Source organism: Kitasatospora sp. NPDC048715, from assembly GCF_043198905.1.
Lineage (GTDB): Bacteria > Actinomycetota > Actinomycetes > Streptomycetales > Streptomycetaceae > Kitasatospora > Kitasatospora lactacystinica.
Window position 1 is genome coordinate 10,791 of record NZ_JBICVH010000034.1, and the last position, 48,883, is coordinate 59,673.

General features: G+C 74.0%; 42 protein-coding genes, 1 tRNA gene and 1 pseudogene. 16 read left to right on the forward strand and 28 right to left on the reverse strand.

The genetic code is table 11. The annotated features are described in order from the left end of the window. Positions 1-262: 262 nt before the first annotated feature. Together dhaL and dhaK are read right to left on the reverse strand one after the other, a co-directional pair. A complete protein-coding gene (dhaL, locus tag ACGFSC_RS41810) occupies positions 263-889 on the reverse strand; it encodes a dihydroxyacetone kinase subunit DhaL (protein WP_359910552.1) in 627 nt (208 codons plus the stop codon). A gap of 20 nt (positions 890-909) precedes the next feature. Then, positions 910-1,902 (reverse strand): dihydroxyacetone kinase subunit DhaK, encoded by a 993-nt coding sequence (gene dhaK / locus ACGFSC_RS41815; protein WP_359910555.1) that lies wholly within the window; start codon positions 1,900-1,902, stop codon positions 910-912. A 157-nt stretch (positions 1,903-2,059) separates the two neighbouring features. Here dhaK and dhaM point away from each other — a divergent pair, with 157 nt between their 5' ends. Then, positions 2,060-2,452 (forward strand): dihydroxyacetone kinase phosphoryl donor subunit DhaM, encoded by a 393-nt coding sequence (gene dhaM, locus ACGFSC_RS41820; protein ID WP_359910558.1) that lies wholly within the window; start codon positions 2,060-2,062, stop codon positions 2,450-2,452. A 60-nt stretch (positions 2,453-2,512) separates the two neighbouring features. On the opposite strand, the gene ACGFSC_RS41825 is transcribed toward dhaM, so the two are convergent. Beyond that, on the reverse strand, positions 2,513-4,225 hold the full coding sequence (locus ACGFSC_RS41825) for a bifunctional 3'-5' exonuclease/DNA polymerase (protein ID WP_359910561.1): 1,713 nt from the start codon (positions 4,223-4,225) through the stop codon (positions 2,513-2,515). A gap of 241 nt (positions 4,226-4,466) precedes the next feature. Here ACGFSC_RS41825 and ACGFSC_RS41830 point away from each other — a divergent pair, with 241 nt between their 5' ends. Then, positions 4,467-6,491: a M3 family metallopeptidase gene (locus tag ACGFSC_RS41830; RefSeq protein ID WP_359910564.1), complete on the forward strand. Its 2,025-nt coding sequence runs from the start codon at positions 4,467-4,469 to the stop codon at positions 6,489-6,491. 72 nt (positions 6,492-6,563) lie between these two features. Here the strand turns inward: ACGFSC_RS41830 and ACGFSC_RS41835 are convergent, their stop codons facing one another. Beyond that, positions 6,564-8,021 (reverse strand): cellulase family glycosylhydrolase, encoded by a 1,458-nt coding sequence (locus tag ACGFSC_RS41835; protein ID WP_359910566.1) that lies wholly within the window; start codon positions 8,019-8,021, stop codon positions 6,564-6,566. Positions 8,022-8,194: 173 nt separating this feature from the next. After that, positions 8,195-8,818, reverse strand: coding sequence for a TetR family transcriptional regulator (locus ACGFSC_RS41840; protein ID WP_359910569.1), 624 nt, complete (start codon positions 8,816-8,818; stop codon positions 8,195-8,197). 134 nt (positions 8,819-8,952) lie between these two features. Here ACGFSC_RS41840 and ACGFSC_RS41845 point away from each other — a divergent pair, with 134 nt between their 5' ends. Beyond that, a complete protein-coding gene (locus tag ACGFSC_RS41845; protein WP_359910572.1) occupies positions 8,953-10,179 on the forward strand; it encodes an acyl-CoA dehydrogenase family protein in 1,227 nt (408 codons plus the stop codon). Position 10,180: 1 nt separating this feature from the next. On the opposite strand, the gene ACGFSC_RS41850 is transcribed toward ACGFSC_RS41845, so the two are convergent. The 3 genes from ACGFSC_RS41850 to ACGFSC_RS41860 all read right to left on the reverse strand — a co-directional run bounded on the left by ACGFSC_RS41850 (position 10,181) and on the right by ACGFSC_RS41860 (position 12,401). Then, entirely contained in the window at positions 10,181-10,792 is a 612-nt protein-coding gene (locus ACGFSC_RS41850) for a phosphatase PAP2 family protein (RefSeq protein WP_359910575.1), read from the reverse strand. 74 nt (positions 10,793-10,866) lie between these two features. Further along, positions 10,867-11,676: an enoyl-CoA hydratase/isomerase family protein gene (locus ACGFSC_RS41855; protein WP_359910578.1), complete on the reverse strand. Its 810-nt coding sequence runs from the start codon at positions 11,674-11,676 to the stop codon at positions 10,867-10,869. 35 nt (positions 11,677-11,711) lie between these two features. Beyond that, complete coding sequence (locus ACGFSC_RS41860) at positions 11,712-12,401, reverse strand: TetR family transcriptional regulator (RefSeq protein ID WP_359910581.1); 690 nt, start codon at positions 12,399-12,401, stop codon at positions 11,712-11,714. 187 nt (positions 12,402-12,588) lie between these two features. Between ACGFSC_RS41860 and ACGFSC_RS41865 the strand changes: the two genes are divergently transcribed. After that, complete coding sequence (locus ACGFSC_RS41865; RefSeq protein ID WP_359910584.1) at positions 12,589-14,169, forward strand: MFS transporter; 1,581 nt, start codon at positions 12,589-12,591, stop codon at positions 14,167-14,169. 146 nt (positions 14,170-14,315) lie between these two features. Here ACGFSC_RS41865 and ACGFSC_RS41870 read toward each other — a convergent pair whose 3' ends face one another. Further along, positions 14,316-14,870, reverse strand: coding sequence for a GNAT family protein (locus tag ACGFSC_RS41870; protein ID WP_359910587.1), 555 nt, complete (start codon positions 14,868-14,870; stop codon positions 14,316-14,318). A 75-nt stretch (positions 14,871-14,945) separates the two neighbouring features. Between ACGFSC_RS41870 and ACGFSC_RS41875 the strand changes: the two genes are divergently transcribed. After that, positions 14,946-15,551 (forward strand): TetR/AcrR family transcriptional regulator, encoded by a 606-nt coding sequence (locus ACGFSC_RS41875; RefSeq protein ID WP_359910590.1) that lies wholly within the window; start codon positions 14,946-14,948, stop codon positions 15,549-15,551. 323 nt (positions 15,552-15,874) lie between these two features. On the opposite strand, the gene ACGFSC_RS41880 is transcribed toward ACGFSC_RS41875, so the two are convergent. After that, positions 15,875-15,950 (reverse strand) — tRNA-Arg (locus tag ACGFSC_RS41880). 657 nt (positions 15,951-16,607) lie between these two features. On the opposite strand from ACGFSC_RS41880, the gene ACGFSC_RS41885 reads away from it, so the two are divergent. From ACGFSC_RS41885 to ACGFSC_RS41905, 5 genes are all read left to right on the forward strand, one after another. Next, the gene (locus tag ACGFSC_RS41885) at positions 16,608-17,228 is read left to right on the forward strand and encodes a single-stranded DNA-binding protein (protein WP_359910593.1); all 621 of its coding nucleotides are present in this window, start codon (positions 16,608-16,610) and stop codon (positions 17,226-17,228) included. Between the two features lie 357 nt (positions 17,229-17,585). Next, positions 17,586-19,040, forward strand: a complete 1,455-nt coding sequence (locus ACGFSC_RS41890; RefSeq protein ID WP_359910596.1) for a Cys-Gln thioester bond-forming surface protein — start codon at positions 17,586-17,588, stop codon at positions 19,038-19,040. 272 nt (positions 19,041-19,312) lie between these two features. Next, positions 19,313-20,977 carry an energy-dependent translational throttle protein EttA gene (ettA, locus tag ACGFSC_RS41895; RefSeq protein WP_359910599.1) on the forward strand — a complete coding sequence of 555 codons (1,665 nt, stop codon included), beginning with the start codon at positions 19,313-19,315 and terminating at the stop codon, positions 20,975-20,977. A 142-nt stretch (positions 20,978-21,119) separates the two neighbouring features. Then, positions 21,120-21,563, forward strand: a complete 444-nt coding sequence (locus tag ACGFSC_RS41900; RefSeq protein WP_359910602.1) for a thioesterase family protein — start codon at positions 21,120-21,122, stop codon at positions 21,561-21,563. A gap of 29 nt (positions 21,564-21,592) precedes the next feature. Next, a complete protein-coding gene (locus ACGFSC_RS41905; RefSeq protein ID WP_359910604.1) occupies positions 21,593-22,300 on the forward strand; it encodes a hypothetical protein in 708 nt (235 codons plus the stop codon). Positions 22,301-22,361: 61 nt separating this feature from the next. On the opposite strand, the gene ACGFSC_RS41910 is transcribed toward ACGFSC_RS41905, so the two are convergent. The 10 genes from ACGFSC_RS41910 to ACGFSC_RS41955 all read right to left on the reverse strand — a co-directional run bounded on the left by ACGFSC_RS41910 (position 22,362) and on the right by ACGFSC_RS41955 (position 36,182). Next, positions 22,362-22,766 carry a globin gene (locus ACGFSC_RS41910; protein WP_359910607.1) on the reverse strand — a complete coding sequence of 135 codons (405 nt, stop codon included), beginning with the start codon at positions 22,764-22,766 and terminating at the stop codon, positions 22,362-22,364. A 90-nt stretch (positions 22,767-22,856) separates the two neighbouring features. Further along, positions 22,857-23,993 carry an ABC transporter permease gene (locus ACGFSC_RS41915; protein WP_359910609.1) on the reverse strand — a complete coding sequence of 379 codons (1,137 nt, stop codon included), beginning with the start codon at positions 23,991-23,993 and terminating at the stop codon, positions 22,857-22,859. Next, the gene (locus tag ACGFSC_RS41920; protein WP_359910612.1) at positions 23,990-24,907 is read right to left on the reverse strand and encodes an ABC transporter ATP-binding protein; all 918 of its coding nucleotides are present in this window, start codon (positions 24,905-24,907) and stop codon (positions 23,990-23,992) included. The genes ACGFSC_RS41915 and ACGFSC_RS41920 overlap by 4 nt, the downstream gene beginning before the upstream one ends. A 168-nt stretch (positions 24,908-25,075) precedes the next feature. After that, the gene (locus tag ACGFSC_RS41925) at positions 25,076-26,479 is read right to left on the reverse strand and encodes an FHA domain-containing protein (RefSeq protein WP_359906655.1); all 1,404 of its coding nucleotides are present in this window, start codon (positions 26,477-26,479) and stop codon (positions 25,076-25,078) included. 73 nt (positions 26,480-26,552) lie between these two features. Then, positions 26,553-27,908: a VWA domain-containing protein gene (locus tag ACGFSC_RS41930; RefSeq protein WP_359906657.1), complete on the reverse strand. Its 1,356-nt coding sequence runs from the start codon at positions 27,906-27,908 to the stop codon at positions 26,553-26,555. Positions 27,909-28,016: 108 nt separating this feature from the next. After that, positions 28,017-29,360 (reverse strand): PP2C family serine/threonine-protein phosphatase, encoded by a 1,344-nt coding sequence (locus ACGFSC_RS41935; protein ID WP_359906660.1) that lies wholly within the window; start codon positions 29,358-29,360, stop codon positions 28,017-28,019. A 3-nt stretch (positions 29,361-29,363) separates the two neighbouring features. Next, on the reverse strand, positions 29,364-32,036 hold the full coding sequence (locus ACGFSC_RS41940; RefSeq protein WP_359906663.1) for a tetratricopeptide repeat protein: 2,673 nt from the start codon (positions 32,034-32,036) through the stop codon (positions 29,364-29,366). A gap of 5 nt (positions 32,037-32,041) precedes the next feature. Next, positions 32,042-33,409, reverse strand: a complete 1,368-nt coding sequence (locus ACGFSC_RS41945) for a hypothetical protein (RefSeq protein ID WP_359906666.1) — start codon at positions 33,407-33,409, stop codon at positions 32,042-32,044. Positions 33,410-33,675: 266 nt separating this feature from the next. After that, complete coding sequence (locus ACGFSC_RS41950) at positions 33,676-34,638, reverse strand: glutamate ABC transporter substrate-binding protein (RefSeq protein ID WP_359906668.1); 963 nt, start codon at positions 34,636-34,638, stop codon at positions 33,676-33,678. A 20-nt stretch (positions 34,639-34,658) separates the two neighbouring features. Then, positions 34,659-36,182: a hypothetical protein gene (locus ACGFSC_RS41955; RefSeq protein ID WP_359906671.1), complete on the reverse strand. Its 1,524-nt coding sequence runs from the start codon at positions 36,180-36,182 to the stop codon at positions 34,659-34,661. Positions 36,183-36,528: 346 nt separating this feature from the next. Here ACGFSC_RS41955 and ACGFSC_RS41960 point away from each other — a divergent pair, with 346 nt between their 5' ends. Beyond that, entirely contained in the window at positions 36,529-37,104 is a 576-nt protein-coding gene (locus tag ACGFSC_RS41960; protein ID WP_359906674.1) for a nucleosidase, read from the forward strand. Between the two features lie 177 nt (positions 37,105-37,281). Here the strand turns inward: ACGFSC_RS41960 and ACGFSC_RS41965 are convergent, their stop codons facing one another. After that, on the reverse strand, positions 37,282-38,214 hold the full coding sequence (locus ACGFSC_RS41965; protein ID WP_359906676.1) for a sigma-70 family RNA polymerase sigma factor: 933 nt from the start codon (positions 38,212-38,214) through the stop codon (positions 37,282-37,284). Positions 38,215-38,317: 103 nt separating this feature from the next. Here ACGFSC_RS41965 and ACGFSC_RS41970 point away from each other — a divergent pair, with 103 nt between their 5' ends. Next, positions 38,318-39,100: an NAD(P)H-binding protein gene (locus ACGFSC_RS41970; RefSeq protein WP_359906679.1), complete on the forward strand. Its 783-nt coding sequence runs from the start codon at positions 38,318-38,320 to the stop codon at positions 39,098-39,100. A gap of 76 nt (positions 39,101-39,176) precedes the next feature. Here ACGFSC_RS41970 and ACGFSC_RS41975 read toward each other — a convergent pair whose 3' ends face one another. Beyond that, entirely contained in the window at positions 39,177-39,773 is a 597-nt protein-coding gene (locus ACGFSC_RS41975; RefSeq protein ID WP_359906681.1) for an isochorismatase family protein, read from the reverse strand. Between the two features lie 72 nt (positions 39,774-39,845). Between ACGFSC_RS41975 and ACGFSC_RS41980 the strand changes: the two genes are divergently transcribed. Continuing rightward, positions 39,846-40,808 carry a helix-turn-helix domain-containing protein gene (locus ACGFSC_RS41980; protein ID WP_359906684.1) on the forward strand — a complete coding sequence of 321 codons (963 nt, stop codon included), beginning with the start codon at positions 39,846-39,848 and terminating at the stop codon, positions 40,806-40,808. An 87-nt stretch (positions 40,809-40,895) separates the two neighbouring features. On the opposite strand, the gene ACGFSC_RS41985 is transcribed toward ACGFSC_RS41980, so the two are convergent. Together ACGFSC_RS41985 and ACGFSC_RS41990 are read right to left on the reverse strand one after the other, a co-directional pair. Continuing rightward, on the reverse strand, positions 40,896-42,452 hold the full coding sequence (locus ACGFSC_RS41985; protein ID WP_359906686.1) for an AMP-binding protein: 1,557 nt from the start codon (positions 42,450-42,452) through the stop codon (positions 40,896-40,898). A gap of 194 nt (positions 42,453-42,646) precedes the next feature. After that, complete coding sequence (locus tag ACGFSC_RS41990) at positions 42,647-43,174, reverse strand: hypothetical protein (protein WP_359906689.1); 528 nt, start codon at positions 43,172-43,174, stop codon at positions 42,647-42,649. A gap of 122 nt (positions 43,175-43,296) precedes the next feature. Here ACGFSC_RS41990 and ACGFSC_RS41995 point away from each other — a divergent pair, with 122 nt between their 5' ends. Next, a complete protein-coding gene (locus ACGFSC_RS41995) occupies positions 43,297-43,989 on the forward strand; it encodes an alpha/beta hydrolase (RefSeq protein WP_359906692.1) in 693 nt (230 codons plus the stop codon). Positions 43,990-44,010: 21 nt separating this feature from the next. On the opposite strand, the gene ACGFSC_RS42000 is transcribed toward ACGFSC_RS41995, so the two are convergent. Further along, the gene (locus ACGFSC_RS42000) at positions 44,011-45,171 is read right to left on the reverse strand and encodes a pentapeptide repeat-containing protein (protein ID WP_359906694.1); all 1,161 of its coding nucleotides are present in this window, start codon (positions 45,169-45,171) and stop codon (positions 44,011-44,013) included. 266 nt (positions 45,172-45,437) lie between these two features. On the opposite strand from ACGFSC_RS42000, the gene ACGFSC_RS42005 reads away from it, so the two are divergent. Further along, on the forward strand, positions 45,438-45,608 hold the full coding sequence (locus tag ACGFSC_RS42005; RefSeq protein ID WP_359906697.1) for a hypothetical protein: 171 nt from the start codon (positions 45,438-45,440) through the stop codon (positions 45,606-45,608). 61 nt (positions 45,609-45,669) lie between these two features. Here the strand turns inward: ACGFSC_RS42005 and ACGFSC_RS42010 are convergent, their stop codons facing one another. Further along, positions 45,670-46,542, reverse strand: coding sequence for a ribosome-inactivating family protein (locus ACGFSC_RS42010; protein ID WP_359906700.1), 873 nt, complete (start codon positions 46,540-46,542; stop codon positions 45,670-45,672). Between the two features lie 187 nt (positions 46,543-46,729). Between ACGFSC_RS42010 and ACGFSC_RS42015 the strand changes: the two genes are divergently transcribed. Continuing rightward, positions 46,730-47,530, forward strand: a complete 801-nt coding sequence (locus tag ACGFSC_RS42015) for a hypothetical protein (RefSeq protein ID WP_359906703.1) — start codon at positions 46,730-46,732, stop codon at positions 47,528-47,530. Between the two features lie 126 nt (positions 47,531-47,656). On the opposite strand, the gene ACGFSC_RS42020 is transcribed toward ACGFSC_RS42015, so the two are convergent. Continuing rightward, positions 47,657-48,520 carry an alpha/beta fold hydrolase gene (locus ACGFSC_RS42020; RefSeq protein ID WP_359906705.1) on the reverse strand — a complete coding sequence of 288 codons (864 nt, stop codon included), beginning with the start codon at positions 48,518-48,520 and terminating at the stop codon, positions 47,657-47,659. Positions 48,521-48,637: 117 nt separating this feature from the next. Then, positions 48,638-48,883 (reverse strand): annotated as a pseudogene (locus ACGFSC_RS42025) (hypothetical protein); the annotation flags it as partial.

Consider the following 48,883-nt stretch of genomic DNA (forward strand, 5'->3'; position numbering starts at 1 on the left):
GGGCGGGGGGGGGGGGGGGGGGGGGGGGGGGGGGGGGGGGGGGGGCGGCGGGGGCCCGGGGGGGGGCCCGCCCCGGGGGGCTGGATGATTTTCAGACTGCCGACTTTGGGGGTGGGGGTTGGCCGCCGTTGGCAGTCTGAAAATCACCCGCAACGCCCCTCTCCGGGCCACCCCCTGCGCCGCCCCTTCCGCAGCGCGTCCCTCTCGCTGGGTTGGGTGAGGGGGGAGGTGGGTGGGGGTGGTTGCTGTGGGTGGGTGAGGGTCAGGCGGCGGTGACGTCGGCGAGGGCGCGGAAGACGAGGGCCGTGGAGGCGGCACCCGGGTCCTGGTGGCCGATGCTGCGTTCGCCCAGGTAGGAGGCGCGGCCCTTGCGGGCCCGGAGGGGGACGGTGTCGCGGGCGCCCTGCTCGGCGGCGTCGGCGGCCGCCGCGGCCGCCGAGGGGAGGCCGGCGCCGGTGGCGGCCGCCGCGCGGAACGCGGCGACGGCCGGGGTCCAGGCGTCCACGATGGTCTTGTCGCCGGGTTCGGCCTTGCCGAGGAGGCGGACCGCGTCCAGGCCCGCCGACAGGGCCTCGGCGACGTCGGCCGGACCGGCCGGTTCGGGCAGGGCGGCACCGATGGCGCGGAAGGCCTTGCCGTAGAGCGGGCCGGAGGCGCCGCCGACCTTGGAGATGAGCGTGCTGCCGGTCCTGGTGAGGACGGCGCCGGGGCCGGCCGGCCGGAGGCCGTCCAGGGCGGTCAGGGCGGCGGCGAAGCCGCGCCGGAGGTTGCTGCCGTGGTCGCCGTCGCCGATCGCGGAGTCCAGCTCGGTGAGCCGGGACTGCTCCTTCTCGACGGCCGCGGCGATCGCTCGGATCCAGGCCCCGGCCAGCGGGGTGTCGAAGTCCATCGGGTCTCCTTCGGTGCGGCTCAGCGCTTGAGGGCGGGGGTGTCGACCGGGGCGTCCCAGAGCTCCAGCAGCTGGGCGTCGGCCTTGGTGAGGGTGAGCGAGAAGCCCGCCATGTCGAGGCTGGTGACGTAGTTGCCGACCAGGCTGCGGGCCACCGTGATGCCGCGCTCGGCGAGCCTGGCGGCGACCTCGCCGTAGACCACGTACAGCTCCAGCAGCGGGGTCGCGCCGAGGCCGTTGAGCAGGGCGATCACCTCGTCGCCCGGGGTCAGGTGGTGGTCGGCCAGGACGGTCTCGACCACCTCGGCGGCCAGCTCGCGGGCCGGGCGGAGCTTCTCCCGCCGGCGGCCGGGCTCGCCGTGGATGCCGACGCCGACCTCGATCTCGTCCTCGGGCAGGTCGAAGCCGGGCTTGCCGGCGGCCGGGACGGTGGCCGCGGTGAGCGCGATCGCGAAGGAGCGGGAGGCGGCGTTGACCCGCTCGCCCAGGGCGGCGACCTCGTCCAGCGGGGCTCCGCGCTCGGCCAGCGCGCCGGCCGTCTTCTCCACCAGCACGGTCGCGCCGGTGCCCCGGCGCCCGGCCGTCCAGGTGGAGTCCTCGACCGCGACGTCGTCGTTGACCAGGACGGTGCGGACCTCCAGGCCCTCCTCGGCGGCGAGTTCGGCGGCGAGCTCGAAGTTCATCACGTCGCCGGTGTAGTTCTTCACCACGAAGACCACGCCGGCGCCGTTCTCCACGGCCTTGGCGGCGGCCAGCATCTGGTCCGGGACGGGCGAGGTGAACACCTCGCCGGGGCAGGCGGCGTCGAGCATGCCCGGGCCGACGAAGCCGCCGTGCAGCGGCTCGTGGCCGGAGCCGCCGCCGGAGATCAGCGCGACCTTGGGACCGGCCGGGCGGGCGGCCCGGGTGATCACCCGGTTGGGGACGTCCACCGCCAGCTCCGGATGGGCGGCGGCGATTCCGGCCAGCGCGTCCTCCAGGACGCTCTCCGGGGTGTTGATCAGCTTCTTCAACGCTCTTCGCTCCCTTGGTGACCGGGGTGAGGACGCCACGGCGGTCGACGCCGTGGACCCGACGCTACGCCAGACGGGGGTGGGGGGCACGGGGTGCGACACGCGGGATTCCGATCACTCTCCCGGAGCAGTCGGTTCCGGCCGTAGGGTCGGCCGCATGAGTGAGAACGTGGGCATTGTTCTGGTCTCGCACAGCGCCCGGCTCGCGGAGGGGCTGCGCGAGCTGCTCGGCGAACTCGCCCCGGACGGCGTGCGGGTGGTCGTCGCGGGCGGCACCGAGGACGGCGGGCTCGGCACCAGCTACGACCTGATCGCCGGGGCGATCGCGCGGGCCGACGCCGGGGCGGGCGTGGTCGTGCTGCCGGACCTCGGCAGCTCGGTGCTCACCGCCGTCACGGTGCTGGAGGACGAGCCGCGCCCGGGCGTGCGGCTGGCGGACGCGCCGTTCGTGGAGGGCGCGGTGGCCGCCGCCGTCACCGCCTCGACCGGGGCGGACCTGGCCGAGGTGGTCGCGGCGGCCGAGGACGCGCGCGGGTTCAGGAAGCTCTGAGCGTCCGGAGTCCGCTCACTCGGAGTCCGCTCACTCGGAGCCCGCTCACGTGGAGCCCGCTCACTTGGCGTCCGCGTAGCAGTCCACCACCGCCGTGCTGAGCGGGAAGCGCACCGGGGTGTCGCCGAACACCAGCCGGCGGGCCTCCTCGGCCGACTCGGCGACGGCGGCGGCCACCTCGTCGGCGAGGTTCGCCGGGGTGTGCACGACCACCTCGTCGTGCTGGAAGAACACCAGGTGCGGGCGGTCCGCCGGGCCGGACGCCGGCAGGTCGTTCAGCCGGCGGCGCAGCGCGGCGAGCAGGGCCAGCGCCCAGTCGGCGGCGCTGGCCTGGATGACGAAGTTGCGGGTGAACCGGCCGCGGGCGCGGGCAGTGCGGCCGCCGGCCTCGCCCGCGGCGTCCCCCTCGGTGAGGTCGAGGAAGTCGGCGGAGGCCGGCGGGCAGACCCGGCCGAGCCGGGAGGCGACCACACCGCCGTCCTCGCCGGTGCGGGCGGCGGCCTCGACGTAGCCCATCGCGGCCGGGTAGCGCCGGTGCAGGGTGTTGAGCAGCGGGCCGATGTCGCCGCTGGTCTGGCCGTACATGGCGCCGAGCAGGCCGAGCTTGGCCTTGTCCCGGTCGCCCTGGAAGGCGTGGGCGGCGAGCGCCTCGTACAGGTCGCCGCCGGCGGCGGTGCGGGCCAGCCCGGCGTCCTGGGAGAGCGCGGCGAGCACCCGGGGCTCCAGCTGGGCGGCGTCGGCGACGACCAGCAGCCAGCCCGGGTCGGCGACCACGGCGCGGCGCAGGATCCGCGGGATCTGCAGGGCGCCGCCGCCGCGGCTGGCCCAGCGGCCGGAGACCACGCCGCCGACCACGTACTCGGGCCGGAAGCGGCCGCCGCGGGCCCAGGCGTCCTGCCAGGCCCAGCCGTGCGCGACGTGGATCCGGGACAGCTCCTTGTAGCGGACCAGCAGCTGTGCGGCCGGGTGGTCGATGCCCTTGAGCTCCCAGGAGCGGGTGGAGCCGAGCTGGATGCCCGCCTCGGCGAAGGCGCGCAGCACCTGGGTGTGGGAGTCGGGGTTGAAGGGCTTGGCGCCGAGCGCCTGCTGGAGGTCGACGGCGAGCTCGGCGAGGATCCTGGGCTGGGTGCCGGGGACGGTCGGGCGGGGGCCGAGCAGCTCGGTGAGCAGGTGGTCGTGGACGTCGGCCCGCCAGGGCAGGCCGTCGTGGGCCATCTCGGCGGCCACCAGGGCGCCGGCCGACTCGGCGGCGACCAGCAGCCGGAACCGCTGCCGGGCGCCCGGGTCGGCGAGGGCGGCGATCCGGCGCTGCTGTTCCGCGTGGACGGCGACCACGGCCGCCAACGGGTCGGCGCCGGGCGGCAGTTGCAGCCGGTCGGGGGCGAACAGGGTGTCCTGGCCGTCGTCGGCGTCGGACAGGCCCGGTTCGGGCAGGTCCGCCGGGACGGGCAGGCCGCGCAGCCGGGCCCAGGCGGCGCCGAGCGACCGGGGCGCACCGAACCGGCCCTCGTGCGCCAGCAGCAGCGCTTCGACCAGCCGCAGGTCGTGGCAGCGGGCGAGCCGGTCGGGCAGCTTCGGCAGCAGCGGGGCGTACCCGGAGTCGGTGGCGGCCCAGACCCAGCGCGGGTGGTCGGCGGCCTCCCGGGCGGCGACGGCGGTGGCGAGGTCGCGGACGGCCTCCGGCGGGCCGAGCGGGGCGCCCGCGTCGTCCAGTGCCTGGAGCCGGCCGCCGGGGCCGTGCGGGTCGGGCGCGAGGGCGGTCCTGGGTGCCACGGGGGCTGCTCCTCTCCGGCGCGCGGTCGGGCGTGCGGGGACGGGTACGGGGGTGCGGGCCCGCGGGCGGGCGCGCGGCGGCCCGCGACCGACGGGCCCGCGCCGTCGACGTTAACGGGTGGGTGTGACAACGCGTGGCAGGCGGGCACGGCGGCGCCCGGCGGGACGGGCCCCGGCGGGTGTTCCGCAGGGGTGGTGAACCGCGTGGGCAGCGCGGGTGACACGGCGTAGGGTTCGCGAAATGACCGAGAACCCGTTCTTCCAGGCCAGTCCGCTGGTCTACGAGCTCCCGCCGTTCGCCGAGATCCGCGAGGAGCACTACCTGCCCGCGTACGAGCGGGGAATGGCCGAGCAGCTGGCCGAGATCGCGGCGATCACCGCCGACCGGAGCCTGCCGACCTTCGAGAACACCCTGGTGGCCCTGGAGCGCTCCGGGGAGCTGCTGCGCCGGGTCGACGCGGTGTTCCGCAACCAGTCCTCCTCGGACACCACCGACGTGCTGGACGAGGTGGAGGCGAAGGTCAGCCCGCTGCTCGCCGCCCACCACGACGCCATCCACCTGGACCTCGCGCTGTTCGCCCGGATCGAGGCGCTCCACGAGGCCCGTGCCGGGCTCGGACTGGACCCGGAGTCGCTGCGGCTGCTGGAGCGCCGGTACACCGCCTTCGTGCGCTCCGGTGCCCGGCTGGGCGAGGCCGAGCAGGCCCGGCTGCGCGAGCTGAACGCCGAACTCGCGGCGCTCGGAACGACGTTCCAGCAGAACGTGAACGCCGCCACCCGCTCCGCCGCGCTGGTGCTGGAATCCGCCGGGGAACTGGCCGGACTGTCCGAGGGCGCCGTCGCCGGGGCCGCGGAGAACGCCCGGGTGCTCGGCCGCCCGGGCGGCTACGTGCTGAGCCTGCGGAGCACCTCCGGCCAGGCCGAGCTGGCCCGGCTCGACGACCGCTCGGTGCGCGAGCGGCTGCTGGCCGCCTCGCTCGGCCGGGGCGCCGAGGACAACGGCCCGCTGGCGATCCGGATGGCGGCGCTGCGCGCCGAGCGGGCCGCGCTGCTGGGGTACCCGAGCCACGCCGCGTACGTGGTGGCGGACGAGACGTCCGGCACCGTCGAGGCGGTCTCCGGCCTGCTGTCCCGGCTGGTCGGCCCGGCCGTGGCGATGGCCCGGCGGGAGGCCGGGGAGCTGGCCCGGGCGGCCGCCGCGGACGGGATCGGGGAGCTCGCCGCGCACGACTGGGCGTACTACTCGGAGAAGGTCCGGCAGAGCTCCTACCAGGTGGACGCGGCGGTGCTGCGCCCGTACTTCGAGCTGGAGCGGGTGCTGCGGGACGGCGTCTTCTTCGCCGCGAACCTGGCGTACGGGGTGAGCTTCACCGAGCGGCCGGACCTGACGGCCCACCACCCGGACGCCCGGGTCTTCGAGGTGTTCGAGGAGGACGGCAGCCCGCTGGGCCTGTTCATCGGCGACTTCCACGCCCGGGCGTCCAAGCGCGGCGGCGCCTGGATGGACGCGCTGGTCTCCCAGTCCGGGCTGACCGGGCAGCGGTCGGTGGTGCTGAACAACCTCAACATCCCGCGTCCGGCGCCCGGCGAGCCGGTGCTGATGGACTGGGACGAGGTGCGCACGCTGTTCCACGAGTTCGGGCACGCGCTGCACGGGCTGTTCTCGGACGTGCGCTACCCGCTGTTCTCGGGCACCTCGGTGCCCCGGGACTTCGTCGAGTTCCCCTCGCAGGTCAACGAGATGTGGATGGTCCGGCCCGAGGTGCTGGCCAACTACGCCCGCCACCACGCGACCGGGGAGCCGCTGCCGGCCGAGCTGGTCGAGCGGATGACGGCGGCCGAGGGCTTCGGGCAGGGCTTCCGGACGGTCGAGTACCTGGCGGCCACGCTGCTGGACTGGGCCTGGCACACCGTGCCGCAGGGCGAGGAGATCGCGGACGCCGAGGAGTTCGAGGCGCGGGCGCTCGCGGCGGCCGGGATCGCGGTGGACGCGATCCCGCCGCGCTACCGGACGGCGTACTTCCAGCACATCTTCTCCAGCGGCTACAGCGCGGCGTACTACGCGTACATCTGGTCGGAGGTGCTGGACGCCGACACCGTGCAGTGGTTCGAGGGCAACGGGCGCCCGGTGCGGGAGAGCGGCGAGCTGTTCCGGCGGGAGCTGCTGGCGCGCGGGTTCAGCCGGGACCCGCTGGAGTCCTTCCGTGCGGTGGTCGGCCGGGCGCCGGAGACCGGGCCGCTGCTGGCCCGCCGGGGACTGGCGTGACCGGCCCGCGCATGCTGCTCGGCCCGGTCGTTCCGCTCGGCCCGCTTGTTCCGTTCGTTCCGCTCGGCCCGCTCATCGAGCGGTGAGCGTGACCGTCACGGTTGTGCCCCGGTGGGCGTGCGGGAGCCGGACACGTACGGTTCCCGCCCGCCCGCCGGTCGGCTGTTCGACCTCGACCCGGGCGCCGGCGGGGGCGACGGTGACATCGGCCCCGCGCGGGAACGCGGCCGGGGGCAGCAGGATCTCGCTGCCGCGCCCGGTGCCGTCCGAGCGCCAGCCCACGGTGGTGGCGGCCGTCCGGACCTCGGTGCCCGCGACGGCCACCGGGTACGGGCCGAAGGCGGGTTCGTCGCCGGGGGCGGGGCGTCCGGCCGGGTCGAGCGCGCAGTAGCCGCCGTTGCCCCGGCACCAGTACCACATCGTCCAGCCCTCGGCGAAGCCCTCCATCGCGGCGACCTGACGGCGGACCAGCTCGGCGTTGCCCGGGGTGCGGGAGTTCGGCGGGCCCCACTCGCCGACCAGGACGGGCAGGCGGTGGGCGGCCGGGTAGCCGGTGATCGCGGCGGTGTACTGCTCCACGAAGCCGCCGGCCGGGTCCCAGTCGGCGCCGCCCTCGACCGCGGTGTCGTAGAAGTGCGGCGCGTAGCCGAGCCGGGGTGCGCCGGGGCGCGGGTCGGCGAAGCCGGGCAGCCGGGTGGGCACGCCCTGGCCGACCAGCACGGTCGGCTCCACGAACAGCCAGGAGCGGGAGTCGACCCGGCGCACGGCCGTGATCAGGCGGCGGTACATGTCGGCGAGCCGGCCCTGCTCCAGGGCGGCCGAGGCGGCGGCCAGCACGGCCGGGTCGCTCGGGTCGCCGTCCACCGGGCCGAACGGCTCGTTGAACAGGTCGTAGCCCAGCAGTGAGCTGTGGCCGCGCAGTTCGCGGGCGAGCCGGGTGTAGAAGTCGGCCTGCCAGGCGCGCAGGTCGGGGTCGTCGTAGAGGTGCCGGAAGGCGGCCTGGACGGCGGGCTGGAAGTAGCCGGCGAACCAGTCGTCCGGGTCGGGGGTGAACGGCAGGTCGTCGTCCCGGGTGGCCCAGACGGGCACGCCGTTGGTGCCGCCGCCGAACTTCGGCCCGTAGACGTCCTGGTGGAAGTCGATCAGGACCAGCAGGCCCAGCCGGTCGGCCCGGTCGAGGAGCCGCCGCACGCGCTGCAGTTCGGCGGGGTCGAGGCGGCCCCGCTCGGGCTCCAGCCTCGTCCAGGAGACCGGCAGCCGGACCAGGGTGAAGCCCTGGGCGGCGACGGAGTCGAGGTCGGCGGGGGTGGCCTCGGCGTACTTGTCGAGGTTGAAGCCGCGCAGCCGCAGCCGGCGGCCCTGGACGTCGGTGAGGGAGGTGCGGCCGTCGGCGGCGGTGACCGTGCCGGTGGGGAAGCGGTCCGGGGCGGGGGAACGGCCCGGCTGCCCGCCGTGGGCCGAGGCCGGGACGGCGGTGAGGACGGCGGTGGCGGCGAGCAGCAGGGCGACGGCGGTGCGGCGCAGGCGCATCGGGGACCTCGCACGGCAGGGGTGGGGGTGGGGCCCGATGATGCCCGGACTGTCGTGCGCGGCACAAGAGTTCGGGCACCGGGCGGTTCCCCCGGCGGTCGGCGGACGGCGGACGGCGGACGGCGCGGGGGAGGGGCGCTCCGGTCGGCGGACGCTGTCGGGCGACGCGGGCCTCAGTCGGCGGTCGGCTCGGGTGCGGTCGGTGGGACGGCGGTCGGCAGGTCCGCGGCGGCGGCGAGCCGGCCCCAGAGCAGGTCGGCCAGCGCCTGCACCATCCGGGTGCGGGAGCAGGGCCTGGTCTCCAGCCACCAGTCCCCGGCGGCCAGCACCATGCCGGTGATGCCGCGGCCCCAGGCTTCGGCGAGCAGGTCGCGGTCGGCGCCGAGGTCGACCTGGCTCTGCACGGCCCGGGTGATCTCCTCGGCGATCTGCTTGAGCGCGGGGGCGAGCGCGTTGCCCGCGCTGCTGGGGTCGCCGGGCTCGGGGTGGGTGAGCAGCCGGTAGACCTGGGGGCGGGCCTCGATGCCGGCGAGGTAGGTGTCCAGGACGTGTTCGACCCGGTCGCGGCGTTCCAGCGGCTCGGCGAGGGCGGCCCGGACGGCGGCGAGCAGCCCGCCGGTGTGACGTTCGGTCAGGGCTCTGATCAGGCCGTTCCGGTCGCCGAAGTGGCGGTAGAGGATCGGTTTGGTGATCCCGGCCTCGGCGGCGATGGCGTTCATGCTGGCGCTCGGCCCCTCGCGCTGGATGACCCGGTCGGCGGCGTTGAGCAGCTGCTCGCGGCGGGGCTCTCGGGACATGCGCTGCTCCTCGGGATCGGGTTCGGCGGGGTCTGCCTGGGCGTTGACACCGGTTACCAATCAGTAGCAGACTCCCACGATGTTACCCGAGGTAACACCCCGGTCGGCCGCACACGTCTTCGGAGGCACGCACCATGAGCAGCACGTTCTCGCTGGACCCGGGCGCGGACCAGCTCGCCGTACGCGACTGGCTGCACGGCTTCGCCGCCGACGTGATGCGCCCGGCCGCGGCCGAGTGGGACGAGCGCGAGGAGACCCCCTGGCCGGTCATCCAGGAGGCCGCCAAGCTGGGCATCTACTCGCTGGACTTCTACGCCCAGCAGTACTTCGACCCCTCCGGCGTCGGCATCCCGATCGCCATGGAGGAACTGTTCTGGGGCGACGCCGGCATCGGGCTGTCCATCGTCGGCACCACCCTGGCCGCCGTCGCGGTGCTGGCCAACGGCACCGACGAGCAGATCGGCACCTGGACCCCGCAGATGTTCGGCACGCCGGAGGACGTCAAGGTGGCGGCCTTCTGCTCCTCCGAGCCGGACGCCGGCTCCGACGTCTCGGCGCTGCGCACCCGGGCGGTGTACGACGAGGCCGCGGACGAGTGGGTGCTGAACGGCACCAAGACCTGGGCCACCAACGGCGGGATAGCCGCCGTCCACGTGGTGGTCGCCACCGTCGACCCGGCGCTCGGCGCGAAGGGCCAGGCCTCCTTCGTCGTCCCGCCCGGCACCCCCGGACTGAGCCAGGGCCAGAAGTTCAAGAAGCACGGCATCCGCGCCTCGCACACCGCCGAGGTCGTGCTGGACGGCGTCCGGGTGCCCGGCAGCTGCCTGCTCGGCGGCAAGGAGAAGCTGGACGAGCGCCTGGCCCGGGCCCGCGAGGGCGTCAAGCGCCCGGGGGGCAGGGGCAACGCGGCGATGGCCACCTTCGAGGCCTCCCGCCCGGCCGTCGGCGCGCAGGCGATCGGAATCGCGCGGGCCGCGTACGAGGTGGCGCTGGACTACGCGAGGACGCGCGAGCAGTTCGGCCGGCCGATCATCGACAACCAGGGCGTGGCCTTCCAGCTCGCCGACATGAGGACCCGGATCGACGCGGCCCGGCTGCTGGTGTGGCGGGCCTCCTGGATGGCGGCCGACAACCAGCCCTTCACGGCGGCCGAGGGCTCGATGTCCAAGCTGTACGCCGGTGAGACCGCCAAGTTCGTGACCGCGCAGGCGATGCAGATCCTCGGCGGCAACGGCTTCACCCGGGAGTACCCGGTGGAGCGGATGCACCGGGACAGCGCGATCTACTCGATCTTCGAGGGGACCAGCGAGATCCAGCGGCTGGTGATCGCCCGGGCGATCTCGGGGGTGCCGATCCGCTGACTCAGCGGGCCAGCCAGAAGGTGAGCCCGGCGGTGAGCGCGCCCACCGCCGCGCCGACGACCGTCTGCGCGGCGGTGTGGTCCCGCAGCACCACCCGGGACCAGCCGATCGCCGGAACCAGCGGAGCGAGCAGCAGCCAGAGCGGGCCCAGTGCGATGGCGAGGCAGACCACCGCGCCGGTGGCCACGGCGGTGTGGACGGAGACCTTCCACCAGGCGGTGATCACCAGGATCGGGACCAGCGAGGCGAACATCGCCAGGACCAGCGCGGTCAGGTCGGTCGGGGCGTCCAGACCGATCATCACCGCGAAGCTGAGCAGCACCGAGCCCATGATGAGCGGGAAGACGGTCAGCCGGCGCTGCCGGTGGCCGACGTGGCGGTCCGCCACGGTGCCCTTGCGCATGCCGTGCCGGATGATCAGGGTCGGGACGACGGCGGCGAACAGGACGGCGAACAGCGCCCAGCCGATGCCCGGCAGGCCGTAGCGGAGGCCGCCCAGCACCGGGAGCAGCGCGACGATCACGTTCTTCGGCTCCAGGCCGTCGGTGATCCGGCGGGCCCAGATCGTCCGGCTGGTGGGGGCGGCGGGCGCGGCCTCGGCCTCGGTCGTCATCGGGGTGGGTGCTCCGGGGGCGTGAAGGGGCGGACGGGGCGGACGGGGTCGTACGGGTGGTGGTGCGGCCCGGCTCAGAACCGGGCGGGGCGGCCCTCCAGGAAGGCCGTCAGGCCCTCGCGGATGTCCGAGCCCTCCCGGGCGCGGAGCAGCCAGGGGGCCAGGACCTCGTCCGCCCGCTCGGGCGGGGCGTCCAGGACGGCCTTGGCCGCGCCGATGGTCTGGGTCGAGCGGAGGGTCAGCACCCGGGCGAAGTCCAGTGCGGCGGCGTCCAGTTCGGCGTCCGGCAGGACGCGTTCGGCGAGGCCCAGCGGCAGGGCGTCCCGGCCGGCCACCAACTCGCCGGAGAACAGCAGGTACTTGGCCCGGGCCGGGCCGATCAGCCGGGACAGCCGTACGGTCGGCACCGCCGAGTAGACCACGCCGAGCTTGGCCGGGGTGATCCCGAGCCGGGCGTCCTCGGCGACGAACCGCAGGTCGCAGGCGACGGCGAGCTGGCAGCCGCCGCCGACGCAGGCGCCGTGCACCACGGCGAGGGTCGGGTGCGGGAAGGCCGCCAGCGCCTCCTCGGCGGCGACGTTGGTCGCGTGGTAGGCCTCCGCGCGGTCCGGATCGCCGTACACCTCGGAGAGTTCGGCGATGTCCGCGCCCGCGCTGAAGGTGTTGCCGGCGCCGGTGAGCAGCAGGACGCGCACGCCCTCGTGGCCGGCCAACTGCTCCAGCACCTTGGGCAGCGCCTGCCAGATCGCCAGGGTCACCGCGTTGCGGCGGTGCGGGCGGGCGAACTCCAGGACGGCGACGCCGTCCTCGCCGACGTACGCGTTGAGGCCCTCGGCCTGCGCGGGCAGGGCGGAGCGGTCCCGCGTGAGCAGCGGCTGGTCCATGCGCACCTCCGGTCGGTCGTGGTGCGCCAACTCTCTCAGGCGGCGCGGGTGCAGTAGTCGCCGAGGCCGTGTTCGAGCAGGGCGAAGGCGCGGCGGGCCTCCTCCAGCGCGGTGGGCAGGGCGTCGGCGGCCCGCTCGCCGGCGAGCATCCGCCGGTGGTTGGCGGCGATCAGCGCGACCCGGACGGCCAGCGCCTGGGCGGTGGCGACCCGGGCGGTGAGCTCGTCGTGGGCCGGGTCCTGGGCGATCAGTTCGGCGGAGAGCGCGGCGTGCGCCAGCAGGTCGAAGCCGTGGGTGGCCCGGGCGGTCAGTGCCGGGGTGCGGTGGATCAGCCGGACCACGTCGAGCACGATCCGGTCGTCGTTCAGCCCGGAGGCCGGGTCGAAGCGCTCCAGCGCGGCGAGGAACTGCTCGCGCAGCGCCGTCGCCGCGGAGCTGCCCGGGGCGCGGTCGCGCACCGCCCGGGCGGGCTCGTCGAGGTGCTGCTCCATCGGGCGCATGACCAGCTCTTCCTTGGTGGGGAAGTAGTTGAAGACGGTCATCTTGGACACCTCGGCGGCGGCGGCGATCTCCGCGACCGAGACCTGGTCGAAGCCGCGCTCGGTGAACAGCGCGATGGCCGTGCGGAAGATCCGCATGCCGGTCTGGAGCTTCTTGCGCTCGCGCAGCGGGAGCGCGTCCAGGTCGACGTCGGAGCCGGGGTCCTGTGCGGGTCGCATCGCCATGCTGGGGACTGTACCAGGCTCAAATGTTGACCGGTCCGAAAGATTGGTCGAGTCGAAAGATTGGCCAGGCTGAAAGATTGGTCGGGATGAAGAATTGACCGGGTACAAAAATGCTGCCATGGTGAGGACGCGCCGCCGGCCACCCCGGCCCCGACGCGAACTCGACCGACCCTGGGGGGACTTGACCATGGCCACCGCCGTACCCGCACCGCCCGACACCACCGCGCCGATGACACCCGGCCGACGCAAGGCGGGCATGCTGCTCTGCCTGGTCACGATCGTGCTGGCCGTGCTCGACATGAACATCGTCTCGGCGGCCACCGTGCCGATCGTCCGCGACCTCGACCCGGTCCACGGCGTCGACCGGCTGCCCTGGCTGATCAGCGCGTTCGCCCTCGCCGCCACCGCGCTGCTGCCGCTCTACGGCAAGCTGTGCGACTCCTACGGCGCCAAGCGCGTGCTCCTCGGGGCGGTCGCCACCTTCACGCTCGGTTCGGCGCTGTGCGGAGCGGCGCAGTCGATGGGCCAGCTGATCGCCTTCCGGGCCGTCCAGGGCATCGGTGGCGGCGGGCTGATGAGCGTCACCATGGTCGTCATCGCCCAGTTCAAGGAGCCGGACGGGCGCGCCGACGCCAAGGGCAGCGCCATGGGCGGGATCGTCGCGGGGCTGGGCATGTCGGTCGGCCCGCTGGTCGGGGGGCTGCTCGCCGACCACGTCAGCTGGCGCTGGATCTTCTACGTCAACCTGCCGCTCTGCCTGGTGGTGCTGGTCGGTGTCGCCCTGGTGATCAGGCTGCCGAGGGCGACCGGCCGCGGCGGCCTGGACTTCCTCGGCTCCGCCCTGGCCGCGGCGTTCGCGGTCGGGCTGCTGCTGGTCACCGAGTGGGGCGGCAAGGACTACGCCTGGACGTCCCCGGTGATCCTCGGGCTGGCCTTCGGCACGCTCGCCGCGTTCGGCCTCTTCCTGTGGCGCCAGGCCGTCGCCACCGCGCCGGTGCTGCCGCTGTCGCTGTTCCGGATCCCGGTCGTGCGGCTGGGCTTCGCGATCCAGGGCCTGGTCGGGATGGGCATGATCGGCGCGATCGTCCAGGTGATGCTCTACCTCCAGCTCGCCCGGGGCGTCGCCCCGACCACCGCCAGCCTGTACCTGATCCCGATGGCGGCCGGGATGACGGTCTCCGGCCTGGTCGTCGGCCGGCTGCTCGCCCGGGGCCACTCGCTGGGGACCTTCCTGCTGGCCGGCGCGGGCTGCGCGGCGCTCGCCCTGCTGCTGCTCGGCCTGAGCGGGCCGACCACCGCACTGCCCGCGGTGATGGCCGAACTCGCCCTGCTGGGCTGCGGATTGGGTCAGCTGATCGGCCAGCTGATCGTGGTGGTGCAGCAGGCCGCGCCGGCGCACCAGCTGGGCGTGGCGACCACCGGCATCCGGTTCTTCCAGAACCTCGGCAACGCGCTGGGGGCGGCGGTGTTCGGCACCGTGCTGACCAGGGTCTTCGCGGACGGCGAGCAGGGCCGGCCGCTGGGCGCCGTCCGGACGCTCACCGGGACCGCGCGCGAGCACGCGGTGCGCAGCTTCACCGACGCCGTGGACGTGGTCCTCCTGTCGGCCGGCGGGGTGCTGGTGCTGGTGCTGCTGCTGGTGTGGCGGCTGCGGGTGGTCGGCGGCGCGGCCCTGGACGGGGGAGCGGGTGCGGGTGCGGGCGGGGCCGCCGAGCCGCCGGCCGGGGCGGCGGCGGAGCGCCCGGCGGTCGGGGCCCGGGCGGCCTGAGCGAGGGGGTTCGAGCGGGGCGGTGTCCGAGCGAGGGGGTTCGAGCGAGGGGGTTCAAGCGGGCGGTGTTGGAGCGGGCGGTGCTGGAGCGGCGGGGCCCGGTGGCACGGAGGTGTCCACCGGGCCCCGCCGCTTTCGCGGGCGGCTCAGCCCTGGGCGGCGGCCGTCCACTCGGAGGCCAGGACGGCCCAGATCTCCTTGTCGTAGCGGACCCCGTTGTACGGGTACCACTCGCGCAGCACGCCGTCGCGGGTCATGCCGACCCGCTCGGCGACGGCCCGGCTGCGGGCGTTGACGGAGGAGCACCACCACTCGGCGCGGTGCATGCCGCGGGTGGCGAAGGCGTAGTCGAGCAGCAGCTTGACGGCGGCGGTGATCAGCCCGTGGCCCTCGCCGGCCGGTTCCGTCCAGGCGCCGATCTCGCAGACGCCGGACCGGGCGTCGAAGCTCACGAACATCACGCCGCCGACCAGCGTGCCGTCCAGCCAGATGCCGTAGATCCGCTTCTGGTCGGCGTTCTGGCCGTCGGAGTAGCGCTGGAGGGTGGCGCGGGCGGAGTCCAGGTCGACCGAGAAGGTCGCCCAGGGGATCCACGGGTCGGTGTGGGCGCGGGCGCGGTCGAGGTGGGTCAGGAACTCGGGGGCCTGCCAGGGCTCCAGCGGGCGCAGTTCGGCGTTCTCGGTGAGCGGTACGGCAAACACGGGCGGCCTTTCACGGGTGGTGCTGAGGTTGGCGAAACCATTCATAACAAACGTTTGGTATGTACGATAGCCCCCATGACACCGGCCCGTGGAGACCATGACGCCCGACGCTCGGATGTTTCCGAGGGGGTGTGGCGGGTGCTCTCCACCCGGGGCTTCGAGGGGCTGACCCTGCGCGCGGTGGCCGCCGAACTGGGTGCCTCCACCGGGATGCTGACGCACTACTTCCCGAACAAGCGGGCGCTGCTCAGCCATGCGCTGGAGGAGCTGGACCGGCGCTCGCTGGCCCGGCCCCGGCGCACCGACCCGGCCGACGGTCCGCCGCCGGCCGGGCTGGCCCGGGTGCGGGCCTCGCTCCTGGACGTGCTGCCGCTGGACGGCGAGGCCGCGGCCGACAACCGGATCTGGGTCGGCTCCTGGGACCACGCCCTGGCCGACCCGGAGCTGGCGGCCGCGCACGCGGGCCGCTACGCGCGCTCGCGCACCGCGCTCACGGCGCACGTCGCGGACGCCCAGCGGCTGGGGGAGCTCCCGGCGCAGGCCGACCCGGCGGCGCTCGCCGCGGGGGCGCAGGCCTTCGTGCTGGGTCTGGTGGTGCAGGCGCTGTTCGCTCCGGAGGAGTTCCCCGCGGAGCGGCAGGCGGAGCTGCTGGACGCCTATCTGGCCGGGCTGGCGGGCTAGGCGGGGCAGGCGGGGCAGGCGGGGCAGGCGGGCCCGAGCCGGAGTGCGCCGGTCCGGTCGGATCGGGTCGGACTGGGTCGGATCGGCTCGGCTCGGCCGCCGGGGGCGGCGCGTGCTCCGACGCGTGCGGGGCGGGGATTCACCGGGAATTCCGGTTGTTCCGATTGACCCCGTTTTCGGTCCTGTTTCACGGCGGCCGCGATACGCATCGTCACGAGTTCTGCGCGAAGGGTGCGCGGAACGGTTGGTGTACGGGATGACCGGGTGGTCCGGAACGAACACGGATGGTGTTCGCCGGAGCGGTGGCCTGCGGAATTGCCGGATGGTGCCCCCAGCAGGATTCGAACCTGCGACCTACCGCTTAGAAGGCGGGTGCTCTATCCGCTGAGCTATGGGGGCGGGACGGGCGGCGCCCTGGCGGGCGCGACCGTGGCCGGGATCGGGCTGGCGGGCGCCGGGGCGCGCGCTGTCCGGCCCCGTGCCTGAGGGTGGGGGTGGGGGTGGTGGGCCCTCGCCCTGTCGGGGACAGGATAAGGGTGACCGCTTCCCCGGCCGGGTGCGACGACACCGCCGTTGGTGTGTCGGTTCGGTGGAGCGGTCCGATAATCGCAGGTGAAGGCCGTGAGTGCAGCGGTCTGGGAGTGTTCCGCGCCGGACGTTGTGCAGTCGTTACGGGGCTGCCTCCTCACCCGTTATGGATTCGGCACGGAGAATGTGCCGCCGACGGAGCGGGTGGGGGGTCTTTATCGCCGTTGCGCCGGTCGGATGACGTGCGCGGACGGCCGTCCGGGTGCGTTCCGGAGCCCGTTCCCCGGTGGCTTCCGGGGCGTGCCGACGGGGCGGCGAGCAGCGGGTTTGTTGTCATGGCCGCGAAGATTCGGGCCATGCAGAGGCTGCGGGAGGCTGAAATTCACCCCTGCGAGTGACAAAAGTTTCCACAGGCCCGAGTTATCCACAGGATTTCGGAACTCGGTGGCCGGGATTTCCCCCGAAGTGCACGCTCAAGGCGCACCGGTCGATTCCGTACGGTGCATCGGCGGGAACGGAGGGTGTGCCGTGAACGAGACGCATGTGACGGTGGTCGGCAATGTGGCGACGGAGGTGAGCTACGGCGAAACCGGCGGCGGGGTGCCGATGGCCAACTTCCGGCTCGCCTGCACCGAGCGGCGGTACGACCGGCAGCGCGAGTGCTGGGTGGACGGCGAGACGCAGTGGGTGACGGTGACGGCCCGGCGGGCGCTGGCGGTCAATCTGATCGGCTCGCTGGCCAAGGGCGATCCGGTGCTGGTGAGCGGCCGGCTGCGGGTGCGGGAGTGGGCGGACGGGGAGGTGAAGCGCAGCCGGGCCGAGATCGACGCGCGATCGGTCGGACACGACCTCACCCGTGGTACCACGGCGTTCCGGTGGGCGGCGGGGGTGCGCGGGCAGCCGCCGGGCGGCCCCGGGCCGGCCGGGGCGGAGACGGGTGACGAGGTGGTGCCGGAGTGGATCGTCAGCGCGGTGGAGGCGCGCCGGGGCTCCGCGTCGCGGTCCGGGGCGGGCTCCCCGGCGGCCCCGGCGGCGGTGGCGGCATCCGCCGTGCGGGCACTGCCGCCCGGCGGGGGGCCGGTCGCGGGGGAGCCGGGGGAGGTGGACGGGAGGGCACGGGGAGGTGGCGCCGCGGATGTGCCGACCTGACCGGTCGGGTGACCTTCCCTGTCGACAAATATGTTGATCGAGAACGTCGTTGCGCCCGCGCGCGCAATCCGACCGCATAACAGAAAACCGTCCGTGAGTTTCTGCCGGGCCGTCAGCTTGTGTGGGACCTGAGGGGATTGATAACGATCCAGATACGGAATCGTCCTGATTTCGCATGGGGGTTTCGGGGCCTCCGGGGCTCAATAGGATTCGTCTGGTTCATACCCGCAGCAGTGCCACAGGGGGCACGCGCGGATCGGCAAGTCGGCGGGGACTGCCCACTCGGTGCGGCCCGGCCCGGAGGGATCCCAGATGTTCCAGAGGCAGGGGCTGAGTCTGTCCCGTATAACCACTGTCATGCTCACGACCAGCTTGGCGCTGGGCGGAGGCCTGTTCGCGGCCGGTGCGGCGGCCGCGGCCGGCGCGGCCGGCGCACCGACCTCGGGCGTGACCGCCGAGGTCCAGAACGAGATGCTCGGCGAGAAGATCGACGTCGAGGGCAAGGGAACCGTCGACGGCGGCCTGTTCACCCTCAAGACGGACGCGGGCGAGAAGCTCCGGACGTACTGCATCGACTTCGACAACCCGGTCTACCTGGACAGCAACGCCAAGTACCACGAGGCGGACTGGGCCGCGAGCTCGCTCAACAGCAACGCGAACGCCCCCAAGATCCGCTGGATCCTGGACAACTCGTACCCGCAGGCCAGCCTGGCCTCCCTGGCCACGGCAATCCACGTCGACGGTCTGAGCGAGGCGGACGCCGCCGCGGGCACCCAGGCCGCGATCTGGAAGTTCTCGGACAACAAGAACGCCGTCCCGCGCAACGACAAGGCCAAGAAGCTCCGCGACTACCTGGTCGGCGACGCCAACAAGGGCGTCGCGGCCGAGCCGAAGCCCTCGCTGACCCTCGCCCCGGACTCGGTCTCCGGCAAGTCGGGCGGCAAGCTCGGCCCGTTCCTGCTGAACTCCAGCGCGAACGAGGTCAAGCTGACCGTCACCGGCGACGCCGCGGACAAGGTCAAGCTGCTGGACAAGGACAACAAGCCGGTCGGTGGCGCCCTGGCGGGCCCGATCAACAAGGACACCCCGCTGTACCTGGACGTGCCGGCCGGCACCCCGGACGGCAAGGCCGCCATCAACGCCACCGCCGAGGCCACCGTGCTCAGCGGCCGGGTCTTCATGAGCAAGGTGGACAACCGCGGCCGCCACAGCCAGACCATGATCCTGGCCGGCTCCACCAAGGTGAACGTCGCGGCCGGCGCCAAGGCCACCTGGAAGCAGGGCAAGGGCGCGCTGATCGACAGCTCCGCCAAGGAGGAGTGCGCCGCCGGCGGCGTGCGGGTGTCCGTCGCCAACACCGGTGACGAGGCGGCCACCGTCACGGTCGGCAAGCAGCAGGTCGCCGTCCAGCCGGGCAAGACCGAGAGCGTGCTCGTCAAGGTCGAGGAGAAGGCGAGCTACGACTTCACCGTGACCGGCCCGAACGGCTACTCCAAGCAGTTCACCGGCGTCCTGGACTGCAAGACCGGCGTGACCCCGACCCCGGCCCCGACCACCCCGGCCACCCCGGCCGCGACCGGCACCCCGTCCGGCGGCCCGTCCGTGACCCCGTCGGGCACCCCGAGCACCGGTGCCGGCCAGCCGACCCCGGCGACCACCAGCGCCGCCCCCGGCACCGGTGGCCTGGCCCAGACCGGTGCCAATGACACCACCCCGATCCTCGCCGCCGTCGCCGGTGGCCTGGTCGTGGCCGGTGGCGCCGCCGTCTTCGTCCTGCGCCGCCGCGGCCGTCACGGTCGCACCACCGCCTGAACCGACTGAACCGCCCGAGCGGGCCGGGAGGCGCTGACCTCCCGAGACCCTGAGAGCGGAAACCGGCCCGGCTCCCCGCACCCGTGCGGGGAGCCGGGCCGTCGCGTTCGCGGGGCGGGGCGGAAGGGACGCTGGTGGCGGGGCCCGGGCGGGCGGGGAGCGGCTCCGGATACCCCCGTGGGGTCACCTGGGCGGTTCGGGCTCCGGGCCGGGTGCGGCACAATGGAAGGCTGCAAGCCGAATTACTCCCGACGACGCCGGAGCGATCTCACGTGGCGGAATACATCTACACGATGCGCAAGGTGCGCAAGGCTCACGGAGACAAGGTCATCCTTGACGACGTGACGCTCAGCTTCCTCCCCGGAGCGAAGATCGGCGTCGTGGGCCCCAACGGCGCCGGTAAGTCCACCGTGCTGAAGATGATGGCCGGCCTGGAGCACCCCTCCAACGGCGACGCCTTCCTCTCGCCGGGCTTCACCGTCGGCATGCTGCTCCAGGAGCCGCCGCTGGACGAGTCCAAGACCGTCCTGGAGAACGTCGAGGACGGCGTCAAGGAGATCAAGGGGAAGCTCAACCGCTTCAACGAGATCGCCGAGCTGATGGCGACCGACTACTCGGACGCGCTGCTGGACGAGATGGGCAAGCTCCAGGAGGACCTGGACCACGCCAACGCCTGGGACCTCGAGGCCCAGCTGGAGCAGGCCATGGACGCGCTGGGCTGCCCGCCCGGCGACTGGCAGGTCACCAAGCTCTCCGGTGGCGAGAAGCGCCGCGTGGCGCTGTGCAAGCTGCTGCTGGAGGCCCCCGACCTGCTGCTGCTCGACGAGCCCACCAACCACCTGGACGCCGAGTCGGTGAACTGGCTGGAGCAGCACCTGGCCAAGTACGCCGGCACCGTCGTCGCCGTCACCCACGACCGGTACTTCCTGGACAACGTGGCCGGCTGGATCCTGGAGCTCGACCGCGGCCGCGCGATCGGCTACGAGGGCAACTACTCCACCTACCTGGAGAGCAAGCAGTCGCGCCTCAAGGTCGAGGGGCAGAAGGACGCCAAGCGCGCCAAGCGCCTCAAGGAGGAGCTGGAGTGGGTCCGCTCCAACGCCAAGGGCCGTCAGGCGAAGTCCAAGGCCCGTCTGGCCCGCTACGAGGAGATGGCGGCCGAGGCGGACAAGATGCGGAAGCTGGACTTCGAGGAGATCCAGATCCCGCCGGGCCCGCGTCTGGGCAGCGTCGTCATCGAGGTCGAGAACCTCAACAAGGCCTTCGGTGAGAAGATCCTGATCGACGACCTGAGCTTCACCCTGCCGCGCAACGGCATCGTCGGCATCATCGGCCCGAACGGCGCCGGCAAGACCACCCTGTTCAAGATGCTCCAGGACCTGGAGACCCCGGACAGCGGCACGGTCAAGGTCGGCGAGACCGTCAAGATCAGCTACGTCGACCAGACCCGCTCCAACATCGACCCGAAGAAGACCCTCTGGGAGGTCGTCTCCGACGGTCTGGACTGGATCAACGTCGGCCAGGTCGAGATGCCGTCCCGCGCCTACGTGTCGGCCTTCGGCTTCAAGGGCCCGGACCAGCAGAAGCCGGCCGGCGTGCTCTCCGGTGGTGAGCGCAACCGCCTGAACCTGGCGCTCACCCTCAAGCAGGGCGGCAACCTGCTGCTCCTCGACGAGCCCACCAACGACCTGGACGTCGAGACGCTCTCCTCGCTGGAGAACGCCCTGCTGGAGTTCCCCGGCTGCGCCGTGGTCATCTCCCACGACCGCTGGTTCCTGGACCGAGTGGCCACCCACATCCTCGCCTACGAGGGCGACAGCAAGTGGTTCTGGTTCGAGGGCAACTTCGAGTCGTACGAGAAGAACAAGATCGAGCGGCTCGGCGCCGACGCCGCCCGTCCGCACCGGGCCACGTACAAGAAGCTGACCCGAGGCTGACACCCAGCCGTCACCACGGCCCGGCAGACTGCCCTCCGGGGCGGCCTGCCGGGCCGCGGCCCGTCGCCACCGTCCGCCGCGTCGCGTCCCACGCCACCGGCGGTGGACGGCGGCGGGCGACCGGACACCGAGGAGAACTGCCGTGGCCCGCCACATCTACGCCTGCCCGCTGCGCTGGTCCGACATGGACGCCTTCGGGCACGTCAACAACGTGGTCTTCCTGCGCTACCTGGAGGAGGCCCGGATCGACTTCATGTTCACCCAGGCCGCCGCGGCCGGCGCCGGGGAGTTCGCGGGCGGCTCGGTGGTGGCCCGCCACGAGATCGACTACAAGCGTCCGCTGGTGCACCGGCCCGAGCCGGTCACCATCGAGACCTGGGTGACGAAGATCGGCGGCGCCTCGCTGACGGTCTCGTACGAGATCAAGGACGTCGCCGAGGACGGCAGCGACATCGTGTACGTCCGGGCGTCCACCGTGGTCGTCCCCTACGACCTGGCCGAGGGCCGGCCGCGCCGGATCTCGCCGGTGGAGCGGGAGTTCCTCGGCCGCTTCATGGACGTAGAGCCGGCCGTCGCCACCGTCTGACCCCATCTGACGATTCGAGCTGAACCGCTGTGACCATCACCGCCCGTCTCGCCCTGACCGACACCGGGGAGGCCGCCGACCTCTCCGCCTTCCTGCTGCGCCTGCTGCGCTTCGACCGGGCGGCGGCCGTCCGGCTCCAGGCGGTGGGCCCGGGCGAGGGCGACGGCGACGGCGTGCTGGCGGTCTTCGGACGGCTGCCGCTGGGCGGTTCGGGCGCGCTGGCGGTCCGTACCGTGCGGCTGGACGGTCTGGACGGTCTGGACGGCCCGGTGGACCTGACCGTATCGGCGGGTCAGCTGCTGGACGGCGTGGACGCCGAGGCGGGCGCCGTCGCGCTGCCCGCGCCGGTGACCGGCCCGGCCTGGGCCGGGCTGCTGCCGCCGCGCACCGGCTGGCGGCCGGTGGGCGCCCCGCCGGTGGCCGAGGTGTACCCCGAACTCATGGCCGGGGTGCAGGAGTTCCGCGAGCGCAGCGAGGCCGTCCCGGCGCACCACCGCGGCCGCACGGTGCTGGACGCGCTGGCCGACGAGATCTGGTCCCGCCCGGTCACGGTGCTGCCCGAGCTGCCGCTGCGCGCGCTGCACGCCGCGTACGTGATCGGCTTCCTGCGGCCCGGTGCCCCGCTGACCGTGCACCGGGCGGGCGGCTGGCTGCGGCTGAGTGCCCCGGCGGGCTCGGTGGCGGTGCGCACGGTGGCCGCGCCGGGCGCGGGGCTGGGGCTCAGCCCGGTCCGGTAGCCGGGCCCGCGAACCCCGGCCGCAAGCCCGGAAAGCCCCAGGAAGGACCCAGGGAACGGCCTCAGCCCGGGGTGTTGATCATCGAGGCGGCGGCGTAGGTCAGGTACTCGAGCAGCTGCTGCTCGTGCTCGGCCGGCAGCTCCAGGCTCGCCACGGCCGCCCGCATGTGGGTGAGCCAGGCGTCGTGCGCGGCCTTGTCGACCTTGAACGGCGCGTGCCGCATCCGCAGCCGGGGGTGGCCGCGCCGGTCGCTGTAGGTGCGCGGGCCGCCCCAGTACTGCATCAGGAAGAGGGCCATCCGCTCCTCGGCCGGCCCGAGGTCCTCCTCGGGGTACATCGGCCGCAGCAACTCGTCCTCGGCGATGCCCTCGTAGAACCGGTGGGCGAGCCGCCGGAAGGCCGGCTCACCGCCGACCTGGTCGTAGAAGGTCTCCTCGCTCAACGTGCCTCGCCGGATCTCTCTCACCCGACCATGGTCGCAGACGCCGACGGGGTCGTACACCGGGACCAAAGGCGTACGACCCCGTCGGGATCGGTGGACGTCAACCGGGGAGGGTCAGTCCTCCCAGCGGAACAGCTTCCAGGAGATGCCGGTCAGCACGGCCGCGAAGAGCAGCAGGCCGCCCATGGTCGGCAGGGCGTCCATGACGCCGCCGCCGCGGGTGAGCACCGACTGGGCGGAGTTGACCAGGTAGTGCAGCGGCATGACCTCGGAGACGGCCTTCAGCCAGCCCGGGGCGCCGTCCAGCGGGAAGAACGAGCCGGACAGGAAGGACATCGGCAGCACGATGATCTGCGAGATGCCGTTGGCCGCCTCCTCGGTCTTGGCGACCGAGCCGGCCAGCAGGCCGATCGACATGAAGGCGAGCGTCGCGCAGGCCACCAGCGGGATGATCAGCCACCAGTTGCCGGTGAGCTTGAGCCCGAAGAAGCTCGTCGCGACCACCAGGAAGACGGCGGTCTGCAGGAACGCGGTCAGCAGCGAGACCAGGATCCGGGAGCTGACCACGGTTCCGGCGTTGATCGGGGCCAGCCGCAGCCGCCGCAGCACCTTGGACTTGCGCCAGTTGACCAGCGTCAGCGCGGCACCGAACACCGCGCCGGTGGCGACGGCCCAGCCGAGCAGGCCGGGGGTGAGGAACTGGATCGGCTTGAGCGACTTGTCCTCGACCTGCTGGGAGTCCAGCACGAAGGCCGGCTTCTGGCCGGTGGCCGCCTGGTTGGCGGTCTGGACCACCGAGTTGAGGATGCCCTGGAGCGCGCCGGCGCGGACCTGGTCGGCGGCGGTGTAGCGCAGCTCGACCGTGCCGTCCGGGCCCTGCTTGATCAGCGCGTCGTAGTCGCCCTTGCGGACCTTCTCCAGCGTGGCGGCCTCGTCGTCGGTCTTCGTGATGGTGAGGACCTTGTCCAGCCCGGCCCGCTCGTCGCCCTGGATCGAGTCGAACAGCTTCACCGCGCCGACCTGCGCCACCTTGGCGTGGGGGCTGCCGGAGCCCTTGGTCACGCTGCCGAAGAACACCAGGAACACCAGCGGGAACAGCAGGATGAAGAAGGTCGCGGTGCGGTCGCGCTTCATCCCGAGCAGCATGGCGCGGGACAGGCTCCAGAACGCGCTGACCCGCTCCCGCTCGTCGGTGGCGGGGCCGCCGCGCCGGGCCGGGGCCTGCGGCTCGGTGGAGGTGCTGGCGGTCATGCGCGGAACTCCCGTCCGGTCAGCTGGAGGAAGACGTCCTCCAGGGTGGCGCCGCGCACTTCCAGGCCGCGCAGCGCGTTCTGCTCGGCGAGGACGCTGAGCACCGGGGCCGGAACGCGGGTGGAGACGGAGAGCGAGACGGTGTCGTCCTCCAGGTTGGCGATGTCCGCGCCGGCCGCGGTCATCAGCTCCCGGGCCCGGGCGAGCGGGAGTTGGCCGGAGGCCACGCTGATCCGGACGGTGTCGTCGATCTCGCGGATCAGCGCCGCCGGGGCGCCGGTGTGGAGGATCTTGCCGTGGTCCATGATCGAGACCCGGTCGCAGAGCACCTCGGCCTCGTCCAGGTAGTGCGTGGTCAGCACGACCGTGCGGCCCTCGGCGTTGATGTCCCGCAGGAGGTCCCACAGGTTGCGCCGGGACTGCGGGTCGAGTCCGGTGGTGGGCTCGTCCAGGAAGACGAGCTCCGGGTCGTGCGCCAGTGCGCAGGCGATCGACAGGCGCTGGGCCTGGCCGCCGGACATCTGGTCGGTCAGGGTCTCGGCCTTGTCCGAGAGGCCGACCCGCTCCAGCATCGCATCGGCCCGCTTGGGGCCGACCCCGTAGAACGACGCGAAGGTGCGGATGGTCTCCCGGGCCGTCAGTTTCCGGAAGAAAGCGGTCGCCTGGAACTGCACGCCGATTCGCGGCAGCAGTTTCGGATTGCGCGGCCAGGGCTCCATGCCCAGCAGCTGGATCCGGCCCTCGTCCGGTTTCCGGACTCCTTCCAGGATCTCCATCGTGGTGGTCTTCCCGGCGCCGTTGGGGCCCAGGATCCCGTAGAACTCGCCGGCCTCGACGGTGAACGACACCCCGTCGACGGCCTGCACATCCCCGTACCGCTGACGTATGCCGTCAGCGGATATAGCAGCAGTCATGTGGCCTGAGCCTAGGGGCTGCGAAGGCTGCTGTGCACATCCGTGCGAGCGAATTTGCGGATATTTTGAAGAGGACTCAAACAAAGTCGGGCCGGGCGGATGTCGAATTCCGCCCGGCCCGACCGGAGTTGGCGCTGACGGCCCATCAGGGAATGATGTGGCGGTCTTTCAGCCGCGGTGCACGGTGATGGTGGTCCAGGCGCCGATGTGGATCCGGTCGCCGTCGTTCAGCGGGATCGCGGTGTGCGGGGTGATCGGCTCCGCGCCGCCGTTCACGGTGGTGCCGTTGGTCGAGTCCTGGTCGACCAGGACCCAGCTGCCGTCCGCCTGTTCGGCGAGCAGCGCGTGCTGGTGCGAGGCGCCCGGGTCCTCCGGCGGGACGGACAGGTCGATCTCCGGCACCGTGCCGCGGTGCTGGCTGCGCCGTCCGATCCGCAGCTGGCCGCGGCCGGTCAGCGGGATCCGGCGCTCGGGGCAGTACGGCGGGAAGAACAGGCCGGCCGCCTCGGGGCCGCTGCGGGCCATCATCTCGGTGAAGTAGTCCCGGTCGGCCGCGACCACGGCGATCCAGTTGGTCCGCACCGGCTCGGCCGGGGCGGGTTCCCGGGGTTGCTGCGGCTGTGCCTGCTGCGCCTGCTGCGGCGGGGCCAGGTTGAAGGAGGTGCCGAAGTCGCCGCCGCGGCTGTTCGGGCCGGGGCCGGCCGGGTGGGCGTAGACCGGGCCGGAGTCCTCGCGCACGGAGGTGTCGGGGAACGCGCCCTCCGGCGCGGGCCCCTCGCCCCCGGCGTGGTGGCCGGGAGGTGCCGTCGGCCCGGTGCCGGGCTGGGCGGGCGGGTAGCCGTAGGTGTGCGGGTGTGCGGGGGCCTGCGGCTGCTGCTGGACGGGCGGCGCGACGGCCTGCTGGGCGGCCGGCGGCTGTCCGAACGGTGACTCTCCGAACGGGGGCTGGCCGGCGGGGGCGTGACCGAACGGCGGCTGCTCGAACGGCGGCTGGCCGGCGGGGGCGTGACCGAACGGGGGCTGGCCGGCCGGGGCGTGACCGGGCGGGGCCTGCGGCGGGGTGCCGCCGTAGGCCGCCGGGATGTTCAGCGGCGGCTGCTGGGCCGGGCCGGGCGGGAGGTGGCCGGCGCCGGGCGCCTGGCGGCGCGAGGGCGTGGAGAGCTCGTAGTCGTAGCCGCACTCCTCGCAGAACCGTCCGGTCTGCGGGCTGCGGCAGATCGGGCAGACGGCCAGGCCCGCGGTGAGGCCCTGCGGCCCGGCCTGGGGCTGGACGGCCCCGTGCGGGGGCGGGGGCACCATGCCCGGGGGCGGCAGGGGTGCCCCGGGCGGCGGGACGGCTCCCGGGGGGACGGCCCCCGGCGGCATCGGCGGCGGAGGCGGCGGAGCGCCGAAGGACGCGCCGCCGTACCCCGGGTGGTGTCCGGCGTGCGCGCCGGGCGCGGGGTCGGCCCCGGGCGCCCCCGGGTAGCCTCCGTGCGCCCCCGGCGTGGGGGCCGGCGGAGTCATCGGGAAGCCGCAGAAGTCGCACCAGTCCTCGGCCTGCGACTCGTGGCCCCTCGGGCAGATCGGCATCAGGTCCCCCTCGTTTCGGGCCGGCTCGGTGCGGCGTCGCGCCGGGGTGCCGGCCCGGTCACGTCTTCAGCGGTCACTTCTTCACACGTACCGTCTTGGTCGACCGGGTCTCAAGGGTCATCGAGTCGGCCTCGCTCACGTTCTTACGGAACCGAACCGTACCCTCCTTCGGGTCCACCACGTCCACCACCTTCTGGAGCAGCTTGTAGGTGCCCTCGTTCCCGGTCGCGTGGGCGATCCGGACGGCCGCGCCCAGCTTGGCGGTCGCGCGGTCGACGTCCCCGGCCCGGTGGGCCTCCAGGCCCTCCTGGATGGAGGAGGCGAGCTCGGCCTGCCCGGTGTAGTGGGCGACCTGCGGGCTGATCCGGGTGGAGGAGGCCAGGTCGTCGGTCCAGACCGCCTTGACCAGGCCCTGGGTGAGCACCTCCGGGGTGCCGCCGGCGACCTGGTCGGGCAGCACCAGGCTGATCCGGGCGGCCAGCATCTCGTTGCCGACCGAGGCGGCCGGCACCTCGACGCAGACGTGGTAGTCGCGGCTCTCGTCGCCCCAGGAGCCGGTGGGGTAGTCGCCGGCCCGGGGCCCGGCCTCGGTGCGGCGGGAGGTCAGGTCCTCGACCGCGGGGGCGACCTGCTTGACGAACCTGACCGTGGCGTTGGCCGGGGTCCAGATCCGCAGGGCGACGTCGGCGACCTGCTTGCCCATCGCCCCGGCCATCATCGAGCGGAAGTCCTCGGCCAGGCCGGAGGGTTCGGCGACGATGTCGGTGGTGCCGAGCAGCGCCGAGGAGATCCTGCGCAGCTCGTCGATCCGCCAGTCGGTGCCCACGCCTCGGCAGTCGGCGGTGAAGTGGCCGGTCACCAGTTCGATGGTGCGGGCCAGGTCCTCGGCGGACTCGTGCTCGTTGTTGCCGTCGGTGAGCAGGACGGCGTGCCGGATGGCGATGTCGCGGCGGGTGAGGAAGAGCTTGTCGGCCTTGGCCAGCCAGGTGCCCATCGCGGTGCCGCCGGCGGCGGTGAGCCGGCGCAGCGACTCCTTGGCCTGCCCGCGGGTGGTGGCGGAGGCGATGGCGAGGGTGCCGTCGCCGGGGTAGATGTCGCGGGCCTCGTGGGTGCCGGCGACCACGGCGAAGGCGGTGCCGTCGCGCAGCGCGTCGATGGCGGCGGCGGTGGCCTCCCTGGCGCCGTTGATCTTGCTCTTGGGGTAGTCCATCGAGCCCGAGCAGTCCACCAGGACGACCACGGCGGCCGCGGCGCCGGTGCCCGCCGGGGCGGCGTCGGCGAAGCCGAGCGGCCGGCCGCCGGAGGTGCCGCCGCCGGTCGCGGTGACGGTGACGATGGCGTTGACCTCGCGGGCGCCGTCGGCCAGGTACTCGTTCTGGAAGATCTCCACGTTGAACCTGGGCAGGTTCGGCTTCGCCAGTGTTGCCATGGGGCGGTCGGCTCCCGTCGGGTGAGGGGTGGACGTGCTCAGGACGGTGGGGCGGCCCGCCGGGCGGGCCGGCGGGCCGTGCTGCCGGGGCGTCCGGCGGGTGGTCGGTCAGGCCGTCGGAGGGTGCGGCGGCTGCGGCGGGACGGGCGGGGCGACGGGCGGGGCGACGGGCGGGGCCGGAGCGGCGGGGACGACCGGCGGGACGGCCGGCGCCGGGGGCACCTCCGGCGGCGCCGGCGGGACCGGGGGCAGCGGGGCGGCGGGGGAGCCGATCACCGGGAGGTCCGGCAGGGTCGGATCGTGGTCCTCGTCCTCCTCCGCGGCCGGTCGGCCGGCCGGCCGCGGAGCGATCACCGGCAGGTCCAGCGCGGTGGGGGTCTGCTCGGCCTCCTCGACGGCGGTGGCCGGCGGGTCGATCGGCAGCACGGCGACGGTGATGTTGTCGTGGCCGCCGGCCGCGACCGCGAACTTCACCAGGGTCTGTGCGGTGGCGAGCGGCTCGGTGCGGGCGTCCGGGCGCACGTAGTACGCCAGGTCGGTGGCCGCCTCGGCGTAGTTCCACAGCCCGTCGGTGCAGATCAGCACCACCCCGGGGACGTGCGGGGTGAAGTCGAGGGTGTGCGGCACGACCTCCTCGGCGTCGGCGCCGAGCCAGCCGGTGATCGCGTGCGCGCGGGGGTCGGAGTAGGCCTCGGCCTCGCTCATCAGCCCGGCCTCGACCATCCGGGCCGCCCAGGAGTCGTCCTGGGTGAGCCGGAAGGGCTCGGCGGCGGCGCGGTCGTCCGGGATCCAGTACGCCCGGGTGTCGCCGACCCACCCGATGGTGACCCGTCCGCCCGCGGCTATGGCGCTGACGTAGGTGCAGGCGGGCGCGTTGAGGTCGGGGCGGGTGGGGCCGGCGCCGTCGGTGGCGAGGTCGGCGACGGCCTTGGCGGCGTCGGCGATGGCCTGGTGCATCGCCCGGTTCGGGTCCCGGCCGGCCTCCAGGGCGGTCAGCAGCGATTCGGAGGCGGCGTCCACGGCCGTCTCCGAGGCCTCGTCCGGGCGGTCGGAGGAGGAGACGCCGTCGCACACCACGGCGACCACGACCGGCTCGCCGCCGGGCAGCGAGGTCGCGGCGACGGTGAAGGAGTCCTCGTTGCGGTGGTGGCGCACGCCGCGGTCGCTGACCCCGGCGACGCCCCCGAGCGACTTCTCCATGTGGTCGCGCGGGCGCGGCTGGGCGCCGCCGCAGCCCTCGCAGTAGCCGTCCGGGGCGACCTGCGGCTGCCCGCAGTGCACGCAGACCGGCCCGCGCGGCGACGGTACGGCCTCGCCGCGCGCGGCGGCCCAGCTCGTCGGCATCGAGCCGGGGGCCGCCCGGCCGTTCCGGCCGGTCCCGCAGGAGCCGCAGAAGGCGTCCTCCTGGTCCATCGGCTCCGAACAGCTCGGGCACTCGGTCTGCTGCGGCATCTGCTACACCCACGTCCTGGGACGGGCACGGTTGGCCCGTTCCACCATCTCGATCCTGATCTCGGCCCGGTCGGCCAACCGGGCGAGTACCCGGTAGGACTGTTCCAGGGCGAAGCGCAGTTCCCGCTCCTGTGCGGGACGTCCCAGTACCACCAGGTCGGTGGCCCTTCGGCCGGCGGCCGCCTCGGCGCCGACCCAGCCGAGGGCCGCGTCGAGCACCTCGACCGCGAGCTCCTCGCGGCGGCGGGAGTCCAGCCGCAGCGCGGTCAGCTGCGCGGAGCTCGCGCCGAGGTCGAGGGCCAGGTCGTCGGTGGCCGGGCGCTCGCGCAGCCGGGCCCGGACGGCGGCGATCCGGGCGGCCGTGTACTGGTTGGAGGTGGCCGGGACGGTCTCCAGGACGCGGACCGCGCCGGTCCGGTCCTCCTCGGCCAGCCGGACCCGGGCCAGCCCGAAGGCGGCGCTCAGGTAGGCGTGGTCGGTGGCCCACACCAGTCGGTAGAACTCGGCCGCGTCGCCGCCGTCGGCGAGCAGTTCGGCGCAGATGGCGAGGGCCAGCTTGGGGGCGGCCTCGCCGGGGAAGGCGTCGTAGACCGCGTCGAAGGCCTCCGCGGCGGCCCGCAGCGCTGCGACTCGCCCGCTCGCCTCCGGGCGCTCCTGTCCCGGCGCCGACGGTCGTCGCTCCCTCGCTCCTGCGTCGCTCCCTCGCTCCTCGCTCTCGGTGCCGGCGCGCCCTTCGGTTCGGGGCGCGGCCTCGCTGCCGACCAGCGCGGTCAGGCCGCGGTACCAGACCACCCGCCAGTCGTCCGGCTGGTCCTGTTCCAGTTCGGCGAGGCGGCGCACGGCGTCCGGGTGGCGGCCGAGTTCGAGCAGGGTGCGCAGTTCGCGCAGCCGGCTCTCGACCGAGACGGTGGGCGCGGCGGCCAGCGCGGCGAGCGTCTCCTCGGGGTCGGGGGTGACCAGGACGGCCAGGAAGCCGGCGTTGGGGTCGCCGGGGTCGACCCGGGGGACGGGCAGCGCGAGGGCGGCGGCGGCCGGGTCCAGGGGGGCCACCCGGAGCTGTCCGGCCTGTTCGGTGGGCAGCACCAGCTCGGTGTCGACGACGCGCAGTTCGGGGCCGAACAGGGTGGACGGCGCGGGCCGGGGCCGGTCGTCCTGGAGGGCCATGATCTCCCGCAGCACGCCGGTGAGCTGGTCGGCCATCTCCTCGGCGGAGGCGAAGCGGCGGGCCGGGTCCGGGTCGGTGGCGCGGACCAGGAAGCGGTAGTAGGACTCGTACCGGGCGAAGGCCTCGACCTGCTCGGGGCCGGGCAGCGAGTCGCGGTAGGTGCCGCTGTAGCCCTGGAAGTCGAAGGTGAGCACCGCGAGGGTGCGGGCCACGGTGTACAGGTCGGAGGCGACGGAGGGGCCGTCGGTGGCGATCTCCGGGGCCTGGTAGCCGATGGTGCCGTAGATCGGGCCGTCGTCGTCGAGCCGGCGGACCGCGCCCATGTCTATGATCTTGAGCGTGTCGCCGCTCTGGATCACGTTGTCGATCTTGAAGTCGCAGTACACCAGGCCCCGGCCGTGCAGGTACCCCAGGGCCGGCAGCGCCTCCAGCGCGTAGGCGATCGCCTGCTCGACCGGCAGCGGCTCGCGCCGGCCGTCCGCGGTGCGGCGCTCGTTGGCGATGTCCTTGAGCGACTTCCCGCCGACGTACTCCATCACGATGTAGCCGTCGGTGGCGCCGGTGCGCAGGTCGGGGTGCTCGGCGAAGTTGATGATCCGGACGATGTTCGGGTGGTCCACCTCGGCCAGGAAGCGCCGCTCGGCGACGGCCACCGCGAGCGCGTCCTCGTCGCCGGTGTCCAGCAGGCCCTTGAGCACCACCCACTTGTCGTTGACCCGCCGGTCCACCGCCAGGTAGATCCAGCCGAGCCCGCCGTGCGCCAGGCAGCCCACCACCTCGTACTGCCCGCCGACCAGGTCGCCGCGGCGCAGCTTGGGCGTGAACGAGTACGGCGTGCCGCACTTGGTGCAGAAGCCGTCCGGGCGGCCCGGGCTGCCGTTCTTCTCCCGGCCCACCGGGGCCTCGCACTTGGAGCAGAACCGCTTGCGCTCGGGCACCTCGGGGTTGGCCAGCACCGCCCGGGAGGGGTCGGCCGCCTCGACGGTCGGCACGGTGACCAGGCCGGCGCCCAGCCGGCTGCGGGTGCCCGCGGTGCCGCCGCCCCGGGTGGAGCGGACCGAGAGCGAGCGGCCGCTGCCGGTGCGGGTGGAGCGGTGCGAGCGGGAGCGGCCGGACATCGTACGGGCCGAGCCGGTGCGGGCCGACATCGAACGGGCCGGGCCGGTGGGGCCGTGGCCGGAGCCGGGGGAGACCCGGGCGGAGGGGACGTACGGCTGGGTGACGCCGGTGTCGCCGCCGGGCGGGGTCAGGCCGCACTCGTCGCAGTAGCCGTCCGGGTCGATGGTGCCGGAGCAGTCGCGCGGGCAGGGCGAGCCGGGGCCGGCGGACGCCGGTGCTCCGGTTCCCGGTGCTCCCGTCGTCGGTGCTCCCGTCCCCGCGGTCCCCGTCGTCGCCCCCCCGGGCGTGGCGGTGGTCCTGGCCGCCGGGGCCAGCCCGCACTCGTCGCAGTAGCCGTCGGCGTCGATCCTGCCGCTGCCGGAGCACTCCGGCCGTTCGCACGTCCCGCCCATCAACCTCAGCCCCCCTGAACCTCTCCGTCGGTCGGCGGCCGGCCGGCCGCCTCCTGAGCCTGCCCGGTTCCGGCCTCGGTGTGGGCCGGCCGCAGCGACTGCTGGAACCGGGCCACCGCGGCGGCCGCCGCCCGCAGGTCGCAGGGCGCGCTCCACAGCAGCCAGCGCGCCTTCTCGTACCGCTCGATCACTTCCGGGTCCTCGGAGACCCGCAGCCGGGCCGCCATCGCCTTGTAGGCGTCCAGCCGGCCGCGCAGCTCGGCCCGGACGGCCAGCGGCTGGGTCACCTCGGTGAGCGACTGCCGGGCCCGGGTCAGCTCCTTGGCGGCGGCGTCCTCCAGCGTGTCCAGCAGCGGTGCCAGCCGGCCCCACTGCCCGGCCTGGCGCAGGTCCAGCGCCGCGACGATCCGCTCGCGCAGCGCCGAGGCCGGTCCGGGCACCGCCGGGACGTCGCTGGACGCTATCTTCGCCAGCACCTCGCCGCGCGCCCGGCGGGCCTCGGCCAGGGTGGCGTCGGCCCGCTGGAGCAGGTCGCCGACGCCCTGGAGGCGGTCCTCGGCCTCGTCGCGCAGCCGCAGCAGGTCCTCCAGCTCCAGCCGGACGCCGTCCAGCGCCCGCCCGGCCCGGTCGAACCGCTCGGTGTCCACCACCCCGGCCGGGCCGGCGAAGGCCGAGCCCTCCGGGACCGTGCCGCGCTGGGCGGGCACCCGGGCCGGGCGCCACAGCGCCAGCGGGTCCCCGCGCACCTCGGTGCGCAGCTCGGTGAGGTCCTTCTCGATGCCGGCCAGGTCGTCGCCCAGCGGGTGGGCGCCGGTGCGCACGCCGAGCGAGGCGGCCAGGGTGCGCACCCGCTGGAGCTCGGCCAGCAGCAGGTCGATCCGGGCCGGCAGCGCCGACCAGACCGCGTCGGCGGCGCTGACCACCTCCAGCACGGTGGCGTACCAGGAGTTCATCCGGGTCATCAGCGCGTCCAGGCTGATCCGTTCGACCAGCTTGGCGGGCGCGCCGAGCACCTGCGGGCCGTCCGGCACCACCCCGCCCGGGACGGTCACCGCGTCGCCGGTCAGCAGTTCGCTCAGCTCGGCGAGTTCGGGTGTGCCGGGCTTGGCCTTGCGGGCCCGGACGGCCCGGGCCGAGGCCAGGGCCTCGGAGTAGCGGTCGAACAGCGCCCAGAGCAGCGGCAGTCCCTTGCCGGCGACCGACCAGCGCTCCAGGGTGCGCCCGGACAGCTCGGCGCCGTCCAGCAGCCGCAGGCCCGGGTGGTCCTGGAGGGCGAGCAGCGCCGATTCGACCGCGTCCCGCTCCGCGCCGAGGCGGGCGAGCGCGCGGTCGACCTCCTCCCGGCTCAGTACCGGGCCAGCCGATGCCGCCACCGCGGTGTCCTTCCTTCCTCGCGTGCGATCCCGACGTACCTGACGTACCGGACGTGCGGTCCCACGACAACCCCCGTGTCCACCACCGGTCTCCCCGTGGTGATCGTCCCGAACCCTAGCCGGTGGCCGTTCGGGCGGAGCGGGCGCGGGGCGTCAACGTGCCGTCGACGCCCCGCTGACGGATCGTGCGCCACCTCTCCCGCGCCGTCCCCCGCGCCGTTCTGCGCCGTCCCGCGCGCCGCCCCCGGACCTGCCCCGACGCCGGATCAGTGCGGTGCGGGCCAGTAGTGCTCGGCCTCGTTGAGCATGTACGGCTTGAGCCAGCGTTCGTACGAACGGGTCCAGTCGCCGCGCGCGTAGTAGTCGGCCAGGACCTGGTTGACCCGGGCGGTCAGGTCGGTGCTGTCCTTCAGCATGGCGACGCCGATCACCTCCGGCTGGGCCTCGCCGTCCACGATCCGCACGGTCTGGTCCTGCGCGGCCTGGCCGGCCGCCAGGCCGTTGTCGGTCATGGTGGCGTCGACCTTGCCGAGCTGCATCAGGACCAGGCAGTCCAGCTGGTTCTCCACCGTGACGACCTGCCGGGCGGTCTTCTTCTCCTTGACCACGGTCAGCGCGGTGGAGCCGTCGGCGGCGCAGACCGCCTTGTCCTTGATCGCGTCGTCGATGTTCTTCGCCGGCGACGACTTCGGCACCAGGACGCGCTGGCTGATGTTGAAGTACGGCTTGGAGAAGGCGACGTCCTCCATCCGCTTGCAGTTGATTGTCATGGTGCGGACGATCAGGTCGACCCGGCCCTTCTTGATGGCGTCGATCCGGTCGGCCGTGGCCACCGGCTTGAGCACCACCTTGTCCGGGTCGCCCATGACGGCCGCGCCGATCGCCCGGGCGAGGTCGATGTCGAAGCCCTCGATCTGGCCGGTGTTCGGGTTGCGGGCGCCCCAGCGGTAGCTGTTCTGGTCCACGCCGATCACCAGGCTGCGCCGGGCCTTGACGGCCTTCACGGCCGGGCCGTCGTCGGTGCTCGGCGGCACGCTCCGGTAGACGTCGCAGCCGTCGGCCTGGTCCTGCTGGTCCTGGTGCACGGCCAGCGGCGCGGCGGTCGTGGCCGCCGGCGCGGCGCCGACCGGGCCGCCCCCGGTGAGCACGGCCGTACCGGCCGCCAGCAGCGCGAGCGCGGCGGCGGTCCTGGTCCTTCTCCTCGATCCGCTGGATCCTCTGGTGTGCATCGCGTCTCCCCCTCTGCCCGTCACCGGTACTCGGCCAGTCGCCGGCCCAGGCCCCGCAGCGCGGCGGTCGCGGCCACCAGGCCGAGCAGCGCGGCGGCGACGGCGGCGGCGCGCAGGTCCCCGCCGGTGCCCTCGGCGGCCTTGTCGAAGCGGTCCTGCTCGATGTCGGCGGCCCGGGCGAGCGCCTTGTCGGTGGCGTTGAAGGCGGCGTCGGCGGTGGCCGCGTCGCCCTTGGCCGTCACGGTGGCCTCCAGGGCGCCCTGGTAGTCGGCGTTGTCGACCTCCAGGGTCCGGGCGGCGTCGTGCCGCCGGCGCCACTCCTCGAACTGCTTCGAGGCGTCCACGACGCTCGGCACGGCGGCCGACGGCGCCAGCCGGACGGCCTGCGGCAGGGAGCCGTTGGACCGGTCCGGCGGGAGGTCCTTGGCCCCGGCCAGGTGTTCGGTGGCCTTCGTCCACTGGTCGGCGTACCTGGTGGTCGAGCCGCGGGCGACGAAGTGCAGGTTCTCCGCCAGCCGGGCGGTCAGTACGTCCACCCGGGCGGTGTTGAGCGCCCGCAGCGGGGCCGCGCCCTCGCGGTTGCTCCGCTGGAGCGCCGAGCTGGTGGTCAGCCCGGTGACGGTGAGCCACAGGGCGCCGGACAGGACGGCGGCGGTGGCGCCCAGCAGCCCGATGTTGAACACCCGGTTGGTGCGGCGGAACAGCGTCAGCTGCACCCAGGCCAGCGCGGCCAGGGCGACCAGCGCCAGGCCGTACGCCGCCCACGGCACCGCTCTGGCCTCGGCGTAGTCGTCGGACAGCTCCCGGTCCTCGACGGCGGCCAGTTCGGCGGCGGTCGGCAGCAGGACGGTCTGCATCTGTTCGGAGGCGTACCGCAGGTAGGCGCCGCCGAGCGGTATGCCCTGCCGGTTGTCGGCCCGCGCGGTCTCCACCAGGCCGGCGTACACCGGGAGTTGCTGGTTCAGCCGGGCGAGCGAGCCCTGCGCGGGCGAGGTCGCGGTGGTCCGGGCGGCGGCCTGGGCGATCAGCTTGGCGGCGGTGGCGATGTCCTGCTCGTAGCGGTTGCGGACCTCGTCGGGCTCGGCGCCGGCCAGCAGGAAGCCGCTGGCCGCGGTGGTGGCGGCGTCGGCCAGGTTGCGGTGGATCTCGGCGGCGTCCCGGCTGAGCGGCTGGCTGTACGAGACCACCCGGTCGGCGGCCTGGGCCCTGGTCTCCAGTTGCCAGGCGGTGAGCCCGCCGAAGGCCACGGTGAGCACCGCGAGCACCACGCCGGCCAGCCGAAGCCGGCCGGGGGGTGTGCGGGTGGCCTGCGCGAGCCGGGCGCGCACGCCGGTGGCGACGGCCGCCGGAGGGCGCTTCGCGGGCGCCCCGCCGGGTCTGGGTGCCGGGGGCGCCCCGCCGGACTTCGCGAGCGGGGCCGATCCGGGGACGGCCGGTGCCCCCGGTGCGGCCGTCGCCACTGCTGCGCCCGGTGCCCCCGGCAGCTGGTTCGGCCGTGCCGGGAACGCGGCGCCGGACGCGCCGCTGCCTACTGGTGTTGCCACCCGCCTCATCCTCCCCTGGGGCCGGGCCCGTTCCCGGGGCCCGACCGATGGCAGCAGTATGGCCGTGACTCCCCCCGGCCACACCTGACTTGCGCCGATCTTGAGCATGTCGTGCACGTTCCCGGGACGGCCGGTACCACTGGTGCGGCGGGTGCCGCCGGTACCGCCCGTGCCGTCGGTCCGGCCCTTTCGGCCCGGGCCGCTCCCACCGGTCGTCCCGAGAGGTGGCGAACCGTCCGACGCGGGCCGCACCCTACGCGGTTCCCCCGGCCGGGCGGAGCGCGGGGGTCCGGTCGAGGGCGCGCAATCCCGGGTGCGGCGACCCCTCGCTCCGTACGATGGAGGTATGCGCCTGCTTGGAACGATCTCGCCCGACCGCCCGCTGCTCGTCGTCGCCGTGCGCGAGGAGGCCGCCCACCTGGACGACCGCCTGCCCGTGCTGCTCACCGGGATCGGGAAGGTCAACGCCGCCGTCGCGCTGGCCACCGTCCTCGCGCAGGGCGAGAAGCCGTCCGAGGTGATCAACCTCGGCACGGCCGGTGCGCTGCGCCCCGGCTGGGAGGGCACCCACCACGTGGTCCAGGTGATCCAGCACGACCTCGACACCGCCGCCCTGCACGCGCTCACCGGGCGTGAGTACGGCGCCCCGCTGGTGATCGGCAAGGGAGACGGCCCGGTGCTGGCCACCGGGGACCTCTTCGTCTCCGACGCGGCCGCCCGCGACCGGCTCGCCGAGCACGCCGACCTGGTGGACATGGAGGGCTACGCCGTCGCCACCGTCGCGCACCGGGCCGGGCTGCCGGTGCGGCTGGTCAAGCACGTCAGCGACGAGGCCGGGGACGGTGCGGAGCACAGCTGGAAGGAGGCGGTCGACGACTGCGCCCGGAAGCTGGCCGACTGGGTGGTCGCCCAGGGCTGGTGACGCCTGCTCAAGGCGGCGCCTGCCCAGGGTGACGCCTGCTCAAGGCGGCGCCTGCCCAGGGTGACGCCTGCTCAAGGGGCGTGCCTGCTCAGGGTGACGCCTGCTCAAGGGGCGCAGGGGTGTGGAACGGGGTGGGAGGGCGACGGCCCTCCCACCCCGCTTCCGTGCGCCCGCGCGTCACTGCTCCCGGAAGTCCGTGAGGTCCAGGGCCGCCAGCCGCTCCGGGTCGGTGAGCACGTCGATCGCGACGATCGCGCCGTCCACCACGGTGAAGGCCATGATCGACAGCGCCCGGCCGTTGTCGCCGACCACCACCGCGCCGGCGGCGCCGTTGACCAGCGCCGGGCGGGCGAACGGCGACAGCGTGCCCCACAGGACGGCCTGGCCGGCCACCGTGCCGGCGCCCGAGAGCACCACCGTGTGCCGGGCCATCGCCGTGCCGCCGTCCGAGCGCAGCACCACGTCCGGGTCGAGCACGGCGACGAGCGCGTCCAGGTCGCCGTTGCGGGCGGCGGCGAAGAAGGCGTCCACGGCCCGCCGCTGCCGGCCGAGGTCCGGGTCGGGCGCGGGCGCCTGCCCCTGCACCTTGCGGCGGGCCCGGCTGGCCAGCTGGCGGGTGGCGGCGGCGGTCCTCTCGATCAGCGGGGCGATCTCCTCGAACGGCACCGCGAAGAGGTCGTGCAGCACGAAGGCGACCCGCTCGGCCGGTGACAGCGACTCCATCACCACCATCAGCGCCAGCCCGACCGAGTCCGCGAGCATCACCTCCTGCTCGGGGTCCACGACGCCCTCGCGCCGCAGCAGCGGGTCCGGGATGCGCGGCGGGCCCGGCTCGCCGTCCGGCCCGGCGGGTTCCAGCGGTTCCTCGCGGCGCTGGGCGCGGGTGCGCAGCAGGTTCAGGCAGACCCGCGAGACCACCGTGGTGAGCCAGCCGCCGAGGTTGGCCACGCCGGCGGTGTCGGTGCGGTCGTAGCGGAGCCAGGCCTCCTGGAGGGCGTCCTCGGCCTCGCTGATCGAGCCGAGCATCCGGTACGCGACGGCGCGCAGGTGCGGGCGCTGCTCCTCGAAGAGCGCGGCCCGGGCAGAGCTCTCGTCCACCTTCTCGTCCACGTGTCACATTCCTTCGTCGCCGGGGGTCAGGGCAGCAGGAGCCACCCAACAACGGCCGCGGCGGGGAGATCAACTCCCGGCCCGGGACGAAACGGAGACGATCATGACGAAGCACACCGTGCTGGTCACCGGCGGGACCGGAACCCTGGGCCGGCAGGTGGTCCCGCTGCTGCGCGCGGCCGGGCCGCCGGTGCGCGTGCTCAGCCGGCAGGACCGTCGGGACGCCGACGGCGTGGCGTACGTGCGCGGCGACCTGCTCGGCGACCCGGCGACGGCGGCCCGGCAGCTGGACGCGGCGCTGGCCGGGGTGGACACCGTGCTGCACCTGGCCGGCGGCCCCAAGGGCGACGACGTCGCCACCCGGCTGCTGGTCGCCGCCGCGCGGCGGGCCGGGGTGCGGCACCTGGTGTACATCTCGGTGATCGGCGCGGACCGGCTGCCGCTCGGCTACTTCCGGGCCAAGCACGCCGCCGAGCGGGCGGTGGCCGAGTCGGGCCTGCCGTACACGATCCTGCGGGCCGCGCAGTTCCACGACCTGGCGTTCACGGTGGCGGAGAAGATGGCCCGGCTGCCGCTCGTCCCGGCCCCCGGCGGGGTGCGCTGGCAGCCGGTGGACGTGCGGGAGGTCGCCGCCCGGCTGGTGGAGCCGGCGCTGGACGGGCCGGCCGGGCCGGTGCCCGACCTGGCCGGCCCCAGGGTGTACGAGATGGGCGAGCTGACCCGCGGCTACCTCGCGGCGCGCGGCCGCAGCCGCCGGCACGTGCCGCTGCGGGTGCCGGGCAGGGTCGGGCGGGCGTACCGGGCGGGGGAGAACCTGGCCCCGGCGGGGGCCGAGCACGGGCGGCGGACCTGGGAGGAGTACCTGGCGGAGCGGCTGGCGGGCTGAGGAGTGTCCGTGGCGGTCCGTGGGGTCGAGGAGAGCGCGGAGGCGGCGGAGGAGGGCACCGCGTACGAGCCGCTGTTCAGGCCTTAGCCGCCCGGAGCACCTGCTCCGTCGTCACGACCTTGGCGAAGCGCATCGCGTGCAGGGTGGTGGCCGTGGCGCGGGCGAGGTCGGCGGCGGGGACGGTGGTGCCGTCGGGGCCGGTCATGTCGAAGGAGTGCATGGCGTCGACGGGGAAGACCGCGTCGTAGCCGAGGTTGCCGGCCATCCGGGCGGTGGTCTCGTTGCACACGTTGGTGATGATCCCGGTGACCACCACCTGCCGGGCGCCGCGCTCCTGGAGCCAGGCGTGCAGGTCGGGGGTGCCGTAGAAGGCGCTGTTGACGGTCTTGGTGACGTGCAGGGCGGGGGTGACGTCGGCGACGAAGTCCTTCAGCCCGTGCCCCGGGGTGCCCTCGGCGAGCGGGCCGGCCGGGGAGGTGTGCTGCACGGTGACGATCGGGCGGCCGGTGGCCTGCCAGGCGGCGATCAGCTCGGCCATCCGCTGCTCGGCCCGCGGGTTGTCGCGGGGGCCCCAGAAGGCGGTGTCCTCGAAGCCCTTCTGGACGTCGATGAGCAGCAGGACGGCGTCCTGGTCGAGGGTGAGGGGGGCGTCGAAGGCGTCGGTGTTCGTCATGCCGTCCATGGTGGTCGGGGTCGTCGGGCGGGCGTGATGGGCAGCGGGGCCACCCATCGATAGGTTCCTGCCATGCGAACGGTGGGTTGTCTGATCTTCGACGGTGTCCGGGCCTTCGACTACGCGGTGATCGGCGAGGTGTGGGCGAACCGGACCTCCCGGCCCGGCCTGCCCGCCTTCGACCTGCGGGTCTGCGGGCCGGAGGGCGCCCGGGTGCGGCTGGGCGGCGGGCTGGAGCGGGTCCCCGACCACGGGCTGGCGGCGCTGGCCGCCTGCGACCTGGTGGTGGTGCCGGGCGTCGAGGACCCGGCCGCCCGGCGCGGCCCGGAGATCCTGGACGCCCTGCGGGCCGTGGCCGCCGCCGGCGTCCCGGTCGCCTCGCTCTGCGCGGGCGCCTTCGTCCTCGCCGAGGCCGGCCTGCTGGACGGCCGGGAGGCCACCACCCACTGGGCGCTCGCCCCCGAACTCGCCCGCCGCTTCCCGGCGGTGACGGTCCGGCCCGAGGTGCTCTTCACCGGCGGCGACGGCCTGTGGACCTCGGCGGGAGTCGCGGCGGGCATCGACCTCTGCCTCCACCTCGTCCGCACCGCCCACGGCCAGCAGGCCGCCGCCGCCATCGCCCGGGCCATGGTCACCGCGCCCTTCCGGGCGGGCGGCCAGGCCCAGTTCATCCCCTCCCCGGTCCCGGACGCCGCCGCCGGTGACGATCCGCTGGCCCGGCTGCGGGCCGAGGTCGCGGCCTCCCTCGACGCTCCCTGGACGGTGCGCCGGATGGCCGCCGCCGCCCTGATGTCCGACCGCACCTTCGCCCGCCGCTTCACCGCCACCACCGGCACCACCCCGATGCGCTGGCTCCTCGACCAGCGCGTCCTCACCGCCCAGCGGCTCCTGGAGGAGACCGACCTGCCCGTCGACACCGTCGCCACCCGCTGCGGCTTCGCCTCGGCGGTCTCCCTGCGGCCGGTCTTCACGGACCGGGTGGGCGTCGCCCCGAGGGAGTACCGCCGGGCCTTCCGCGGCCGCGAGGAGGGGTAGCGGGGAGGGCCGGCGGCAGCGAGGGCCGGGCGTGCGGGCCTGCGGGGTGGCGGCCCTCGGCGCCGCCACCCCCGGGATTCGCCGCCCTCAGGCCGTGGCGGCTTCGCGCAGGCGTTTCTTGTCGGGCTTGCCGACGGGCGTCAGCGGGATCTCGTCGACCAGGTGGAGCGCCTCGGGGGCGAAGATCCGGCCCTTGCGCTCGGTGACGAAGGCGCGGAGTTCGTCGAGCCGCGGCCGCTGCCCCGGGGCGGGGACGACGGCGACGTGGACGTGCTCCGTCTCCTGGTCGTCGCGGACGCCGAAGACCGCGCAGCGGGCGACGGTCGGGTGGGTGAGGAGGAGGTCCTCCACCTCGGACGGGTAGACGTGCCCGCCGACCACGATGATCAGGTCCTTGACCCGGTCGGAGAGGTAGAGGTAGCCGTCCTCGTCGAAGTAGCCGACGTCGCCGGTGTTCAGCCAGCCGTCCCGCAGCACGGCGGCGGTGAGGTCGGGCCGCTTCCAGTACCCGGCCATGATGCCGTCGGAGCGCAGGTGGACCTCGCCCTGTTCGCCGGTCGGCAGGTCGGTGCCGTCGAGGGAGCGGATCGCCACCTCGACGCCCGGGGCGGGCCGGCCGACCGGGACCTGGACGCTGTCGGGGCCGATCCGGTCGTGCTCCTGCGGGGTGAGGTAGGAGATCAGCTGCGCCTCCGACATCCCGTAGACGCCGACCAGGACGGGCCCGAACACCTTGAGCGCCTCGCGGATCCGGGTCGGCGAGGCGGCGCTGCCCCCGTAGAGGATCTGCCGCAGGCTGGACAGGTCGGTGCGGCCGATCGCCGGGTGGTCGAGCAACTGGTGGAGCAGCGCCGGCAGCACCCAGAGGTCGGTGATGCGTTCGCGTTCGACGGCGGCCAGGACCGCGCCGGGGTCGAAGGAGCGCTGGAGGACCACCGTGCCGCCGCGCTGGAGGGTCAGGTCGGACATGATCCCGGCGAGGTGGGCGAGCGGGGTGGCGGCGAGGAGGCGGGGCGCGCCGTCGACCGGGTCGCTGCCGACCGGGGCGTCGAAGACGCGGCGGTAGGGCCCGTGCAGGCTGAGGATGCCCTTCGGGATGCCGGTGGTGCCGCCGGTGTGGCGGATGCCGAGGTCGTCCTCCGGGCCGATCCGGACGTCCGGCGGTTCGGCGGGGCGGTGGGCGGCGGCGGCGATGACGTCCTCGCCGAGGGCGCCGGGGGCGCGGTCGGCCGGCCCCGGGCCCAGGGTGAGGACGGTGGGCCCGTCGAGCAGCGGGAGCAAGCGGGCGGCCGAGGCGTACCGTTCGGCGTCCACGAGCAGGAGGGTCGTGTCGACGCTCGCCGTGATCTCGGCCAGGACCGGCTCGCTCATGCCGTCGTACAGGTTCACCACCCGGGCGCCCGCGAGGCCGGCCGCGTACCGGGCGACGAGGGCCTCGGGGGTGTTGCCGGTCAGCAGGGTCACGGTGGTGCCGAGGGCGGCGCCCCGGGCGATCAGCTCGTGGGAGAGGCGGTAGGCGGCGGCGGCGAGGTCGCCGGCGGTGATCCCGGCGCCGTCGGCGGTGACGACGGCCCGCCGGTCGGGGTCGGAGGCGAGGGACCGGAGGATCAGGGCGGGGCCGCTGACGAACTCCGCGTCGCCCATGGCTACTTCTTCCTTGCAGTTTGCAACCATGGCCACAGGCTAACCCCACCCGCACCGTCGTGCCGGGGATGTTCCGCCGGTAATTGGCGTGAACGCATCGCCATCGGCGCAATCATGACGGTCCGTCATGTCAATGGCATCGCGCGCGCCGCCCCGTCCGGGTGAACCATCGGGGGCCCGGTGCGGCGCACCGCTCAGAACGCCGCCGGGGGCCGCAGGGCGAGGTCGGTGGCGGTGGCCCAGTGCTCGGTGGCGGCGGTGACGATCACGCAGCCCTGCTGGGAGGGGAGCCGGGGGACGAGGGCGCTGCGGCAGCCGTGGCTGTGGTTGACCTCGACCGGGACGCGGACGCCGTGGAGCAGGACCTCGCCCGGAGTGGGCGGGCCGTCGAGCGGGGCGAGGTGGGTGCGCGGGTCGAGGCGGTCCGAATTCGCCAGGAAGGTGGAGAGTTGGGACTGCGGGGTGGTGAGGGAACCCACCCGGTGGCCGGCCGGAACGGGGCGCGAGGTCTGGACGACGGCGACGAGTTCGCCGTCCAGGTGGTAGTTGAGGTCGAGGTGGCAGAGGTAGCCGTCGGAGGACAACCGCCCCAGCAGGAAGGACCACCCGGGCGGAGCGGCGCGGAGCGCGGCGATCTGCTCGCCCCACTCCTCGGCGGTCTCGCGGTGGGTCGGTATGCGGATGCTGCGCGGGCCGGTGTCGCGGAACAAGGGCTTTCCCAACGAGTGGTGGCTGATCGGTCGTTGGGACGAGTATGCGGGTGGCGCCCGGCAGTTCGGGGGCGGACCGCTCGGTAGGCTCGGGCGCGGTCCAGAAGTGATCCGTTCCGGACGAGGAGTGATCCGTGGCGACGTACGTTCTGATCCATGGCGCGGCGGCCGATGCCTGGTACTGGGGGCCGCTGGCGGCCGAGTTGCGCGGGCGGGGCCACGAGGTGGTCGCGCCGGACCTGCCGTGCGACGACGACGCGGCCGGGCTCGCCGAGTACGCGGACGCGGCGGTGGCGGCCGTCGGGGACGGGCCCGGCGAGCTCGTGGTCGTCGCGCACTCGTTCGGCGGCTTCACCGGCCCGCTGGTCTGCGCGCGGATGCCGGTGGACCTGCTGGTCATGCTGCACGCCCAGGTGTCGGCGCCCGGGGAGACACCGGGCGAGTGGTGGGAGAACACCGGCTACTGGGCGGCCCGCCGCGAATCCGACCGCAGCAGGGGCGTGGCAGAGGGCGCGGAGGAGGACGAACGCGCCCTGTTCCTGCACGACACCCCGGCCGCGCTGGCCGAGGAACTCCTCGCGAAGCACGGGAGGCGGCAGTCCGCGACCCCGTTCGGGACGCCGTGGCCGCTGGAGGCCTGGCCGCAGGTGCCGACCAGGTACCTGCTGGCCACCGGCGACCGGTTCTTCCCGCCCGCGTTCCTGCGGCGGCACGTCGAGGAGCGGCTCGGCTTCCGCCCGGACGAGATGCCGGGCGACCACCTCCCCATGCTCGGCCACCCGCAGGAGCTGGCCGAGCGACTGGAGGCGTACCGGGCCGGGCTGTAGCCGCCGCGCGGCAGCGGGGGATCAGGTGGGAACGATCGACCCGTCGGGTTCGCGCACGACCTCGATGGACGCCAGCTGCTCGGGCGTCAGCTGCGCCGTGGCCAGGCTGCTCCTGGTGAAGAGCGCACCGGAGAGGTCGGCGCCGCTGAAGGAACTGCCCCTCAGATCGGCATCGGTGAAGAACGCGCCGACCAGCTTGGCGTGGAGGAAGCTGCAGTTCGTCAGGACGGCTCCGGTGAAGTTGGCCTGGGTCAGGTCGGCGCGGCGGAAGTCGGCTTGGTCGGCCGAGCATCCCTCCCACCTGGTCAGGGGCGCTGAGGCATCGTCCAGGTCCGTCTCCAGGAGGGCGACGTGGGACAGGTCCGCGAATTTGAGGGAGGTGTCGACCAGGCTCGCACGGGTGAGGTCGCAGCGGGTGAGGTCGGCCGAGAAGAGATTGGCCGCCTCCAGGTCGGCATCGGTGAGCGTTGCCTCTGTGAGTCGGGCCTTTCCCAGCCGCGCAAACCGCAGGGAACTGCCCGACAGCAGGCTCCCGCTCAGGTCCGCGTGCGACAGCCGCGCCCCCTCCCACGTCAGGTGCCGGAGGTCCAGCCCCGAGAGGTCGAAAGGGCCGGCGAAGTGCCGAACGGGCAGACGGCCCAGGATCAGCGCCGCCAGCTGGACCTCCTCGGCCGGAGCCGGTACCGGGTCGCCGGGCACCCCGAGCGGGCGTGCCGTCCGGAGGAAGTGGGCCAGCACGGTCAGCCATGGTGGGGCGGAGTCCTCCTGCCCCGGCGACGGGGTGCGCCAGGCCCGACGTTCGAGGCGGTAGAGGGCGGCGATGCGGCGCTCCTGGTCGGGGGACCGGAGGTCCGCCGACAGCTCCGCGTCCGCCGCGTCCGCCGTGGCCGGCCGGGTCGGCGTGGCGGGGTCCGCGTCCTCGGCGTCCAGCCAGAGCCGGTGGAACCGCTCGACCTCGGCCTCCGGATCCGGCTTCTGCCGCCCGACGGCGGCATCGGCCAGGTAGCGCACGATGGACTCCACCCGTGCCCAGGAGGGGACGGTCACGCCGTGCAGCAGCTGGCTCGCGGTGTCGTGGCTCACCGTCGTCGGCAGGTCGCCGCGCTGCCTGATGCCGTCGGAGATCTCGCGGAGGCTGGGCTTGCCCGCGCCCCGGTACAGCCCGTGCAGGGCCCCGACCAAGTCCCTCCGCGGTCCGGGCGGAAGCTTCTCATTGGTCGGAACGACGATTCCCGCCACAGGCTGCCCTCGATGAACTGTCAGATTTCGTCCGCTGCTGTCAGTTCATCATGGACCGAAGGCGCGCCGCTGTCAGGCGAACGCCGTTTCCCGGCAGCCGACTTCAGGCTTCGTCGGATCCCATCGGTCGGGCGTGGCGCCGCTGTCGGGTGCGGTGAGGGTTGGACCAGGCCGCGAGGGGCGGCCGTCCCCCGGAGAGGAGAGGCGCGATGTTCGCCTGGTTCAGTGGTCGCGGTCGGATCGGTGGGGCGGGGCGCCGCCGGCGGTGGCGGGTCGTTCGTCGGACGGTCGGCCTGCACTTCGTGCGGGGCATGGCCGCGGCGGCGGGCGGTGCCACCGTGACGGTCCTGCTCGCCCGGCTGGTCAGCTGGCGGGGCTAGGGATGCGAGGCGGCGGGGGCGGCCCGCCGGCCGGTGCCGGTGGGCCGCCCCGGGCTTCGCCTTACCTGGGCTTGTGCATGATGGCGCCGTTGGCCTCGAAGAAGCCGGTGTAGTAGAGCACGGCCGCGATGGTGGCGACGGTGTGGCCCATGACGGAGATGGTCGCCGTGGACGGGTCGTTGCGGGCGTTGCGGATGAACTCGCTGATCTGTCCCCACTGGTTCTCGACGTTGGCGGCCAGGATGTTGCCCCGCTGCGGATCGAAGTAGTTCAGCGGCCGGTTCCGGCCGGGATTCTGGATGTTGCCCCGGACGACGTCGAAGACCACGCCGAAGCGGGACGCCTCCGAGAAGATCTGGATCGCCGTCAGCAGCGCCCGCCCCGTCGAGTCGTTGTACGCCGTCGCGCGGCCGAGGGTGCGCATGGCGTTGTAGATGTGCTCGGGGTTGAGGACGAGGCTTCCCCGCTCGTTGCCGCCCGGGATGTGGCTGTAGTTGCCGCTGGCGATGCGGTGGTTCCCGGGCACCGTGACGCCCAGCGCGCTCTGGAACTCGTTGATCCGGTCCTGGAACGCCCAGTGGGTGTTGCTCTGCGGGGCGTAGAAGCCGGCGACGTAGAGGTCGTTCGCCCAGAGGTAGACGGAGACGAGGTGGGTGTTGTTGGTGTCGAGGACGCGCACCTGGATCAGGCGGCCTTGTTCGGTGGTGGTCTCGGCGACGCCGTTGAGGCCGGTCGGACTGCCGTAGGTGTACCGGTGGATGGCGTCGATCAGGTTCCAGTAGTTCTGCTGGTGGTTGTTCCCACCCGCGGTGATGTTCGAGATGTGCCAGTCGACCACCTGGTAGTTGGCCGCGGACGCGGTGCCGCTGAGCGTCGTGACCAGGCCCAGGGAGACGGCCAGGGTCAGCAGGGCGGAGCAGAGTTTCTTCAGCACGGTCTTCTCGGTCTCTCCGGATGAAGGGGGGCGTAGGTCCTGTCGCGGCGTGAGCCTAGGAGCCGTCGTGCCACCGGAGTCGGTCGTCAGCGCACCGCCGTGTGACCGGGAGTGCACAGGCCGTTCGAGCTGCGTGGGGCGGTGGCCTCGGGCAGGGGTTCCGTGCCGTGCCTGGGATCATGAACGCATGTCCGAGGAACCGAACCCGCTGTCAGGTCCGTGGCAGCCCGCGCCGTCCAGTGCCGCCGACTGGCTGGTGGAGCTGTGCGCCGACGGCGGCGTGACCGGGTTCATGCCGCCCGCGCTGCCCGATGCCGGCTGGGTGCTCAATGCCATGTACGAGCACGAACAGGGGCCGTCCGAGGTGTCGTACCACGAGTACCGCCAGGCGGGTCTGGCGGACGGGAGCATCCAGCCCGTCACCTTCGCGGGCATCGACCTCGAAGTGGGCATCGCCACGGGAGGCGGGCTGGGCCGGGCCGGGCACCCGGGCCGCGGCTGGCGGCGGCTGCGGTGGGCGGAACTCGCCCGGCGGGTCGGCGACCCCGTCGTGCCCGACGGGCTCATGCCCTCGTACCGGTGTTTCCCCTCGGCCAAGAAGGGGGGCAGCTGGCCGCTGGGCATCAAACCGCCCACCGAGGGGAGCCTGGACCGTGAGAGCTGGAACCGGCTGATCGCGGTCCTCGTCGAGCACAGTCCCGAAGGTCCTGACACTCCCTGCCTGGCCTACTACAACCCGCTGATGCTGCGGGCCATCGACTTCGACAACCTCCATGTGAAGGCCGGCCGCCTCGGCGATGCCGGGATTCTCTACGAGAATCCCGAGGCCGACTTCAGCCCGTCCAACCTCTGGGCCGAGGACCGCTCATGGGTCCTGTGCACCGACTACGACCTGTGGGCCACCAAGGTCGCCGGGCCGCCGGGGCTCATCGAGGCGCTGGTGGACGACACCGGGATCGAGGCGGTACGACTGCCCTGGGCGACCTGACGACGAGCTGCCGCGCGCCCCGCGCCCGGTCCTTCGGAGCGCGGGAAGTCGGCGGGGCCGACTTCCCGCGCGGGCCAGGGGCCGCAGGGGCGTGGTTACGTCCGCGCGGGAGGCGTCACGGAGCGGTCAGGCTTCGGTGGGCAGGAGCGCGGCGAGTTCGCCCAGGACCTGGGCGGCCGGTGCCGGGTCGACCAGCCACTTCAGGTGGCTGCCGGGGAGCGTGCGGACGTCGTAGGGGTTGTCCGGGGTGAGGGCGTCGCCCTCGCGGATCATCCGGTCCTGCATGGCGAGCGGGATGCCGGCGTCCTCGGTCAGGCGGACGTACGTCCTGGGGATGCTGCCCCAGGTGTCGGCCTGCGCCCGGTCATCGGGGGTGCCGGTGTCGAGGTTCTCGTCGGGCTGGAAGGAGTTGAGGAAGACCATGAACTGGTCGTCCGTGCCGTCGGCGAGGAAGGCCGCCTTGAAGCCCGCGAGGACGCCCGGGTCGGCGGTGCGGAAGTTGCAGCGCAGCAGCCCGAGTTCGGCGGGGTTGCCGACGAGTGCCGCCGCCATCCCCGCGGCGTCGGCCGTGGCCATCTCGGGCTCGGCGTAGTAGGCGCCGACGGGGAGGTCGACGGGGGCCCAGGAGGAGACGTAGACGATGCGGTCGATCAGGTCGGGCCGCTGGTTGGCCGCGACGGTGGCCGTCAGGCCGCCGCGGCTGTGGGAGACGAGGACGACGGGCCCGTTGCTCTTGGCCCGCTCCAGGATCCCGATGAGGTGCGCGACGTTGTCGGCGAGGGTGACGCCCTTGATGGCGCCGGGCGCGGTGGCGAGCCCTTCGAGGTCCTGCGGCGCCTGGTAGGCGGCCGGGTACGTCGCGGCGAATCCGTGCCCCGGGAGGTCGACGGCGACGGACCGGTGCCCGAGGAGGCCGAGTTCGGCTTGGAGCGGCGCGAAGGAGAAGGAGTTCGCGAAGGCTCCGTGGACCAGGACGAACGTCGGTTGCATCTGTCTGCTCACTTTCTGACCTCCGTGCGTCGGCGGCATGCACGTCGTACGGGGGCAGCCGTCGAACAGCTGCCCAACTGTTCGACGGCACACAGTACTCAGCGAATGATCATCGCACTACCCGGAAAGGCCCTTCGCCGCTTGGGTGCGGCAGTGGGCGAGGGCGTACTTGATGCGGGTGTCGGGGTTGGGGGTGGTGGTGAGGAGTTCGCCGGCGGTGACGAGGGCGGTCCAGTAGGTGGCCGGGTTGCCGGTGCGGGGCATCGGCCGGGCGGCGGCGAGGGAGAGGTAGGCGGCGGTGAGGTTGCCGGTGGTGAACCAGCGGTGCAGGCCGTGCTGGTGGCCGGGTCGGATGCCGCCCAT

Coding starts and splice junctions, on each gene's coding strand:
- dhaL (WP_359910552.1), bottom strand. CDS start 889: ATGGACTTCGACACCCCGCTGGCCGGGGCCTGGATCCGAGCGATCGCC.
- ACGFSC_RS42015 (WP_359906703.1), top strand. CDS start 46,730: ATGTCCGAGGAACCGAACCCGCTGTCAGGTCCGTGGCAGCCCGCGCCG.
- ACGFSC_RS41985 (WP_359906686.1), bottom strand. CDS start 42,452: ATGGGCGACGCGGAGTTCGTCAGCGGCCCCGCCCTGATCCTCCGGTCC.
- ACGFSC_RS41860 (WP_359910581.1), bottom strand. CDS start 12,401: ATGGCGATGCGACCCGCACAGGACCCCGGCTCCGACGTCGACCTGGAC.
- ACGFSC_RS41830 (WP_359910564.1), top strand. CDS start 4,467: ATGACCGAGAACCCGTTCTTCCAGGCCAGTCCGCTGGTCTACGAGCTC.
- ACGFSC_RS41865 (WP_359910584.1), top strand. CDS start 12,589: ATGGCCACCGCCGTACCCGCACCGCCCGACACCACCGCGCCGATGACA.
- ACGFSC_RS41840 (WP_359910569.1), bottom strand. CDS start 8,818: ATGTCCCGAGAGCCCCGCCGCGAGCAGCTGCTCAACGCCGCCGACCGG.
- ACGFSC_RS41950 (WP_359906668.1), bottom strand. CDS start 34,638: ATGCACACCAGAGGATCCAGCGGATCGAGGAGAAGGACCAGGACCGCC.
- ACGFSC_RS41855 (WP_359910578.1), bottom strand. CDS start 11,676: ATGGACCAGCCGCTGCTCACGCGGGACCGCTCCGCCCTGCCCGCGCAG.
- dhaM (WP_359910558.1), top strand. CDS start 2,060: ATGAGTGAGAACGTGGGCATTGTTCTGGTCTCGCACAGCGCCCGGCTC.
- ACGFSC_RS41975 (WP_359906681.1), bottom strand. CDS start 39,773: ATGACGAACACCGACGCCTTCGACGCCCCCCTCACCCTCGACCAGGAC.
- ACGFSC_RS41850 (WP_359910575.1), bottom strand. CDS start 10,792: ATGACGACCGAGGCCGAGGCCGCGCCCGCCGCCCCCACCAGCCGGACG.
- ACGFSC_RS41935 (WP_359906660.1), bottom strand. CDS start 29,360: ATGCCGCAGCAGACCGAGTGCCCGAGCTGTTCGGAGCCGATGGACCAG.
- ACGFSC_RS41930 (WP_359906657.1), bottom strand. CDS start 27,908: ATGGCAACACTGGCGAAGCCGAACCTGCCCAGGTTCAACGTGGAGATC.
- ACGFSC_RS42005 (WP_359906697.1), top strand. CDS start 45,438: ATGTTCGCCTGGTTCAGTGGTCGCGGTCGGATCGGTGGGGCGGGGCGC.
- ACGFSC_RS41915 (WP_359910609.1), bottom strand. CDS start 23,993: ATGACCGCCAGCACCTCCACCGAGCCGCAGGCCCCGGCCCGGCGCGGC.
- ACGFSC_RS41940 (WP_359906663.1), bottom strand. CDS start 32,036: ATGGGCGGGACGTGCGAACGGCCGGAGTGCTCCGGCAGCGGCAGGATC.
- ACGFSC_RS41970 (WP_359906679.1), top strand. CDS start 38,318: ATGACGAAGCACACCGTGCTGGTCACCGGCGGGACCGGAACCCTGGGC.
- ACGFSC_RS41925 (WP_359906655.1), bottom strand. CDS start 26,479: ATGCCGATCTGCCCGAGGGGCCACGAGTCGCAGGCCGAGGACTGGTGC.
- ACGFSC_RS41890 (WP_359910596.1), top strand. CDS start 17,586: ATGCTCACGACCAGCTTGGCGCTGGGCGGAGGCCTGTTCGCGGCCGGT.
- ACGFSC_RS41920 (WP_359910612.1), bottom strand. CDS start 24,907: ATGACTGCTGCTATATCCGCTGACGGCATACGTCAGCGGTACGGGGAT.
- ACGFSC_RS41835 (WP_359910566.1), bottom strand. CDS start 8,021: ATGCGCCTGCGCCGCACCGCCGTCGCCCTGCTGCTCGCCGCCACCGCC.
- ACGFSC_RS41980 (WP_359906684.1), top strand. CDS start 39,846: ATGCGAACGGTGGGTTGTCTGATCTTCGACGGTGTCCGGGCCTTCGAC.
- ACGFSC_RS42020 (WP_359906705.1), bottom strand. CDS start 48,520: ATGCAACCGACGTTCGTCCTGGTCCACGGAGCCTTCGCGAACTCCTTC.
- ACGFSC_RS41960 (WP_359906674.1), top strand. CDS start 36,529: ATGCGCCTGCTTGGAACGATCTCGCCCGACCGCCCGCTGCTCGTCGTC.
- ACGFSC_RS41875 (WP_359910590.1), top strand. CDS start 14,946: ATGACACCGGCCCGTGGAGACCATGACGCCCGACGCTCGGATGTTTCC.
- ACGFSC_RS41845 (WP_359910572.1), top strand. CDS start 8,953: ATGAGCAGCACGTTCTCGCTGGACCCGGGCGCGGACCAGCTCGCCGTA.